The sequence below is a fragment of the Burkholderia sp. 567 genome (assembly GCF_040545115.1).
In the GTDB taxonomy this organism is placed as follows: domain Bacteria; phylum Pseudomonadota; class Gammaproteobacteria; order Burkholderiales; family Burkholderiaceae; genus Burkholderia; species Burkholderia ambifaria.
In genome coordinates, this window is the sequence record NZ_JBEPLG010000010.1 from 168,402 (window position 1) to 225,329 (window position 56,928).

Consider the following 56,928-nt stretch of genomic DNA (forward strand, 5'->3'; position numbering starts at 1 on the left):
ACTCAATCGCTCTTCTGCGCGCCTTCGCCCGAATCGTTCTTGTGGAAGATTCGCTTCGTCGTGCGCTTGGTGGCATCCCAGCCCTCGCGCGACACGTGCGCGATGCCGTGACCGACCGTCTTCGCGGCGCTCGCGGTCGCATGGCCGAAGCTGCGTGCAGCCTCGCCGGTCTTGTGCGCGGCTTCCTTCGAATCGCGCTTGATGTCCTGCTTCACTTCCGACATGTCCGCGTGCGCGATCGGGCTGATCAGGGCGAGGACGATTGCGCTGCAAATGAACTGACGTGCTTTCACGACCTGGTTTCCTTGGGCAAATTCATCGGGGGCTTGCATGGCCGGCCGGCGGCGGAACGAGTGCGCCGGCCGCCGATGCATCGAGCATCACTACCGCGCGGCCGCAGAGCAGCACGCGATCGTCGCAGCGCAGCACGAAGCCGTACAGCACGGAACGGTCGTCGCCGCCGATGCGTTCGGCGTCGACGATCAGCGTCAGCGCGAGCGTGTCGAGCCGATCGACGAACGCGTCGACGTTGCGCACGCTTGCGAGATAGCCGGCGCGCGGCCGCGTTTGTTCCGTCTGCTCCTGTTGCGCCCCGAGCAGCGCGCCGTGCACGGCCATCGCCTGCGCCGCGTATTCGATTCCGCAGACCGACGCGAGCCGGCCGCGCGAGCGCAGCGGGTTGTGCGGATCGCGATGGCTCGTCGCGCTGCAGCGGATGCGCGCGGCATCCCATGCTTCGACGCGATCGAGCACGCACATCGCGCCGTCGTGCGGAATGTGCGCGGCGATCCATGCGCGATCGAGCGTCGTCGGCGGCGGCGTCGGTGTCGAGACGGGCGCCGTCATCGCGCGTGCTCCGCGGCGGCATCGGGCAGCGCGATATCGACCTGCACGCGCGTGTCTTCCAGATAGTCGAGCACGACGCGCGTCGCACGCCGCGCGGCGAGCGCGTCGAGCAGCGGCAGCGCACGCGCGGCCGGATTGCCGGTGCGCAGCGCGTCGAGTTCGCGGTTCGCGAGTGTCGTCGCCGGCGCGTCGGTCAGCTGCACGTCGATGCGCGCGAGCGTGCGTTCGCTTGCGTCGGGCGCGAACACGAACGCGACGCCGAATGCGTCGACGATCGGCCGCACCGCGCGCAGCGGCTCCGGATAGTCGGTGTCGTAGGCGATCAGCAGGCTCGGCACGCGATCGACCGCGACCTGGCACAGGCTCTCGAGCAGGCCCGCGGCAAAGCTGCCGTCGTGCGCGCACAGCACGTTCGACGTCGCCATCGCCCGCGTGGCGATGCTCCAGTAGCCGGCCGGCGCGTTGTGCACGGAGTTGTGAAAGCGCGTGGGCGACAGGTGGCGGTCGTCGCCGGCGAGCGTCTCGCAGATCGCGTGGCAATTCTGGCCGTCGCCGCCGGACGCGCTGAACACGGTCGCGAGCGTGGCGGGATCGCGACCGCTCGCGGCTGCCGCTTCGAGGCCGACCGCGAGCGCGACGCGCACCACGGGGCCGGTGCGGCGGCGTTCCGCCGGCGGCAGGCCGGCCGGCGGCGGCAGCACGGTGCGCGCGCTCGCATAGGGCGTGCGCCCGGCGAGCACGTCGGCCGCGTGCGGCCAGTCGTTCAGTCCCGGCCCGATGAGGCCGACACTTTCGATGAAGGCGGTGAGTGTCATGTCGGCTCCCGGCGGCGGGCGTGCTCGGCGCGGCCGAGGATCAGGCTGCAATTCGTGCCGCCGAAGCCGAACGAATTGGACAGGACCGCACGCAGGTGCGCGTCGCGGCTCGCGAGCACGTAGTCGGCGGACAGCGCCGGGTCGGGTTGCGTCGTGTTGACGCCGGCCGGCACGAACTGCTCGCGCAGCGCGAGCGCGGCGACGACGGCTTCGAGCGCGCCGGCGGCGCCGAGCGTGTGACCGGTCGCCCCCTTCGTCGAGCTGCACGGCGTGCGCGCGAGCAGCGCGCCCACGGCGCGGCTTTCGGCGGCGTCGTTGCTGGGCGTCGCGGTGCCGTGCAGGTTCACGTAGTCGATGTCGCTCGCGTCGAGGCCGGCCGATGCGAGCGCCTGTTCGATCGCGACGCGCGCGCCGAGCCCGTCCGGATGCGGCGACGACATATGATGCGCATCGCTCGATTCGCCGACGCCGAGCAGCAGGATCGCGTCGTCGTCGAGCGCGGTGCGTGCGTCCGGCACGCGTTCGAGCAGCGCGAACGCGGCCGCCTCGCCGATCGAGATGCCGTCGCGTGCGACGTCGAACGGCCGGCACGGCTTGCGCGACAGCAGTTCGAGGGAATTGAAGCCGTACAGCGTCGTCAGGCACAGCGAATCGACGCCGCCGACGATAGCCGCATCGATCAGCCCCGCTTCGATCATCCGGCGCGCGGAGCCGAATACCTTCGCGCCGGACGAACACGCGGACGAGATCGCCATCGCCGGCCCGCGCAGCCCGAAATACGCGCGCACGAATGCGGCCGGCGAATACGGGTTGTGGGTATGCGCATAGCGGAATCCGGCGGGCAGTGCGCCGCTCGCCGGATCGCGTTGCTCGTACGCGCGTTCGGTCTCGAGGATGCCGGACGTGCTCGTGCCGATGAACACGCCGACGCGTGCGGCGCCATGGCGCGACACGGCCGCGGCGACGCGCGCGTCGAAGCCGTCCTGCACGAGGCCGAGCTGCGCGAGGCGGTTGTTGCGGCAGTCGAAGTCGGCGAGATCCGCGCGCACGGGCTGCGCATCGACGCCGTCCACCGAGCCGATCCACGTGTCGAGTTCGGCGCGTTCGAAGTCGCACGGCGTGAGAGCGCCGCGCGCGTGGCGCAGCGCGTCGAGGGTCGCGTCGAGGCCGCGTCCGATGCAGCTGGTGGCGGTGAAGTGCGAGAGCAGCAGAGGTTTCACGAGGGTCGCATCCGGTGGCCGGAACGGGCGCCGCAGCAGGGCTGGCGGGCGCGCCGGGCATGGTCAGATTTTATCAAACGGGGGGGCCGGCATCCCAGGCTGGCCGGGCGCTTCGGGCGCTTCGGGCGCTTCGGGCGATTCGGGCGGTTCGGGCGCAAGCGCGGCGCGCAGCGTGGTCCACTGCAACCGCGCATCGGCGGCCGCGCGCAGCAGTGCCGGCAGCACGTCGAGCACGACCGGTTCGCCGCGCGCATCGCGCGCCGCATGGCCGTCATGCACGAGCAGGATGTCCTGGGGCGCGAGGCCGTCCAGCAGGCGGCGCGTGACGGTGTCCGCATCGTGCTCGCGCGTGTCGAAGCCGCGGCGCGTCCAGCTGGCGAGCTGCAGGCCGAGCTCGCAGAGCACCGGCTCGAGAAACGGATTGCGCAGGCCGGCCGGCGCGCGGAAGAAGCGCGGTCGCGTGCCGGCGATCTCGGTCAGCGTCTGCTGCGCGGCGGCGATTTCGCGCCGCAGCGCGGCGGGCCCCGACAGCGAGAACGTATGCCGGTGCCGCTGGCTGTGGTTCTCGACCGCATGGCCGCGCGCGACGATCGCTTCGATCCATTGCGGATGGCGTCGCGCGAGATCGCCGATGCAGAAGAACGTCGCGCGTGCATCGTAACGATCGAGCAGGTCGAGCACGCGCGGCGTGACGTCGGGGTCCGGGCCGTCGTCGATCGTCAGCGCGATCCGGCGGCCGGCATCGGCCGGCAGCCGCGTCCAGTTCGGCCCGAGCAATGCGCTGCGCGGCCACAGGCCGGCGGCCGTCAGCGCGAGATGCGAGGCGACCACGCCGCCGGCGGCCCACGGCCATGCGGCCGGCTGCGCGACGACGGCCGCGAGCGCGCCCGCATGCAGCGCGGCCGTGCCCGCGATCAGCGGCGTCGGTTTCCAGCGGCGCGTATCGCCGGGCTGCCGCGGTGAAACGGATGACGGCGCGTTCATGCGCGAGCTCCTGTCGGATCATGGGGACGGCCGTTCGCGGCCGCGGCGCGCGGCGCGAGAATCGCCGCGAACGCCAGCGCGAGCATCGCGCCGGGGCCGACGGTCAGCCCGAAGGTTTCGAGCAGCGGCACGCGTGACAGCGCGAGCAGGCCGAAGCCGGCGACCGTCGCGAGGTTCGCGATCAGCAGCGATACGAGCGTGTACGGCGTGACCGGTTGTGCGTCGTCGCGCTTGCAGAAGAACAGCGCATAGTTCGAGCCGACCGCGACGATCAGCAGCATCCCGACGAGGTGCAGGATCGTCAACTGCACGCCGGTGAGCGCGAAGCCGGCAGTCACCACGACCACGGCCGCGACGAGCGGCGCGAGCGCGCGCACGACGCGGCGCGGCGAGCGCAGCGCGATCAGCAGCAGCACGGCGATCGCCGCGAAACCCGCGAGCGACAGCCGGATGTCCTCGTGCACGTAGTTCACGTACAGGCGGTCGGCCTCGGCCTTCATGTCGACGAACAGCGCGTCGGGTACGCCGGCGCGCGCGACGGCCGCGCGGATCGGCGCGGCATCGAGTGCCGGCGCGGCGGTTGACGCGGCGTGAGCGGCGTCCGGCGCGCGCAGCGGCAGCATCGCGCTCCAGCGGCCCGCGCGCTCGGTCAGCAGCGCGTCGACGGCGAGCGCCACCGACGTGCCGCGCAGGTCGGCGCGCGTGAGCAGCGGCGCGTGGCGCGCGGCTTCGACATCGGCGACGAACGGTGCGAACACCTCTGGTCTGACCGAGATCGGCTGGTTCGCGACAGCCGCGCGCATGCGCGCGGCGAGCGCGTCCGCGTCCGGCAGGCTCGCCTGGCGCGCGCGCTGCGCGGCGTCGCTCGGCAGGTAGCGCGCGGGACTTTCGAAACCCGCGAGCGCGCCGCGATCGACGAGCGGCTGCAATTGCGCGGCGACCCGTTCCGCGCGTTCGAGCGCGGCTTGTTCGGTCGGCGCGGAAATCACGACGAGGTAGCGCACGTCCGGTGCACCGACATCGGCGCGCAGGCGCGCGTCGAGTGCCTGCGCACGGGCGGGAACGGGACTGAGCGCCGCGAGCTCGCGGCTCCACAGAGATTCGCGATGCAGCACGAGCGTCGCGCACGCGGCAAGCACGAGCACGGCGAGCGGCCAGCGCAGCCGCGGTGCCGCGGCGGCCGCACGCGCGAGCACCGCGCCGATGCGCGACACGTCGCGAATCGCGACGTGCTCGCCGCGCAGGTGCGGCAGCACGTAGCGCGTGACGAGCGCGGCGGCCGTCAGCCCGACGATCGAATAGAGCCCGAGCTGCACGAGGCCCGGAAAGCCGGAGAACAGCATCGACGCGAAGCCGCACACGGACGTGAGCACGCCGAGCCGAATCGTCGGCCAGTATGCGGCGAGCCACGCGCGCATCGCGTCGGCGGGCCGCGCGGCGCCGCGCGAGCCCATCTGCGCCGATTGCACGAACAGGTAGATCGAATAGTCGACGGCTTCGCCGATCAGCGTCGTGCCGAAACCGAGCGTCAGCCCATGGACGGTGCCGAACGCGACGCTGACCGCCGCGATGCCGGCCGCGATGCCCGTCAGCACCGGCAGCAGCCCCAGCGCGAGTGTGCGCGGCGAGCGGTACAGCGTCAGCAGCAGCGCGACGATCAACACGAGGCTCGCGCTCGACAGCCGCTCGACGTCGTGCCGGATCGTGTCGCGCGTGTCGACCGAGAACACGCCGGGGCCGGTCATCGCGAGCGTGTACGCGGCCGGGTTCGGCAGCGTCTGCGTCGCGGCGGAGAACGCGCGGCGCACCGCGTCGATCGCGCGTGCCTGCGCGTCGGTGTCGGAGCCGGCGGCGGCCGTCTGCACGACGAGCACCGCGCGCGTGCCGTCGCGCGACGCCCACACGCCATCGCGCACGACGGGCTGCGCGCCGCTGTCGAGCTGGTCGACGAGCGCGGTCACTTCGCCGGTCGGGTCGCGCGGCAGCATCGCCTTCGCGACGAGGCCCGCCGACGAGCCCAGCAGGTCGAGGCTGTCGCCGAGCGCCTGGTGCAGGCCGTCCGCGCTGAAGCGTCGCGGCGTGACGGCCGGGCTCAGCAGGTAGCGATGATCGAACACGAACTGCTGGTCGCGCGCGTCGTTCACGGCCTCGCCGTTGTTGATCGCGGAGAATTGCCGGTCGGCGCGCAGCGTGCCGGCGACGCGCCGCGACAGCGCGGCGCGCGTGGCCGCATCGCCGCCGTCGATCGCGACGAGGATCAGCCGCGACACGATGCCGTCGCGCAGTTGCTCGACGAGCACGCGCTGCCCGGCGCTCGGCGCGCGCGGCAGGAACGCGGACAAATCGGCCGTGAAATTCGCGCGGGCGATCGCGATCGCGCATGCGACGAGCGCGAGCAGCCACACGAGCACCGCGCATTGCCGCCACGCGGGCAGGCGCCGGGTGACGGGAGCGGTCGGCCGGGTGCGTTCGTCCATCAGTTCGCCGGGACGGGTTGCAGGCGCATCGTCGAATAGTCGCCGTCGGCCTGCCGGATCGCGACGCTGCGCAACACGTCGCGCGTGCCGTCGAGCGTGATCGTGCTGACGACCTTCAGCATCCGCGAATCGAGCGGCGTGAGCGTGAGCGTCCAGTCGTCGCCACGGCCGGCGAGCGCGACCTTGTACACCTGCTCGAGCGCGTAGCGATTGCCGGCGAGCGTCGCGCGGATGCTGTCGATGAAGGCGCCGAGCTCGGGGTAGCGCGCGAGCGCGAGCGTGAATTTGCGGTTGTTGCGCTCGACGGTGAGCATGTCGCCGTCGACGACGAGATGTTCGGGCTTCGGGCTCAGCGTGTGCTTCTCGAGATGGTCGGGCGCGACGAACACGAGCTCGCCCGACGATTCGAGCGGCTGCGCGGCGATCGACAGCGTCTTCGTCTCGGTGAACGTCGCACGCCCGGACTTGTGCTGCGCGAGCGTCGACATCAGCCGGTCGAGGGTCCATGCCGAACCGGTGTCGGCCGCCTGCGCGGGCAGCGCGAGCGCGACGGCCGCCGCGACGGCGAACACGCGCGCGGCGTGGCGCGGCGCGAGCAGGAACGACAGCGGCAACAGTGACAGGAAGCGGCGAACGGCGGTCATGCGTCGGAATCCCTCGGGGTGGGCAGCCCGGTGCACGCGCGCGCATCGTCGCGGCGCGCGGCGGCGTCGCCGGTCTGCCAGAAATCGAAATAGTTGAACCAGTTGTACGGCGCCGCGCGGCAATACCGGTCGAGCAGCGCGACGTAGCGCGCGAGCGCCGCGTCGACGGCCGCCGCGCGGGTGTCGCGGCGCACGTCGGAGAAATCGGCGAGCGTCTCGAAGTGCACGTCGTAGCGATTGCCGTCGCGATAGAGGCCGGTCATGAACAGCACCGGGCGCCGCAGCATCGCGGCCATGTAGAGCGGCCCGAGCGGGAACGCGGCCGGCGCGCCGAGCAGCGGCAGCCGCCGCATCGACGCGGCCGCGTCGTCGAGCAGCGTGCGGTCGGCGAGCATCCCGACCATGCAGTTCGCGTCGAGGCGCTCGCGCACCTTCAGCATCGAGTCGACCTGCCCGAGCGGAATCACTTCCGGCTTCGCGGCCGGATTCACGGCGGCGAGCGTCGCGTTGATCTTGCGCGCGTTCTCTTCGAACATCGTGACGACGACGCGCAGGTCCGGACGCGTGCGGCCGATCGCCCGCACGACTTCGAAGCTGCCGAGGTGCGCGCCCATCAGCACTGCGCCGCGCCCGCCGGCGAGCGCGTCGTCCACCCGCGTTTCGCCGTGCAGCCGGATGTCGAACAGGTCGAAGCGGCCGTTCATCAGGTAGATGCGGTCGTGGATCGTCGCCGCGAACGTGAACACGTGCCGGTACACGTCGCGCCAGCGCGCCGGACGGCCGAGCACGCGGCGCAGGTAGTCGCGCGACGCCGCGCGCGCGACCGGAGAGAACAGCACGAAATAGGCCGCGATGGCGTGCAGCACGACGCGCGACGGCTGCCGGCCGAACCGCAGCGAGATCCAGGTCATCGCGCGCAGCAGCGCCGCGTTGCTGCGTTCCTGGCGCTCGGCCCATGCGGTGCGCTTCATGGCTGCGCGCCTTCCGGTGCGGCCGGCGGCGCGGACAGCACGCCGGTCGCGACGTCGCGCGCGCCGGCGCGCAGCGTGAAGCGGATCGCACCGCCTGCCGCCGCATCGAACGCGAGATCGAGCGGTTCGCCGGGCGCGACCGGGCTCAGGAATTTCGCGGAAGCCAGCCGCCACGTATCCAGCGGGCGGTTCAGCGAAGCGCCGAGCGCGGCGATCGCGTGATCGAGCAGCACGACGCCCGGCACGATCGGATGGCCGGGGAAATGGCCGGGCAGCGCAGGGTGATCGGCGGGAATCGTGAACGCGAGCGGCGCATCCGTCTCGCTGCGCTCGCCCCCGTCGGCCGCGCCGGCGCGCGCGTGCCGTGCGACGAGCGCGGCGAGCACGTCGCGCGGCAGCTTGCCCGTTTCGTTGCGCGGCAACGCATCGACGAACACGAGCGGACGCGGCATGAACGCGGGATCGATCCGTTCGCGCAGCGCGCGTTGCAGATCAGCCGCGGCGAGCGTCGGGGCGACCACGAGCGCGACGAGGCGCGTGACCGGTTCGCGGGTCGCATCGGCGTGGTCCGGCGCGGCTTCGTCCGGCATGAAGAACACGCCATCGACCACGCCGGCAATCGCATTCAATTGATGATTCAGATAGGCGAGCGACGTGCGCTTGCCGGCGATGTTGACGAGGTCCGCCTTGCGGCCATGCAGCAGGAACCGGCCGTCGCCGAGCAGCTCGAGCGCGTCGCCCATCGGCACGGGGGCCTCGACGTGTCCGCCCGATACCCACACGGTCGGGCCGCTGTCGTCGGCCGCGGCGTCGCCGTGCGGCGCATCACACGCATCACGCACATCGAGCCGGATGTCCGGGAACAGTTGCCAGGTCGCGCCCTGCGACGTGCGGCGCGTCGCGATCTGGCCGGTCTCGGTGCTGCCGTAGATCTCGACGAGCGGCGCATCGAGCGCGGCCTCGGCTTCGCACGCGAGTTTTTCCGACAGCGGCGCGGTGGCCGACAGCACGAGCGCGGCCGGCGGCAGCGCATGGCCGGCCGACAGCAGCGCGCGCAGGTGGATCGGCGACGTGACGAGCACGCGCGGCTGCGGGATCGCGTCGAGTTCGTCGCGAATGTCGCGCGGATAGAACGGCTGGCGATTGCTGAACGCGAGGCCGCCGATCAGCGCGAGCAACACCGTCGACTCGAAGCCGTACATGTGCTGCGCGGGCACGGTGCCGATCAGCGTGGCCGCGCGGCCGTCGAGCAGGCCGAGGCGGTCGGCCGCCGCGCGCACGCAGCCGACCAGGAAGCCCCAGGTCTTGCGGTGCGGCACCGGCGCGCCGGTCGAGCCGGAGGTGAACACGTACGCCATGATCCGCGCCGCGTCGATCCGCGGCACCACGCAGGGTGCGTCGTCGCGGAGGTCGCCGGCGGCGGCGTCCGGATACGCGAAGCGCGGCAGGTCGATCGTGCAGTCGGGCGCGTCGTGCAGGCAGAACGCGTCCGGTGCGAACGACGCGAGCTGGCGCACCATCTCCGGCGTATGCGTCGACGGCAGCAGGCTGATCCTGTCGGAGACGAGCGCCGCGCACAGGCTGACCGCGAAGCGGTAGCGGTCGCGGCACACGTTGAACACGTGGCCGCCGGCGGGCAGCGCGGCAGCCACGCGTGCGACGTCGGCGACGAACGCGCGCACGGTGACGGGCGTGCCGTCGCGCCAGGCGATCGTCTGGTCCGGCGACGAATGGAATACCAGCGGGTGAGTCGGCATAAATCGGCTAGAGCGGGAAGCGGTGACCGGCGCGGCCGCAATGCGGCGCCGCGCCGGCCATGAATTCATCGTGACGGTTGCGTCGACGCGCGGTACGCGCGCACCGCGTCGACCATCCGCGCCCGAGCATCGTGCGGCAACGCGAAGCGCCGGCACGCATGCTCGGCGGCGAACATCACGGCGACGAGCGGCAGCGACAGGTAGTTTGCGAACGTCGACCACGCGACGATCGGCGCGGTGGCGAACATCAGCGTCGACACGGCGGCGATCGCGACGAAGAACAGCGTCCACGCGAGCGTGATGCGCCGCGTGTAGCGCGCGACGGCCGGTGTGATCGTGCCGTGGATCATCGTCGCGAAATGCGTGCACAGCGGCACCTGGCCGGCCGCGAGCGTGCGGCCGAACAGCAGCGCCATCGCGACGTTGACGCTCGCGTGTTCCAGATACAGCCCCCATTCGAAATGGCGCGCGAGCGGGATGCGCGCAGCCCACAGCGCGACGGCGGCCAGTAGCCACGCCGGCACGAGCCACGCGCGCCGCGGCGAGCGCCATGCCGCGCCGAGCGCGAGCAGCAGCGGCGGCACGAGCGCCATCGCGAGGCCGACCCCGTGCGCGCCGGGCGTCGCGGCCGCGTAGTGCGCGCCGATCTGGTACGCAGCCACCGCGGCGAGCGCGCCGACGCCGCGCACGATCGCGAGCGGCGTGCTCATCGCGGCGCTCCCGGCGCGCGACGTGCGCACGCGTCGCCGCCGGCGGCCGCGGCACGGCGGCGCACGGGCGGGCAAACGGGGGCGAGGCAAATGGACGGGCGCGGCATGGCTGCTGGAAACATCGGGCGTATCGTGAGGCCGGACGCGTTCGTCGGGCCGTCAAACATCATATGAATGGCGGCCGGGACGCGTGTCCGGGCCGGCTGTCGTGCCCGCCATTTTAGGGCCGCTGCGTGGCGGTTCGAGACGGGCGCGGCCGGGTTTTGTAACCGAATGTATGGCAGCGCACCGACGCTTTCGCGGCGACGATCCATTTCCATCCGCAGCGGCTCAAGCGTCTGCTGCGATCGGGGCCCGAAACCGGCCGTGGCGCGGCCCTTCAGTCTGTAACCATTCACGGTATACGCACCGATACCCATCCACTAGAATCCGCGTAACTTTTACAAACGACCCCCAATAACGCAGGCGGGGAAGCCGGCAGACGCCGGAGGGACGGAGATTCGCGCGGGCTTCGCACGCGCCGGGCATGCATGACGGTTGCCGTTTCCGGGTGCCTCCCGCTGCCATGGGCCGCCTGCCCGCAAGCATGATGAACGCACTGGAACAAGAGCTCGCCACGCTGATCATCGGCGAACTGAATCTCGAAGACGTCCCGCTCGAAACGGTGACGGCCGGGACCCCGCTGTACGGCGAGGGCTTCGGGCTCGACTCCATCGACATCCTCGAAATCGCGCTGCTGATCTCGAAGAAATACGGCTTCGAGCTGCGCTCGGACAATCCGGACAACAAACAGATCTTCGCGACGCTCGGCGCGCTTGCCGCATACGTCGCCGCGCATCGCACGAAGTGACGGGCGCGCACGGCGCGGCACACGGATGATTACCGCACGCGGCGGCCGTCGCTGGACGACAGGCCGCCGCGTCGATCGAGGTGAAACGCGATGAACGGAGCAAGTCGATGCGGGCGCTCGTAACGGGCGGCAGCGGCGCACTCGGGCAGGCGATCTGCACGGCGCTCGCGCAGGCCGGTCACGAAGTCTGGGTGCACGCGAACCGGAATCTCGCGCAGGCGGAGGCCGTCGCGCAGCAGATCGTCGCGGCCGGCGGCTCCGCGCACGCGATCGCGTTCGACGTGACCGATGGCGACGCGACGCTCGCCGCGCTCGCGCCGTTCGTCGACGACGCGCCGGTGCAGATCCTCGTCAACAACGCCGGCATTCACGACGACGCGCCGATGGCCGGCATGTCGCGCCGGCAATGGCACAGCGTGATCGACGTGACGCTCAACGGTTTTTTCAACGTCACGCAGCCGCTGTTGCTGCCGATGATCCGCACGCGGCGCGGACGGATCGTCAACATCGCGTCGGTCGCGGGCGTGACCGGCAACCGCGGGCAGGTCAACTACGCGGCCGCGAAGGCGGGGCTGATCGGCGCGACGAAATCACTGTCGCTGGAGCTCGCGTCGCGCGGGATCACGGTGAACGCGGTCGCGCCCGGCATCATCGAATCGTCGATGGCCGACCATGCGTTTCCCGCCGAACGGATCAAGCAGCTCGTGCCGGCGCAACGCGCGGGCCGCCCCGACGAAGTCGCGGCGATGGTCGCGTATCTGGTATCCGATGCGGCCGCCTATGTGACGGGACAGGTGCTGTCCGTCAACGGCGGGCTCGCATGACGACGCGCGCTGCGTCGGCTTGACGCGAAGCAACGGCGCGCAACGCGGCGCGTGGCTCGGGTGTCGCGAGCCTGCGCCGCATAGTGAGGAAATCGAAGTGTCAGTGCATCCAGTCGACGCCGAACGGCAAGCATGTTCCCTGTCGTCCGCCCCGAACGCGGTGGCCCCCGAGCACACGGCAGCCGCGCCCGCCGCATCGCGAGCGGGCATCCCGTCCGCGACGAACGGCGGCAGCCGTGCGCTGCGGCTCGCCCGGATCGATCACGCACGGCTGGCCGCGCTGCTGCACGATGCGCACCAGCGCGGCGACGCATTCGAGCACCTGTTTCCCGGCGCGCTGGGCGCGGTGTGCATCGGCGCGGCCGGATCGCCGGCCGATGCGATGACACGCATGCTCGCCGTCGCCGCGCCCGAGCTGCCGCTCGCACCGGTGCCGATTACGCTGCTCGATGCCGGCGGCCACGCACACGGCGACGCGGTCTGCGAAATCTGGCAGTGCGACGCGCCCGACTTGCGCAGCGCGCGACGCGGCGCGCTGCAATATCGCTACAGCGAAACCGCGGGGCTCGTGTTCGGCAGCATCGTCGTGCAGGAAACGCAGGAAGCGACCGATATGGCGGATCACGACGGCGGCACGCCGCTCGAACGCGCGACCTACGATGCGTACCGCGCGCTGTTCGACGTGCTCGATACGCTCGATCTGCCGCATCCGCTGCGGATCTGGAACACGGTGCCGGCGATCAATGCGCATCAGTTCGGGATCGAACGCTATCGTCAGTTCAATATCGGCAGGCAACGCGCGTTCGACGCGTGCCGCCGCGCGCTGACGGGCAGCGTGCCGGCCGCCTGCGCGCTCGGTTCGGTCGTGCCGGTCACGGGCGACACGCCGCCGGCCGCGCCGCTCGCGATCCATTTCATCGCGAGCCGTACGCCGGCCGATCCGGTCGAGAACCCGCGCCAGGTTAGCGCGTATCACTACCCAGCCGAGTACGGCCCGCGTGCGCCGACGTTCGCGCGCGCGGCCGCATGGACCGACGGCGCCGCGGCACCGCTGCTGTTCGTATCGGGCACCGCGAGCATCGTCGGGCACCGCACCCTGCATCGTGGCGATGTCGTCGCGCAAACGCGCGAAACGATCGCGAACCTGGCGGCCGTGCTTGAGCAGGCGGCGCGGCAGGGGCACGGCCCGTTCGCGCTCGCCGATCTGAGCTATCGCGTCTACGTGCGCGACGCCGGCGACACCGCGGCGCTCGCCGCGATCGAACGCGCGCTGCGCGATGCGGCCGGCGCCGACGTGCGCGCGCTGTTCGTCCACGCGCACGTGTGCCGCGACGATCTGCTGGTCGAGATCGACGCGAGCGCCGGCCATCCGCTGGAGCCACTGTCGTGAAGCGCGCGGGCCTGTCGCTGCGCGAACCGTCGCCGCATGCGGGCGACGTCGAGGAAGCCTGTCGGCGCGCGCCGCCAGGTCATACACTTTTGTCAGGATCATCGTCTTCGCAATCGGCCGTTCCCATGTCCAAGCTGCACGCGTCGTCCACCCATCTCGTGTTGATTCCGAGCTACAACCCGGGCCTCAAGGTCGACACGACCGTACGCAACGCCCGCGCGCAGTGGAACCCGGTGTGGGTCGTCGTCGACGGCAGCACCGACGGCAGCGCCGAGCGGCTGCAGGCGATGGCCGAGCGCGATCCGGGGCTGCGCGTGATCGTGCTGCCGGAGAACCGCGGCAAGGGCGCGGCGGTGCTGGCCGGCCTCGACGCGGCGGCCGCGAGCGGCTTTACGCACGTGCTGACGATGGATTCCGACGGCCAGCATCCGGCCGGGCTGATTCCCGAATTCATGGCCGCCTCGCAGGCGAGCCCGGACGCGATGGTGCTCGGTCTGCCGAAGTTCGACGCGAGCGCGCCGCAGCTGCGCGTGCAGGGCCGGCGGCTGTCGAACGGCTGGGCCGACCTCGAGACGCTGTGGGCCGGGATCGGCGATTCGCTGTACGGCTTTCGCGTGTATCCGGTCGCGCCGCTCGCCGCGATCATGCATCGGCAGCCGTGGATGCGCGGCTTCGACTTCGATCCGGAAGCGGCCGTGCGGCTGTGCTGGGCCGGCGTGCGGCCGATCCGCATCGAGGCGCCGGTGCGCTACTTCGGCGCGCACGAGGGCGGCGTGTCGCATTTCCACTACGGTCGCGACAACGCGCTGCTCGCGTGGATGCACCTGCGGCTGTTCGCCGGTTTCGTGCTGCGGCTGCCGCTGCTGGCCGCGCGGCGGCTGATGCGGCGGCCGCGTTCGGCGTTCAGCCGGTCGCCCGGCCGCGGCGATTGACTGCGGTTGGTCATTAATCCGCCGAGAAAGCGCGCGGTTCATTCCGGATCGACCGGTCATCAATCTGTCATTCGATGTAAACATCTGGTAATTTTCTGCCGGATTATGCAAAATCGCCGCTCCCAACTACAACTACCGAGGGATCCGGGATGCATATCAAGAAAGCAGCGGCAGCGTGTGGCATGGCGTTCCTGTTGAGCGCATGCGGCGGCGTGCAGAATCTCGACGCGAACAGCCTCACGTCGGCGGGGACCAACCTGTACAAGGCGGCGACGCTGTCGGACAGCGACATCGCGGCACTGTCGAACGACTCGTGCAAGGCGAGCGACGCCGAATCGAAGATCGCCGCGCCGAACAGCGCGTACGCGAAGCGCCTGACGAAGGTGATGAAGGGCTTCGGCGACATGACGCTGAACGGCCAGAAGATCAACTACAAGGTCTACATGACCAAGGACGTCAACGCGTGGGCGATGGGCAACGGCTGCGTGCGCGTGTACAGCGGCCTGATGGACATGATGAACGACGACGAACTGCGCGGCGTGATCGGTCATGAAATGGGCCACGTCGCACTGGGTCACTCGAAGAAGGCGATGCAGACCGCCTATGCGGTCAGCGCGGCGCGCACCGCGGCCGGCGCGGCATCGCCGGGCGTCGCGACCCTGACGAGCTCGCAACTCGGCGACATCACCGAGAAGTTCATCAACGCGCAGTTCTCGCAGACGCAGGAAAGCGCGGCCGACGACTACTCGTTCGACCTGATGAAGCAAAAGAGCATGAACCAGAAGGGCCTCGTCACCGCGTTCCAGAAACTCGCGCAACTCGATGGCGGCAAGAGCTCGATGATGAGCTCGCACCCGTCGTCGTCGAGCCGTGCGCAGCACATCCAGGATCGCATCGCGAAGGGCAGCTGATCGCCGATCGCGGCGCCGGCTTCGTCCGGCGCCCGGGATGAACCAAACCCCACGCTCTTTCGGGCGTGGGGTTTTGTTTTTGCGGGCCCGGAAAGCGGCCGCGCCGTCTGCTTACGGCACCATTCCCGGCAGCAGGTAGGCCTGCACGAGCGTGATCAGGCCGACGATCACCGCGAACAGCAGGCTGTGGCGCACCGTGAAGCGGAACAGATCGGACTCCTTGCCGACCAGGCCGGTCGCCGCGCATGCCACCGCGATCGACTGCGGCGAGATCATCTTCGCGGTCACGCCGCCCGTCGTGTTCGCGGCGACCGCGAGCGTCTCGGGCACGCCGAGCTGGTGCGCGGTCGCCTGCTGCAGCGAGCAGAACAGCGCGTTGGACGACGTGTCCGAGCCGGTCAGGAACACGCCGAGCCAGCCGAGGAACGGCGAGAAGAACGGGAACGCGGCGCCGGTGCCGGCCAGCATCAGCGCGAGCGTCGACGACATCCCCGAGTAATTCGCGACGAACGCGAACGCGAGCACGAGGCCGATCGACAGGATCGGGCGCGTGAGTTCCTTCAGCGTCTCGCCGAACGTGACGAGCGCGTCGCGCGGCTTCATCCGCAGCAGCGCCATCGAGATCAGCGCGGTCACGAGGATCGCGCTGCCCACCGCCGACACGAGGTCGAGCTTCAGCACCGCGTCGAGTGCCTTCGGCGTCGCGGAGATCGGCGCGGTCTTCACGACGAGCTGGTCGAGCCCGGCCACATGGAACTTCAGGACGGTCGACGCGAGCGCGCCGTGCGCGGCGAACAGCGCCTTGAACGGCGCGATGCTCCATACGGTGACGACGGCCGTCAGGATCAGGAACGGCGACCACGCGCGCACGGTCTGCGCGAGCGTGTACGGCGACGCCTGGCGGCTTGCGCCCGAACCGTTGCCGCCCGCGCCGAACCCCGCGAGCGCCGCCCCGCCGCCGGACGCGACGACGCCGCCTGCCGTCTGCTTCGCGCTGCTCGGCTGCCAGACCTTCAGGAACACGGCCAGCGACACGAGGCTGACGAGCGACGACGTGATGTCCGGCAGCTCGGGCCCGATGTGGTTCGACGTGAAGTACTGCGTGACCGCGAAGCTGCCGCCCGCGACGAGCGCGGCCGGCCACGTCTGCCGCACGCCGCGCAGCCCGTCCATCATGAACACGAGCCAGAACGGCACCGCGAGCGACAGCAGCGGCAGCTGCCGGCCGGCCATCGCGCCGATGTGGAGCGGGTCGATGCCCGTCACCTGCCCGGCGACGATGATCGGAATGCCCATCGCGCCGAACGCGACCGGCGCGGTGTTCGCGATCAGGCACAGTCCGGCCGCGTGCAGCGGCTTGAAGCCGAGGCCGACGAGCAGCGCGGCCGTGATCGCGACGGGCGCGCCGAAGCCGGCGGCGCCTTCGAGGAACGCGCCGAACGAGAAGCCGATCAGCAGCATCTGCAGCCGCTGGTCGTCGGTGATCGACAGCACCGACGCGCGGATGATGTCGAACTGGCCGGTCTTCACGACGATCTTGTACAGGAACACGGCCGCGACGATGATCCACGCGATCGGCCACAGGCCGTACGCGAAGCCGAAGCCGGCCGCCGCGAGCGCCTGCGGCACGGGCATCCCGTACGCGACGATCGCGACGCCGAGCGACAGCAGCAGCGTGATCGCGGCGGCCACGTGCCCCTTCATCCGCAAGGCGGCTAGCGCGATGAAAAAGAAGATGATCGGAATTGCGGCGACGAACGCCGACAGCCCGAGGCTGCCGAGTGGCGTGTAGATCTGATGCCAAACCTGCATGGTTGTCTCCTCCATGGATTTATCGGGGTACGGGTTTGAAAGCGGGGTGTTCTATTCGGGCTGGCCGCGCGCGCGCAGCAGGTCGGACAGGCTGCGCGGCGCCGGCTCGAGCGGCGTGCGGTGCTGCGTCCAGCCCATCTGCTTCGCGGGCGTCAGCGCGCGCAGCCGCGTCGCGGTCCAGCGGAACGCGCGATATGCGCGCGGATGCGCGAACGCGCCCGACCAGAAGCGCCACACGAGGTCTTCCGCGCGGTTGTAGTTCGCGCCCTGGCCGCGCAGCGGATGCGCGACGGGCTCGTCGGGCTTGCGGTTCGCCTCGGTGCGCAGCCGCACCAGCAGCTGCGGGATCGGAATCCGGACCGGGCACACCTCGCCGCATGCGCCGCACAGCGTCGACGCGGTCGGCAGGTCGGCCGTCGCGTCGAGGCCGAGCAGGTGCGGCGAGATGATCTTGCCGATCGGGCCCGGATAGGTCGTGCCGTACGCGTGGCCGCCGATGCGCGTATAGACGGGGCAATGGTTCATGCACGCGCCGCAGCGGATGCACTGCAGCGTCGCGCGCAGCTGTTCGTCCGCGTACGCCTGCGTGCGGCCGTTGTCGAGCAGCACGAGATGCAGCTCGCGCGGGCCGTCGAGCTCGCCGTCGCGGCGCGGGCCCGAGATCAGGTTGAAGTAGGTCGTGATCGCCTGGCCGGTGGCCGAACGCGTCAGCAGGCTCGATAGCGGCACGATGTGCTCGAGCTTCTCGACGACCTTCTCGATCCCCATGATCGCGACGTGCGTATCGGGCACGGTGGTCGACAGCCGGCCGTTGCCCTCGTTCTCGACGAGCCACAGCGTGCCCGTGTCGGCCGCCGCGAAGTTCACGCCGGACAGGCCGATGTCGGCTTCCGCGAACGCGCGCCGCAGCGCGCGCCGGCCGGTCTGGATCAGCTCGTCGACGTCCTCCGTGTAGCGCGTGCCGGGGATGTGCCGCTCGAACAGCTCGGCGATGTCGCCGCGCGTCTTGTGGATCGCCGGCATCACGATGTGCGACGGCTTCTCGCCCGCGAGCTGCACGATGAACTCGCCCATGTCGGACTCGATGCAGTCGACGCCGTGATCCGCGAGGTAATGGTTCAGCTCGATTTCCTCGCTCGCCATCGACTTGCCCTTGATCACGCGGCGCGCGTGGTTCGCCTGCGCGATGCCGAGCACGATCGCGTTCGCGTCGGCGGCCGTTTCCGCCCAGTGCACCTGCACGCCGGCGGCGGTGAGCTTTGCCTCCAGCCGCTCGAGCAGCGCCGGCAGTTGCGCGAGCGCGTGCTGTCGCACGGCTTCGCCGAGATCGCGCAACTGCTGAAGCTCGACGTCGTCGGGGAACTGGGACGTACGCTTGCCCTGCAGGAAGTCCATCGCGCCGCGAAAGCTTTGGCGCAGCGCGGGATCGTCGAGCGCGGCGCGCGCACGGGCCTTGAAGTCGCCGGGGGTGACGAATTGCAGCGGTTGGTCGCTCATCGCGGCAGCTCCTGGCAGGCGGTTGCGGCCGGTTCGGCGGCCGGCCCGGTGACGATCACGACCCAGAGGTGGCGCGGGCCGTGGGCGCCGTACGCGAGGGTCTGCTGGATATCGGACGTCTTCGACGGGCCCGACACCAGTACGACGTTGGTCGGCATGCCGGCGTGCCAGCGCTCCGCGTGCACGGCCGCGTGAAGGTCGGCATGCAGCGTGTTCGCGTGGACGAGTGCGACGTGCAGCGGCGGCACCAGCGACACCGTGCGCGGCGTGCCGGCATCGGGCGCGAGCACCACGGTGCCGGTCGTCGCGATGCCCGAGCGCGCGACGGTGAAGCCCGCATCGATCGTGTCGAACAGCTCGGCTTTCCACGCGTCGATCGGCCGGTCGAACGGCACCGGCGCGACCGCGTCGGGCAGCGCCCTTGCGAGCGCCGCGGATTCGGCGCGGGCCGGGTCGAGCAGCAGGCGGCGCACGCCGGCGTCGGCCAGACGCGCGGCCAGCTGCGCGGGCCACGCGTCGGCGCTCGCGCACCAGACGTCGGCATGCGACGCGGCGAGCGCGGCCTGCATCGTCTGCGCGAGCGCAAGCGGGTCGGGTGCGGCGGGCGCGCGCCGCGCGGCGTAATGCGTGTCGATGCGCGCATCGAGCGCCGGTGCGGCATTCGCGGCGACGCCGGGCGCGGCGGCGCGCAGGCGCGCGAGGATCGCGTCGCGCGCGCTCATTGCGCATCCCCGCGCAGCGAGCCGGCACCTGCCGTGCGGCGCCACAGGAAGCTCGCGAGATGCTCGACGGGCAGGGGAGCGCCAGCCTTCTCGGCCGCGTGACCGATGTTCAGCAGGCAGCCGCAATCCGCCGACACGAGGCGCTCGCAACCGGTCGCGCAGGCCGATGCGACCTTGTCGGTCACCATCGCGCCGGAGATGTCGGGATGTTTCAGCGAAAACGTGCCGCCGAAGCCGCAGCATTCCGATTCGCGTTCGTGTTCGATGCGCGTGACGCCCGGCAGCGCGTCGACGAGCGCGACGCCGTGCACGCGGGTGCCCATCTCGCGGCGGGCCGCGCACGACGTGTGCAGCACCACGCGTTCGTCCGGGCCGGCATTCGCGGTGACGGCATCGAGCCGCACGTGGAGCACATGGACGAGGAATTCGGCGAGTTCGTAGGTGCGCTCCGCGATCGCGCGGGCCTTCGGGCCGTGCACGGGATCGTCGGCGAACAGCGCCGGCCAATGGTGCCGGATCATGCCCGCGCACGAGCCGGACGGCACGATCACCGGCCAGGGCTCGGCGAACACGTCGAGCTGCGCGGCCGCGACGCGGCGCGCCTCGTCGGGATTGCCGCTGCTGTACGCAGGCTGCCCGCAGCAGCTCTGGCCGCGCGGATAGTGGACGGTCAGACCTTCGCGTTCCAGCAGGCGCACCGTGTCGAGCCCGGCTTCGGGGACGAACAGGTCGACCAGGCAGGTCGCGAACAGGTAGACGTGCGCGGGGGCGGCGGTGGGGTAGTGCCTTTCGTTCATGTCTCGCTCCAGGTGCGGCGGCCCGGCATGCGCATGCGGGACGACGATTTCGCTTTCGCTGCATAATTCCCGCGACGGCGCCGAAGCTCAAATTGGTTGGGCCAATCGACGCGACGAGTATTTCGGAGGGGGAGACGGCGATGGCGGCGATGACGGCACGGGGCCGGACCGAAGTGGTGATGCGCAAGATCGAGACGGCGCTGCTCGACGGCACGTGGCAGGCCGGCGCGCGGCTGCCGGCCGAGCGCGTGCTCGCGCAGCAGTACGGCGTCGCGCGCAACACGGTGCGCGAGGCGACCCAGCGGCTCGTCGCGCGCGGGCTGCTGCAGAGCCGGCGCGGCGCGGGCGTGTATGTAACGGACCAGTTGCGCGCGGGCATCGCGTCGCCGTGGGGCCAACTGGTCGCCGACCACCCGGCGTTGCGCGACGATATTCTCGAATTCCGTCGCGTGCTCGAAGGCGCGACCGCGTATTTCGCCGCGCTGCGCGCCGACGCGAGCGATCGGCGCCGGATTCGCGCGCTGCTGCGCGAGCTCGAAACCGCGCACGCGAACGACGATGCGGCCGTCGAGGCGTCGGCCGATGCGAAGCTGCACGAGGCGATCGCGCTCGCGTCGCACAACACGATGTTCCTGCACCTGCATACGAGCGTGATCGGGATGCTGCGCGAGCACATCTCGATCAACGTTGCGGGGATGACGACGCACGAGCAGGCGTCCGAACTGTTGCTGCAGCAGCACCGGGTGGTGTGCGACGCGATCTGCGCGCAACGGCCCGAGGAGGCGCGCACCGCGATGCAGACGCATATCGACTACGTGCGCAGCCACTTCGAGCGAAGTGGCGACGCGCCGTGAGATTGGTTGGACCATGGCCGCCTCAGGCCCGCATGGCGGAGGGTCGCGAGTCGCCGGGGCGCGCGCCGCGGGCGACGCGCGTTTTGCTGCGGCGCGGCGCCACCCGCGCCGGCCGCGCGATTGACCGGTTCATCCGGCGCCCACTAGAATCGGCTGGAGCCGCCTGTCAGCCGCGCGCCGCGGCGATCGCGGACCCATTGATCCGCCTGTCGAGGAAGTTTCCGTGCTTACGTCTTTGATTCGGCGCGCGCCGGCCGCGCTGTCGTGGCGCGCCGTGTGCCGCCCGACCCGCGCGCTGATCGTCTGCGCGCTGCTGCCGCTCGTCGCCTGCGCGACGCACCCGCCCGCCACCTCGCTCGATCGCCCCGTGTCCCACGCGTTGTCTGCCGATACCGCGACCCCGCTGCGCGATGCGCTGGCCGCGCCGGGAGCCGCGCATCCGGGGCAATCGGGCTTCCGCTTGCTGGCCGACGGCGCCACCGCGTTGCAGATGCGCATCGCGCTCGCGCGCGCGGCGACGAAGACGCTCGACATGCAGTACTACATCGCGACCGAGGATACGACCGGCAAGCTGCTGCTCGGCGCGGCGCTGTACGCGGCCGATCGCGGCGTGCGCGTGCGGATGCTGGTGGACGACCTGAACTTCGACGACATCGACCGCGTGATGGCCGCGCTGAATACGCATCAGAACATCGAGATCCGCGTGTTCAACCCGTTCGGCGCGTCGCAGCGCGGCATGGTCGAGCGCACGGCCAACTTCTTCACGCGGATCGACAGCTTCACGCGCCGGATGCACAACAAGGCGATGATCGCGGATAACCAGCTCGCGATCGTCGGCGGCCGCAATCTCGGCGACGAATATTTCAGCGCGAGCCCGACGCTGCAGTTCCGCGATCTCGACGTGCTCGCGGCCGGCCCCGTGACGCACGACATCTCGAAGAGCTTCGACGACTACTGGGCGAGCGCGAGCAGCTATCCGCTGCGCGTGCTGAATCATCAGAAGTTCGATCCGAAGGATCTCGACGCGATGCGCGACGAGCTGCGCGAGCACTGGCGCAAGAACGCCGACCCATACAACGCGAAGCCGCTGAACGCGACACCGCTCACGCAGCAGATCGCGCGCGACCAGCTCGAGCTCGTGTGGGCGCCGGCCGAATTCAAGGTCGATGCGCCGGACAAGATCGCGCGGCCGACCGACGCGTACGTGAGCCCGCCGATGCAGCGCCTGGGCGAGCTCGCGCGCGGCGCGCGCAAGGAATTCCTCGCGTTCTCGCCGTACTTCGTGCCGCACGACGCCGGCGTGAAGATCCTCGGCGATACGACCGCGCGCGGCGTGCGCGTCGCGATCGTCACGAATTCGCTCGCGGCGACCGACGCGGTCGCGGTGCAGGCCGGCTATGCGCCTTATCGGATCCCGTTGCTGCAGCGCGGCGTCGAGCTGTACGAATTCAAGGCGCAGCCGGACCAGCCGCCGACCCGGCTGTTCGGCTCGCGCTCGCGGGCGAGCCTGCATGCGAAGGCGTACGTGATCGACCGGCAAATCCTCGTGATCGGATCGCTGAACCTCGACCCGCGCTCCGCGCACCTCAACACCGAGCTCGCGCTCGTGATCCACAGCCCGGTGCTCGCGCAGCAGGCCGCGGCGATCTTCGCGCGCGTGACGGCGCCCGACGAAAGCTATCGCGTCACGCTCGCGAAGCAGGCTGACGGCGGCCGGCCTTCGCTCGAATGGACCGGCATCGACGGCGGTCAGCCGAGCACGTATCACGTCGATCCGCATGCCGGGCTGAAGCGCAACGTGATGACCGGCATCTTCATGTTGCTGCCGGTCGACGATCAGCTGTAAGGGCCGGAACGACTCAGGCCAAACCCGCGATTCCGGTGCGCGGGGAAAGGTGATATGGTTGTGTGCGCAACGATATGCGCGTCGTGACGGCACCGGCGGACGGCTCGCGCAATGCGAGCCGGAGCGGCGCCGAACGACGCGCCCAACCACGCGCCTGACGAAGCCGAACCAGCCGCCGCGCCGCGTGCGACGCCAGCAGACGCCCGACAATGCACGCAGCCGCCCGCGCGGCCGCGTCCGTCCGCCACCGGAGTGCCCCATGCAACGTGTATCGAACCAGCCGTTCACGCGTCCCGCCCGTTTCTCCGAGGCCGAATGGCAGGCGCGCGTGCAGCTCGCGGCCGCCTACCGAATCTTCGACCATCTCGGCTGGACCGAGCTGATCTACAACCATATCTCGCTGCGCGTGCCGGGCGAGGACGGCCATTTCCTGATCAACCCGTTCGGGCTCCATTACCGCGAGGTATGCGCGTCGAACCTCGTGAAGATCGACATCGACGGCAACGTGATCGGCCATTCCGACTGGCCGATCAACCCGGCCGGCTTCACGTTCCACAGTGCGATCCATGCGGCGCTGCCCGACGCGCACTGCGTGATGCACGTGCATACGACACCGACGATGGCCGTGTGCTGCTCGCGCGACGGGCTGTCGTTCTCGAACTTCTATTCGGCGCAGCTGTACGGGAAGATCGCGTATCACGATTTCGAGGGCATCACCGTGCATCTCGAGGAAGGGCGGCGCATCGTCGAGAGCGCCGGCGGGCGGCCCGTGCTGCTGCTGCGCAACCATGGGCCCGTGACGATCGGCGCGACGCTCGCGCAGACCTTCTCGCTGATGTGGCTGCTCAATCGCGCGTGCGAGGTGCAGGTCGCGACCCACGCGATCGGCGACGCACTGCCGATCGCGCCGCCGGTGCTCGAGGGCTGCGTGCGCGATTCGCTGAATTTCGATCCGAAGCACGGCGCGGGGCAGGACGCGTTCGACGCCTTGCAGCGCATCGTCGATCGCATCGATCCGGGCTATCGCGCGTGAGGCAGGCGGCGGCGCGCGCCGGCTAGAACCGATAGCCGAGGCCGGCCTGGATCACGTCGGTGTCGCGATCGTAGCGCGTGACCACGCGGTTCCACGTGACGCGCGTGAGCCAGCGGTCCGAGATCCGATAGCTCGCCGAAATCGACACGATGCCGGAGAGCCGGCCGCCGGCCGCGTTCGGCTCGGCTGCGCGATTGTGCTGGTCGACCGTGACGTACGCGCCGGCGCCGGCCGACAGCGTGACCTTGTCGTTCAGGAATGCGCGCGTGAGCCACAGCTGGGATGCGATACCGTTGCGACGGACGCCCTGTTTCGCGCCTTCGTACAGCCACGTCGCGGTCCAGTCGATCGAGCGGGTGAGGCCGCGCCGGTATTCGAGACTGCCGCCGAGCGTCGACGGCGACGAGCGGCTGTTGAGGATCGTCTCGCCGAGCATCGCGGTGACTTCGTTGTTCGTGACCTTGCGCGTGCGCGGCAGCGCGGTGTCGCGCGGGCCCGGCGTGTCGGGCGCGTCGAGCTGGTAGCCGACGCCGAACATCACCGACGTCGTGGCCGGGCCGCTGAACACCTGCGCGCGATTGAGCTGCAGCTGCGCGATCCAGCGGTGCGACGTGTAATACGCGGCGCGCACGCTCATCAGCACGCCCCAGCCGTGCGTGTTCGAGTAGCCGCGGCCTTCGCCGGCCGGCACGGTATCGAAGTAGCGATACGGGCCGACGCCGGCCGACAGCACGAAGCGGCGATTCTCGAGCGGCACGCGGCCCCAGAACTGCACGGCCTGGCCATCGCGGTGATGATTCGGTATGTGGCCCTCGTTGTACCAGGTAAACCCGAGCGCGGTATGCGCGCTCAAGCCTTCCTGATAGTCGAACGCCCACGCATACGAGCGGTCGCCGCCGCCCCACAGCGAGCCGGCGAACAGCGAGAATTCCTGCGCGTCGGCAGGTGCGCCGTAAAACGCGGCGATCGAGCAGAGGCTCGCCAGCAGCGGGCGGACACGGACGGGGCGGGTCGGGCAGGGCATCGGGAGGTGGGCCGGCACGGTTCACTTTCCAGTCACGACAACACCCGGGCATTGTCCCGCGCGCGCAAGCCGGTGTCGACGCGGGTTTGCACAACAACCTGTTACGGAGCATGACCGTGCACGCGGTGCGTCGTCACGTCGTCGCGTCGGACGGTGGCCGTGCCGCGCGGGCAAAAAAAACGCGGCCGGATGGCCGCGTGAATACTCGCAGACTCCTTCGGACGAAGGAAACAAGCAACTGTGAAACGAAGTGTAGCGAAAGGCCGCGCACGGATTCAGCGCTCCCGCTGGAAAGGTCTGTTCCAGATTCCGGCAGGCGCCGACGCGGCATGGGGCTGCCGGATCGGCGGCGATCGACTACCATCATGTCACGCCCCCGTCCGGGCGGCGTACCACGTCGTTCAAGGAGGATTCATGCCGAAGCTGCGTTTGCTCCAGGTGGCGTTGCTCGCGGGCGTGCTGGCCGCCGGCGGTGCCGCTGCCGAAACGGTGCGCCTGTCCGCCAACCTGCAGCCGTCGAGCGAGGTGCCGCCCACCGCGACGAAGGGCTCCGGCGCCGTCGACGCCACCTACGACACGGCCACCCACATGCTGCATTGGACGGCGACGTACGAACACCTCACGGGGCCGGCGACCGCCGCGCACTTCCACGGGCCCGCGCCGGTCGGCCAGAACGCCGGCGTGCAGGTGCCGGTCCCGAAGGACGAGCTGGCGAGCCCGATGAAGGGGGCGAAGGAGCTCACCGACGCGCAGGTGACCGACCTGATGAGCGGCAAGTGGTACTTCAACGTGCACACGAAGGAGCATCCGTCCGGCGAGATCCGCGGCCAGATGATGCCGGCGAACTGAGCCGGCCGGGCGCGCGACGGCGTTTGATATAGAGGCTCCCGTCGAGCGGCGCGGCGGCGATCGCACGTACCATCGTCACACTGCGATGACGGAGTGTGTTCGATGAGTTGGCAAAGCAAGTTCGCGTGCTGGCTGCTGCGCTGGCAGTTTCGTCCCGAGACGACGCGCCCGGTGCTCGATCCCGCCCGCGCGCGGCGCTTCACCGACCTGAGAATGATCGTGCCGCGTCGCGCGCCGTCGGGCTACCGGCTGCGCGAGTGCTACGGCCACGGCGACGCGCCGCTGCGCGGCGAATGGCTCGAACGCACCGACGCGGTCGCTGCTCGCGGGCCCGGCCGCACGCTGCTGTATTTCCATGGCGGCGGCTACTACTTCTGTTCGACGAAAACCCATCGGCCGCTCGTGTTCGGCCTCACGAAGCGCGCGGGCGTGCGCGCGTTCTCGCTCGACTACCGGCTCGCACCCGAAAACCGCTTCCCGGCCGCGCTCGACGACGCGCTGGCCGCCTACCGGCAATTGCTCGCGCTCGGTACGCCGCCCGAATCGATCGTGTTCGGTGGCGATTCGGCGGGCGGCGGCCTCGCGCTCGCAACGCTCGTTGCGCTGCGCGACCGCGGCGAACCGTTGCCGGCCGGCGCGATCCTGTTCTCGCCGTGGACCGACCTGGCCGGCACGGGCGGCACGATGCGCAGCAACGACGGCCCCGATCCGATGTTCGCGGGCGCGGCGCTGCCGAAGGCGGCGAAGCTGTATCTGGGGGATGCATCGGCCACGCATCCGTACGCGTCGCCGTTCTATGCGGATTTCACCGGGCTGCCGCCGCTCTTTATCCAGGTCGGCAGCACCGAGGTGCTGCTCGACGATTCGCGCCGCGTCGCCGACAAGGCGAAGGCGGCCGGCGTGCCGGTGGAGCTCGAGGTGTGGCCCGACATGCCGCACGTGTGGCAGCTGTACGCGCCGATGGTGCCGGAGGCGCGCGACGCGCTCGACCGGGCGGCCGCGTTCGTGCGCCGCGTCGCGGTCGAGCGGGCGGTTCAGCGCGTGGGCGAGCCGTCGATCGCCTGATACGCGGCTTTCACGGCCACCGAGCCGTACTTGCGCTCGAGCCGGCGCACGGTGAAGTGGCCGTGCGCCATCTGCTGGAAGTGGTCGATGAACAGCGTGTTGACGGTCGCGCCGAGCACCGCGCCGATCGCCGGGATCGACTTCGCGGCCATCTGCTCGGTGACCTGCACCGAGAAGCGTGAAGCGACCGTCTGCACGAGCTTGAACACGGCCGCCGAGCTGTGCGCGGCGATCCCTTTCGTCGTGATGTCCGACGATGCCTTCGAAATCGCCTGCGCGAGCGCGCCGCGCAGCACGAAATAGCCGAGATCGGCGTCCTCTTCGTCCTTGTCCGGGTTGCCGCCCATGCCGAGCACGGCCAGGCACTGCAGCTGCGTATCCACCGAGCCCAGATCCTCGCCCTCGCTGCGCGCGATGTCGCACACCGAGCGGAAGATCAGCGTCGTCGTCACCGGCAGCTCGACCGGCAGCGCAAGGAAGCCGAAGGCGCCGCCGGCGGCGCCGGTCGTCGCGACCGCGAGCTTGTGCAGCAGGTTGCTCGGCTTGTCCGGCTCGGCATCGGGCGTCTGCGGCTTGCCGAGCGTGCGCAGCGCGATGTTCAGGCACTTGCGCAGCGCGAGCTGCGTCGCATCGTTGATCTTGCCGGTCGCGAAGTCCGGCAGCCGCGCGATCATCTTCTCGACCGGCGCGCCCAGCATGCCCGTCAGCTTCATCGTCAGCGACGGGCTTTCCAGCACCTGCTTCGCGCGTCGCAGCGCGTCCTGATCCTCCGGCGACAGCGTCGCGGCAGGCGTGATTGAAATCGGTTCCATCTTTCTCCTTGGCGGCCGGGGCGGGTTGAACCGTCGCCATCCTAGATTACTCCGGCGTGCTAGAATTTTGAGATTGTTTGACTCGTCAAAAGTTGCATCAACAAAAAATGGCCGTCCATACTGCCGCCCACCATTCGAGCGGGCAAGTCCTGCCGTTCCGCGAATCGCTGCTGGCGATGATCGGGATCTCGTTCGTCACCATGCTCGTCGCGCTCGACCAGACGGTCGTCGGCACCGCGTTGCCGACCATCGTCGCCGAACTCAGGGGCTTCGACCTGTACGCGTGGGTGGCGACCTCGTACCTGCTCAGTTCCGTGATCACCGTGCCGATCTTCGGCCGCCTCGGCGACTATTACGGCCGAAAGCCGTTCGTCATCGCGTCGATCGTCGTGTTCACCGGCGCGTCGGTGCTGTGCGGAATGGCGAACGACATGCTGTACCTGGTGCTCGCGCGCGGGCTGCAGGGGATCGGCGGCGGGATGCTGGTCGGCACCGCGTTCGCGTGCATTCCCGACCTGTTCCCCGATTCCATCGTGCGGCTGCGCTGGCAGGTGCTGATGAGTTCCGCGTTCGGCATCGCGAACGCGGTCGGGCCGTCGCTCGGCGGGATCCTGACCCAGTCGTTCGGCTGGCGCTCGGTGTTCTACGTGAATCTGCCGATTGGCCTGCTGTCGCTGTTCTTCGTGTGGCGCTACCTGCCGCACCTGCGGCACGTCGAGCACGACCGCAAGATGCGCCTCGACTGGCCCGGCGCGCTGCTGATCGCGCTGTCGCTCGGCGCGCTGCAGCTGTTCGTCGAATGGCTGCCGAAGTACGGTGTCATGAGCTGGGCGTCGCTGCTGCTGGTCGTCGCGGTCGGCGCCGGTATCGGGTTGTGGCAGTGGGAAAAGCGCTGCGCGCAGCCGATCCTGCCGTTCGACATGTTCGGCAACCGCGCGCTGTCCGCGCTGTTCGTGCTCGCGATCCTCGCCGGCTTCTCGATGTTCTCGCTGCTGTTCTACGCGCCGCTGCTGTTCCAGGGCGGCTTCGGGATGTCGCCGAAGGAGGCGGGGCTCGTGATCACGCCGCTCGTCGTGTTCATCACGATCGGCAGCATCATGAACGGCCGCGTCATCACGCGTATCCGTCATCCGAACGCGATGCTGCACGTCGGCTTCGTGCTGTTCGCGATCGCGTGCGCGGGTATCGTCGTGTCGACGCACGCGACGCCGACCTGGATGCTGATGGCGCTGATGGTGGCCGGCGGCATCGGCCTCGGTTTCGTGCTGCCCAACCTCACCGTGTTCGCGCAGCAGACGGCCGGCCGCGAGCACCTCGGCATCGCGACCGCGCTGCTGCAGTCGCTGCGGATGGTCGGCGGGATGCTCGGCACGGCGCTGACGGGCACGCTCGTCAACCAGATGTATTCGAGCGGCGTGCGCGATGCGTTGTCGGGCGACCACGCGCTGCAATGGCATGCGCGGCTCGCCGATCCGCAGATCCTCATTGATCGCGCCGCGCAAGGCGGTCTGGTCGCGGAGCTGACCCGCGCCGGGCATAATGGCGCGCTGCTGCTGGAAGCGGCCCGCGAATCGCTGGTCGGCGCGATTCACCTGGGTGTCGCGATGGCGGCCGTCGTCGCCGTGGTGTCGGTGTGGCAGTGCCGCCGCGTGCCGCCGATCGCGCTGCGGCGCAAGATCGAGCCGCATGTCGCGGCCGAATGACCATTTCAACGATTCAACGATTCACCGGACACGAATTCACCGCATGGAAGAACAGGACCGCGTCGCGATCTTGCAGCAATTCGGACGCACGTATCGCGCGTTCATGACAGCGTTCGAAACGAACGTCGGGCAGCCGATGCCGCGCTGGCGGATCATGGTCGCGCTGCACACGATGGACGGGCATGCGTCGCAGAAGAAGCTCGTCGAAGTGCTGCGCATCGATCCGGGCGCGCTCACGCGCCAGCTGAAATCGCTCGATGCGCTCGGCTGGATCGAGCGCGCGTCCGATGCCCGCGACAACCGCGTGACCAACGTCACGCTGACCGACGCCGGCCGCGCCGCGTTCGACGCGTGCCTGCCGCGCCGCAAGGCGTTCCTCGAACAGACGATGGCGCAATTGCCGGACGACGTGCTGAATGCGCTGTCGGGCGCGCTGGCGATGCTGGAGTCGCGGATCGCGGATGTCGGGTCGCCGCCGGCATCGCATTGACGAGCAGGGCCAAGCTGCGCGACGGCGCGCACGCGTTGGCCGATCGCGGCTTGCGCGGCACCTGAGGCTGGCGGGCCGCACCGGGCGCACGAACGCGCCGCCGCCCGGCGCTTCACCTCATTTCATTTCAACGTCATTTACAGCTCGATGCGCGTGCCGAGCAGCACGAGGAACTGCGCGAGCCACGCCGGATGTGCGGGCCACGCGGGTGCGGTGACGAACGGCGCGTCGGTCACGGCCGCATCGACCGGGATGTCCGCGTATTCGCCGCCCGCGAGCTTCACTTCGGGTGCGCAGGCCGGGTAGGCCGAGATGCGCTTGCCGCGGATCACGTCGGCGGCCGCGAGCAGCTGCGCCGCATGGCAGATCGCGGCGATCGGCTTGCCGGCTTCCGCGAACGCGCGCACCAGTGCGATCACCTTCGAATCCAGGCGCAGATACTCGGGCGCACGGCCGCCCGCGATCGCGAGCGCGTCGTAGCCCGACGCATCGACGTCGTCGAACGTCGCGTTCAGCGTGAACAGGTGGCCGGGTTTTTCGGTGTAGGTCTGGTCGCCTTCGAAATCGTGAATCGCGGTCTTGATCTTGTCGCCCGCGCGCTTGCCCGGGCAGACTGCATCGACGTGATGGCCGACGGCCTGCAGCGCCTGGAACGGCACCATCGTTTCGTAGTCTTCGGCGAAATCGCCGGTCAGGAACAGGATCTTCTTCGCGGCCATGGCTTTCTCCATTGAACAGCATTGAGGGCCGTTCGCGCCGCGCGCGGCAGACGGGCGCTACGGCGGCGAAGCGGGCCCGAGGACGAAAGCGCAGTGTACTCCGGCAGATTGAAGCGCGCGTGACGGCCGCCCCGCGCGGCGGCGGGGCGGCGTGGGCGGGGCGTCAGAAGAAGGTTTCGACGACTTCCGTCACGCGGAATTGCGGATCGAGGACGAGCAGCTGGCGCCACTTGTCGAACGTCAGGCACGGGTGCGAAATGTCGAACGCGACCATGTCGCCGACCTTCACGTCCGCGCCCGGCGGGATCTGCAGGTACGCGTGCTGGTCCATCATCCCGGTGACGGCCCAGCCTTCGCTCGCGGCGACGTCGCGCGGCGCGCTGTCGCGGCCCGGGCGGAAGTGGCGCGCCGGCTCGGGCAGGCCCGCATCGAACGCCGCGTCGCGCTTGCCGAGCGCGATGATCGCGCGATCCTGCTCCGGCACCGACTGCACGTACGCCCACAGCTGGAGTGCCGGCAGCAGCCCTTCACCCATCCTGCGGGCGATCGGGTTGCGCGCGAACACGTCGGTCTGCGCCTTCTTGTAGATGCCGACGTCGTGCGTCAGGTAGCAGCCCGGACGCAGCACGACTTCCGCGAAACCGGCGTCGGACGCCTTCGCGAATTCCTCCGCGACCACGTCGTACCACGCCGAGCCGGCGCCCGACAGGATCGCCGGCGTGCGCGCGAAACGGCCGGCCTCGGCCAGCTCGCGCGTGAGCGCGACCGCGTCCTGCAGGAACGCGCGGATCTCGCCTTCCTCCTTCAGCACGCCTTCGTAGAGTTCGATGCCGGCCAGCTTCAGCGTGTCCGGATAGCGCGCGATCGCGTCGAGCACGGCCTTGCGCTGCGCGGCATCGCGCACCCCCGCGCGGCCGCCCGGCACGCCGAGCTCGAGCAGCACGTTCAGCGTTTTCTTCGCGTCGCCGAAGAAGCGGCCGAGCTGGTCGACGCTGTCGGCCGAATCGACGAGGCAGAAGAATTCGAAGTCGGGGTCGGACAGCAGCTCCGCGATGATCGTCATGTTCTGCCGGCCGACCAGCTGGTTCGCGAGCAGCACGCGCCGCACGCCGCCGTGATACGCGGCCTGCGTCTGGTGCGCGGTCGCGAGCGTGATGCCCCATGCGCCGGCGGCGAGCTGGCGGCGGAACAGTTGCGGCGCCATCGTCGTCTTACCGTGCGGCGCGAACTGGGCGCCGTACTGCTGGACGAACGCCTGCATCCAGTTCAGATTGTGTTCGATGCGATCCGCGTACAGCACCGCGGCCGGCAGGCTGACGTCTTCCGCGAGCAGGTTCCACTCGAGGCGGGTTGCGTCGCCGAGCGGCACGCTCGCGCTCGGCAGGTTGCCGAGGCCCTTGCCCAACGGATTGATTGTCGGTTCCTGATAGTTTGTAACTTTCATGTCATCCCGCTCCATCATCACTATGCATTGCACTGAAGTTGACATGCCGATGGTACAGAAAGTAGCATCGGCGCGGTGATGTTATTTAGTAACATAAAGCGCCCACCCTTTCAGCAGATGAATTCGCCCGCCACCCCATCCGCGCCGTTCGCCGCCGACCCCACGGCTGCGGTCGCCCCGCCGCTCCTCGATATCGTCGCGCGCATCGCCGAATGCGCGCCCGAGCTGCGCGAAGCCGAACGCAAGGTCGCGGCATACATCCTCGCCGATCTCGCGCGCGCCGCGCATGCGAGCATCGGCGCGCTGGCGCGCGACGCGGGGGTCAGCGTCGCGACGGTCACGCGTTTCGCGAAGGCCGTCGGCTGCCGCGACGTGCGCGAACTGAAGGTGCTCGTCGCGCAGGCCGCGGCCGTCGGCCAGCGCTTCCTTGTGCCGTCCGACGCGCATCCCGCCGAAGACGCGAGCCCGGCATCGGTCGTCTACGACGAGATTCGCGTGGCGCTCGCGCACAACCACCAGCTGCTGCGCAACACGTCGTTCGACGCGGCGGCCGACCTGCTGGCCGGCGCGAAGATGGTCTACGTGTACGGGCAGGGCGGCGGTTCGACCGCGCTCGCCGACGAACTGCGCTTCAGGCTCGTGCGCTTCGGCCGGCCGGTCGCGAGCTACCAGGACAGCCTGCTGCAGCGCATGGTGGCCGCGACGCTGTCGCGCGACGCCGTGGTCGTCGCGCTGTCGGTGAGCGGGCGCGTGCCCGAGCTGCTCGAGAGCTGCCGCCTCGCGAAGCGCTACGGCGCGACGCTGATCGCGATCACCGCGCCGGCTTCGCCGCTCGCGAAGCTCGCCGACCACCTGATCCCGGTCGTCGCGTTCGAAACCGATTTCATTTACAAGCCTTCGACATCGCGCTACGCGATGATGATGGCGATCGACGTGCTCGTCACCGGAGTCGCGCTGCGGCTCGGCGATGCGGGCCGAGAATCGCTGCGCCGCATCAAGCATGCGCTCGATGCGCACCGCGGCGGCGGAGACCGTCAACCGGTAGGAGACTGACCATGCATTCGCATCCTGAAGCCGCCGATACGCTGATCGTCGGTGCGCAGCTGTACGACGGCACCGGCGCGCCGCCCGTCACGCGCGACGTCGCGATCCGCAACGGCGTGATCGCGGCCATCGGCAACCTGTCGAACTGGCTCGCCGAAACCGTCGTCGATGCGAACGGCCGCGCGCTCGCGCCGGGCTTCGTCGACGTGCACACGCACGACGACACGCACGTGATCCGCGCGCCGGAGATGCTGCCGAAGATCTCGCAGGGCGTGACGACCGTGATCGTCGGCAACTGCGGGATCAGCGCGTCGCCGGTGACGCTCGCGGGCGATCCGCCCGATCCGATGAACCTGCTCGGTGATCGCGACGCGTTCCGCTATCCGACCTTCGCCGCCTATGTCGCGGCCGTGAACGATGCGCGTCCGGCCGTCAACGTCGCGGCGCTCGTCGGGCACACCGCGCTGCGCAACAACCAGATGGACCGCCTCGACCGCGCGGCGACCGACGGCGAAATCGCCGGGATGCGCACGCAGCTCGAGGAGGCGCTCGCGAACGGGGCACTCGGGCTGTCGTCGGGCCTGGCCTACGGCTCCGCGTTCGCGGCGCCGGCAGAGGAAGTGATGGCGCTCGCCGAGCCGCTCGCGAATGCGGGCGCGCTGTACACGACGCACATGCGGACCGAGTTCGACGCGATCCTCGACGCGATGGACGAGGCCTACCGCGTCGGCCGTCATGCGCAGGTGCCGGTCGTGATCTCGCACCTGAAGTGCGCGGGCCCGTCGAACTGGGGGCGCAGCACCGAGGTGCTCGCGTCGCTCGAGGGCGCGCGCCGCTACCAGCCGGTCGGCTGCGACTGCTATCCGTACAGCCGCAGCTCGTCGACGCTCGACCTGAAGCAGGTGACGGGCGACATCGACATCACGATCACGTGGTCGGAGCCGCATCCGGAAGTTGCCGGCAAGCTGCTGAAGGCGATCGCGGCCGACTGGGGCGTGACCGAGCAGGAGGCCGCGCAGCGGATCCGCCCGGCCGGTGCCGTGTACCACAACATGTCCGAGGACGACGTGCGCCGGATCCTGTCGCACCCGGCGACGATGGTCGGCTCGGACGGCCTGCCGAACGATCCGCTGCCGCACCCGCGGCTGTGGGGCGCGTTCCCGCGCGTGCTCGGCCATTACGTGCGCGACACGAACCTGCTGCCGCTCGAGGAAGCGATCCGCAAGATGACGTCGCTGTCCGCGCGCCGCTACGGCATCGCGCGGCGCGGCGAAGTGCAGGTCGGCTACCACGCGGATCTCGTGCTGTTCGATCCGGCGCGCGTGATCGATGCCGCGACGTTCGACAAGCCGCAGCAACCCGCGCACGGGATCGACGCGGTGTGGGTGAACGGCGTGCTGACCTATGAGAACGGCCAGCCGACCGGCGAGCGCGCCGGCGGTTTCGTCGCACGCGGCGAGCGCGTGCCGGCGAGTGCCGACGCCGCGTTCTGAGCGCGGCCTCCAACCGATTTGCCGCGTGCGCCATGTCGGCGCGCGCATCCGCAACCGTGCGTTGCATGGGCTGGCGCGGGCGCTGACGTGCCGATGCCGGTCGACAAACCAGGAGTGAAACGATGAAGCGATATGGCGTGGGCGAAGCGAAGGGTACCGGCGGCCAGGTGATGCCGTTTGCACGCGCGGTCGAGGCCGACGGCTGGCTGTACGTGTCGGGCCAGACGCCGATGGTGAACGGCGAGGTCGTCGAAGGCGGGATCGTCACGCAGTCGAAGCAGACGATCGAGAACGTGATCGCGATCCTGAAGGAAGCCGGCTACGGCCTCGAGCACGTCGTGCGCTGCGGCGTGTGGCTCGACGACGCACGCGATTTCGCGTCGTTCAACAAGGTGTTCGTGTCGTACTTCGGCGAGCATCCGCCGGCGCGCGCGTGCGTGCAGTCGAGCATGGTCATCGACTGCAAGGTCGAGGTCGATTGCATTGCTTATAAGGCGCCGGCGAAGTAACGCGCGCGTTTCCGGCGCACACAGCAAAACAGCCCTGTCGGCGCGAGCCGGCGGGGCTGTTTCGTTGCGGGCTCATGGTTGCCGCTGGGGCTGCGGCTGGCGGCGATTGCCCGCCAATACCGCTTCATTTACTGCCGCGCGGTCCGCGCATTATCCGGCATCGGCTGGTTGTAGTTCGTGCGGAACGGGTTGATATCCAGCCCGCCGCGGCGCGTATAGCGCGCATACACCGCCAGCTTCAACGGTTTGCACGCGTGCAGGATGTCGAGGAAGATGCGCTCGACGCACTGCTCGTGAAAGCCCGTGTGATTGCGGAACGAAATGATGTAGCGCAGCAGCCCCGCATGGTCGATCTGCGGCCCCACGTAGTGGATCTGCACGCTGCCCCAATCGGGCTGGCCGGTGACCGGGCAGTTCGAGCGCAGCAGGTCCGACACGAGCGTCTCCTCGACCGGCGCTTCGTCCTGCGCGGCCGACAGCAGCGACGGATCCGGTTCGTACACGTCGGTGTCGAGGTCGAGCCGGTCGAGCGACAGCCCGTCGAGCTCTTCCATCTGAAGCTTGCCGAAATCGTGCGGCGACACGAGCTGCACCGACACGCTCGCGCCGCACGCGGCCGACACGTCGCGCTTCAACGTGTCGCGCACCGCGTCGAGCGAGTCGAACTTCGATTGGGCGAACGAGCCGAGATACAGCTTGAACGACTTCGATTCGACGATGTTCGGCGATTCGGCCGGCACGTAGAACGTCGCGACCGCGACTTGCGGCTTGCCGCGCGCGTTGAGCCACGACAGCTCGTACGCGTTCCAGATGTCGGTGCCGAAGAACGGCAGCGCCGACGTGATGCCAAGCTGCTCGCGCGCGCCGGCGCGCGGGATCGGGAACAGCAGCGACGCGTCGTACTGGGCGGCATAGACGGTGGCCTTGCCGAGCGGGGAGTGTTCGGGATTCATTGCACGAAGCCTTTACGACAGGAAGAGCCGGTACGCCGGATTGGCGCTCTCTTCGACATACGGATAGCCGAGCGCCGCGAGGAAGCGTTCGAACTCGGCGCGATCGGCCTGCGGCACCTGCAGCCCGACGAGGATCGAGCTGTAGTCCGCACCCTGGTTACGGTAATGGAACAGGCTGATGTTCCAGTCCGGCGCCATCGACGACAGGAACTTCATCAGCGCGCCCGGCCGTTCCGGAAATTCGAAGCGGAACAGGCGTTCGTCGAGCGCGAGCGGCGAGCGGCCGCCCACCATGTAGCGGATGTGCTCCTTCGACAACTCGTCGTGCGTCAGGTCGACGGTCTTGAAGCCGTGCGACTCGAAGTTCGCGGCGATCTCCGCCGATTCGCCGCGCCGCTTGATCTGCACGCCGACGAAGATATGCGCGGCCTGCGCATCGGCGATCCGGTAGTTGAACTCGGTGACGTTGCGTTCGCCGACGAGCGAGCAGAAGCGCTTGAAGCTGCCGCGCTCCTCGGGGATCGTGACCGCGAACACGGCTTCGCGTGCCTCGCCGACTTCCGCGCGTTCGGCAACGAAGCGCATCCGATCGAAGTTCATGTTCGCGCCGGACGTGACCGCGACGAGCGTCTGGTTCTCGATCCCTTCGCGTTCCGCGTAGCGTTTCGCGCCCGCGACCGCGAGCGCGCCGGACGGCTCGAGCACGCTACGCGTGTCCTGGAACACGTCCTTGATCGCCGCGCACAGCGCGTCGGTGTCCACTGTCACGACGCCGTCGAGGAGCTCGCTGCAGAGCCGGAAGGTTTCCTCGCCGACGAGCTTCACCGCGGTGCCGTCCGCGAACAGCCCGACTTCGCTCAGCTCGACGCGCTCGCCTTTCTGCAGCGACTGCGCCATCGCGCACGAATCCTCGGCCTGCACGCCGAACACCTTGATCTCCGGGCGCACCGCCTTCACGTACGCGGCCACGCCGGCCGCGAGGCCGCCGCCGCCGATCGGCACGAAGATCGCGTGAATCGGGCCCTGGTGCTGCCGCAGGATTTCCATCGCGATCGTGCCCTGGCCGGCGATCACGTACGGATCGTCGAATGGGTGCACGAACGTGAGGTCGCGTTCGGCCTGCACCTTCACGGCATGCGCATACGCATCGCTGTACGACTCGCCCGCCTGGATCACCTCGACGCTCGGGCCGCCGTGCGCGCGCACCGCGTCGACCTTCACCTGCGGCGTCGTGACGGGCACGACGATCACGGCCTTGATGCCCATCCGGGCCGCCGAGAACGCGACGCCCTGCGCGTGATTGCCGGCCGATGCCGTGATCACGCCGCGCGCGAGCGCGTCGGCCGGAATGTGCGCCATCTTGTTGTACGCGCCGCGCAGCTTGAACGAGAACACCGGCTGGTTGTCCTCGCGCTTCAGGTAAACGGGATTGCGCAGTCGGGCCGACAGGTTGCGGGCGGGTTCGAGTTCCGTCTCGAGCGCGACGTCGTAGACGCGCGCGGTGAGGATTTTCTTCAGGTAATCGTGGGATGCCATGGGCGCTCGCGTGCGGTGCGGAAGCAGACGGTAAAACGTCAATGATAGCGCCAAGGGTCCGCCCGCACGCAAGCGGCATGCCGGGCGCGCCGTCGCGAAACCGCACCGGCGGCCGTGTTTGCCGCGTGACGCGTCCCTGTTTACCGGCTTAACCGCATGGTTACCGACCGGACGGACGGCGAATGTCGCCGCGAAATGGTGCCGAACCAGGCCTGGTGCGGGTTGCGGCGAAAGCCCCACGACCTGTCCGGCCTGTCACGGACGGGCCGATCATGGGTTAGAATTCTGTTTTGAATCAAGGATCGGAAGATGCAGAGGCACCCTCGGATCGCCCCGTTGAAGCCGACGCCGCGCGCAGCCAGCCCTGCGGCGGAACGGCATGCGCGCCGCGCGCGATCGTGCTGATGGCTCCGAGTGCCGCCAGGCCCTGCCAACCCGGAACGGTGAGTCCAGACCCGCTCCGGCCCCATGCGAAATAATCGCGCGCCTGGCAACAGAACAGATTTCCCCAAGATTGCGCCTACGCGCTTGCCGACGCCCGTGCACGGTGTATCGGCCCTCCGAGTCGTCCGAACATGAACGCACCACAAGTTTTCGATCCGCATGGCGCGGCCGCCGCCGTCGCCGCCGACCCCGCGCCCCGACTGCGCGAGATTCCCTATAACTACACGTCCTTCTCCGACCGCGAGATCGTGATCCGCCTGCTCGGCGCGGACGCGTGGTCGGTGCTCGACGAGCTGCGCGCCGAACGCCGCACGGGCCGCTCGGCCCGGATGCTGTATGAAGTGCTCGGCGACATCTGGGTCGTGCGCCGCAACCCGTACCTGCAGGACGACCTGCTCGACAACCCGAAGCGCCGCGCGCTCCTGATCGAGGCGCTGAACCACCGTCTGACCGAGATCGGCAAGCGCCGCCGCGCCGACCTCACCGCGCACCACGACGACGCGGGCCGCGAACGCGCGGAACGTGTCGAAATGCTCGAGGCCGCCGCGCAGCGCGCGGTCGACGAATTCGCCGACGAATTCGACAAGATGGCCGACCTGCGCCGCCGCGCGACCAAGGCGCTCGGCCGCTGCACGCAGAAGGACAACATCCGCTTCGACGGGCTGTCGCGCGTGTCGCACGTGACCGATGCGACCGACTGGCGCGTCGAATACCCGTTCGTCGTGCTGACCCCCGATACCGAAGCCGAGATCGCGGCACTGATCAAGGCGTGCTTCGAACTCGGCCTGACCGTGATCCCGCGCGGCGGCGGCACCGGCTACACGGGCGGCGCGGTGCCGCTCACGCCGTTCTCCGCGGTGATCAACACCGAGAAGCTCGAACAGCTCGGCGCGGTCGAGCTCACCGAACTGCCGGGCGTCGCGCACAAGGTCCCGACGATCTTCTCCGGCGCGGGCGTCGTCACGCGCCGCGTGACGGAAGCGGCCGAAGCGGCCGGCTACGTGTTCGCGGTCGATCCGACCTCGCTCGACGCATCGTGCATCGGCGGCAACGTCGCGATGAACGCCGGCGGCAAGAAGGCCGTGCTGTGGGGCACCGCGCTCGACAACCTCGCCTGGTGGCGGATGGTCGACCCGGAGGGCAACTGGCTCGAAGTCACGCGCCACGAGCACAACCAGGGCAAGATCCACGACATCGCGGTCGCGCGCTTCGAGCTGAAGTGGTTCGACGGCGCATATGCGCCGGGCGAGAAGCTGCTGAAGACCGAGATGCTCGAGATCGAAGGCCGCCGGTTCCGCAAGGAAGGCCTCGGCAAGGACGTCACCGACAAATTCCTCGCCGGTCTGCCGGGCGTGCAGAAGGAAGGCTGCGACGGGCTGATCACGTCCGCGCGCTGGGTGCTGCACAAGATGCCCGCGCACACGCGCACCGTCTGTCTCGAATTCTTCGGCCAGGCGCGCGAGGCGATCCCGAGCATCGTCGAAATCAAGGACTACCTGTTCGAGACGTCGAAGCAGGGCGGCGCGATCCTCGCGGGCCTCGAGCACCTCGACGAGCGCTACCTGCGCGCGGTCGGCTACGCGACCAAGAGCAAGCGCAACGCCTTCCCGAAGATGGTGCTGATCGGCGACATCGTCGGCGACGACGCCGATGCGGTCGCGCAAGCGACGTCCGAAGTGATCCGGATGGCGAACGGCAAGAGCGGCGAAGGCTTCGTCGCGGTCAGCGCGGAGGCGCGCAAGCGCTTCTGGCTCGACCGCAGCCGCACGGCCGCGATCGCGAAGCACACGAACGCGTTCAAGATCAACGAGGACGTCGTCATCCCGCTGAACCGGATGGGCGAGTACACCGACGGCATCGAGCGGATCAACATCGAGCTGTCGCTGAAGAACAAGCTCCAATTGGTCGACGCGCTCGAGGCGTTCTTCCGCGGCGGCAACCTGCCGCTCGGCAAGACCGACGACGCGAACGAGATCCCGAGCGCCGAGTTGCTCGAGGATCGCGTGCAGCAGGCGCTGGAGTTGCTCAAGCGCGTGCGGGCCCGCTGGGAATTCGTGCGCGACCGGCTCGACCAGCCGCTGCGCGAGGCGCAGCACTACCTCGTGCAGCTCGGCTACGAGGCGCTCGCCGAGAAGTTCGCCGATCGGGCTGACGACCAGCCGGGCGCGACCGTGTTCCACATCACGCAGGACCGCACGGTCCGCATCTCGTGGAAGCAGGAGATCCGCGCGGAGCTGCGCGCGATCTTCAACGGCGGCGCGTTCAAGCAGATCCTCGACGAAGCGCAGGCGATCCACAAGCGCGTGCTGCGCGGCCGCGTGTTCGTCGCGCTGCACATGCACGCGGGCGACGGCAACGTCCACACCAACATCCCGGTCAACTCCGACAACTACGAGATGCTGCAGGACGCGCACGCGTCGGTCGCACGCATCATGAAGCTCGCTCGCTCGCTCGACGGCGTGATCTCCGGCGAGCACGGGATCGGCATCACGAAGCTCGAGTTCCTGACCGACGACGAGATCGCCGAATTCCGCGCGTACAAGCAGCGCGTCGACCCGCACGGCCGCTTCAACAAGGGCAAGCTGCTCGACGGCGCCGACCTGCGCAACGCGTACACGCCGAGCTTCGGGCTGATGGGCTACGAGTCGCTGATCATGCAGCAATCCGACATCGGCGCGATCGCCGATTCGGTGAAGGACTGCCTGCGCTGCGGCAAGTGCAAGCCGGTGTGCGCGACCCACGTGCCGCGCGCGAACCTGCTGTACAGCCCGCGCAACAAGATCCTCGCGACCTCGTTGCTGGTCGAGGCGTTCCTGTATGAGGAACAGACGCGCCGCGGCGTGTCGATCAAGCACTGGGACGAGTTCAACGACGTGGCCGACCACTGCACGGTGTGCCACAAGTGCGCGACGCCGTGCCCGGTGAAGATCGACTTCGGCGACGTCACGATGAACATGCGCAACCTGCTGCGCAAGATGGGCAAGAAGAAATTCAACGCCGGCAATGCGGCGGGCATGTTCTTCCTGAACGCGACCAACCCGCAGACGATCAACCTCGCGCGCGGCGCGATGATGGGCGTCGGCTACAAGGTGCAGCGCTTCGCGAACGACATGCTGAAGAAGGTCGTGACGAAGCAGACGCAGCATCCGCCGGCGACGGTCGGCAAGCCGCCCGTGGTCGAGCAGGTGATCCACTTCGTCAACAAGAAGATGCCGGGCAACCTGCCGAAGAAGACGGCGCGCGCGCTGCTCGACATCGAGGACAACAAGATCGTGCCGATCATCCGCAACCCGAAGTCGACCACCGTCGATTCGGAAGCGGTGTTCTACTTCCCGGGCTGCGGCTCCGAGCGCCTGTTCTCGCAGGTCGGCCTCGCGACGCAGGCGATGCTGTGGGAAGCGGGCGTGCAGACGGTGTTGCCGCCGGGCTACCTGTGCTGCGGCTATCCGCAGCGCGGCTCGGGCCAGTACGACAAGGCCGAGAAGATCGTCACCGACAACCGCGTGCTGTTCCACCGGGTCGCCAACACGCTGAACTACCTCGACATCAAGACGGTGGTCGTGTCGTGCGGCACCTGCTACGACCAGCTTGCAGGCTACGAATTCGACAAGATCTTCCCGGGCTGCCGGATCATCGACATCCACGAGTTCCTGCTCGAGAAGGGGATGAAGCTCGACGGCGTGACGGGCACGCGCTACATGTATCACGACCCGTGCCACACGCCGATCAAGACGATGGATCCGGTCAAGCTCGTCAACGAGCTGATGGGCACGGAGAAGGACGGCTACAAGATCGAGAAGAACGATCGCTGCTGCGGCGAATCGGGCACGCTCGCGGTCACGCGTCCGGACATCTCCACGCAGGTCCGCTTCCGCAAGGAAGAGGAAATCCGCAAGGGTGCGGCGAAGCTGCGCAGCATCCCGGTCGTGGCCGGCAACGCGCCGGCGCCGGCCGCCGCCGCGAACGGCCCGGACGTGAAGATCCTGACGAGCTGCCCGTCGTGCCTGCAGGGCCTGTCGCGCTACAACGAGGACGCGAACATCGAGGCCGACTACATCGTGGTCGAAATCGCGCGCCAGGTGCTCGGCGAGAACTGGATGGCCGACTATGTCGCACACGCGAACAATGGCGGGATCGAGCGCGTGCTGGTCTAATGCGGGCATGACGACCGCCCGGCCGGGCTTGGGATGAGCGGGCGCCGGCGCATGAGCGCCGGCGCCCGTCCACATGGGAGCGACGATGGAATGCGTGTTTTGCCGTGAAGACGGCGGCGAGGTGCTCTGGCAGGACGACATGCTGCGCGTCGTCCTCGCGGCGGGCGAGCACGACTACCCGGGCTTCTGCCGGGTGATCTGGGGCGCGCACGTGGCCGAGTTCTCCGATCTCGGCGAGCCCGAGCGGGCACATCTGATGCGCATCGTCTACGCGGTGGAGCGTGCGGTGCGCCGCGTGATGCAGCCGAACAAGGTGAATCTCGCGAGCCTCGGCAACATGGTGCCGCACGTGCACTGGCACGTGATCCCGCGCTTCTCGAACGACGCCCATTTCCCGCAGCCCGTCTGGGCGCCGCGCCAGCGCAGCGTGTCCGAGGCGCTGCTGCGCTCGCGCGCGGCGCAGGCCTCGCTGCTGCACAATGCGGTGCGCGAGGAAATTCAACGAACGACCGATTCGAGGCAGCCATGAGCGGTTTGACTTCCACGACGCCGATTCCGTCCGGCGTCGTCGTGCACGCGGTGTCGCGCGTGCTCGAATTGCAATACCCGAACGGAGAGAACTTCCGGATTCCGTTCGAGCTGATGCGCGTCTATTCGCCGTCGGCCGAGGTGCGCGGCCACGGGCCCGGCCAGGAGACGCTGCAGACCGGCAAGCGCGAGGTGACGATCACCGCGCTCGAGGGCGTGGGCAACTATGCGCTGCAGCCGACGTTCTCCGACGGCCATTCGACCGGCATCTACTCGTGGGATCTGCTGTACGAACTGGCGACGCAGCAGGACGCGCTGTGGCGCGACTATTTCGACAAACTGAAGGCGGCGGGCGTCGAGCGCGACGCGCCGATGCAGGCGGCACCCGCGCCGCACGGCCACTGCCACTGAAATCGACGGCGCCCGCTCGGCGCCGTCTTGCCATTTACTGAGGATCAACGCGATGAGTAAAACCCACTTCGGCTTCGAAAGCGTCGAGGAAACCGAAAAAGCGAAGAAAGTGGCAGGCGTGTTCCATTCGGTCGCGAGCAACTACGATCTGATGAACGACCTGATGTCGGCCGGCATGCACCGCGCGTGGAAGGCGTTCACGATCGCGCAGGCGAACGTGCGCCCCGGCTTCAAGGTGCTCGACATCGCGGCCGGCACGGGCGACCTGACGAAGTCGTTCGCGAAGGCGGCCGGCCCGACGGGCGAGGTCTGGCACACCGACATCAACGAATCGATGCTGCGCGTCGGCCGCGACCGGCTGCTCGACAAGGGCATCGTGACGCCGTCGCTGCTGTGCGACGCGGAGAAAACTCCGTTTCCGGACAACTACTTCGATGTGGTCACGGTCGCGTTCGGGCTGCGCAACATGACGCACAAGGACGCCGCGCTCGCCGAGATGCGCCGCGTGACGAAGCCCGGCGGCCGCGTGATGGTGCTGGAATTCTCGAAAGTCTGGGATCCGCTGAAAAAAGCGTACGATCTGTATTCTTTCAAAGTATTACCGTGGCTTGGCGACAAGTTCGCGAAAGATGCTGAAAGTTACCGGTATCTTGCTGAATCTATCCGGATGCACCCCGATCAGGACACGCTGAAGACGATGATGGAACAAGCGGGCCTCGATGCCGTCAAATATTACAATTTGTCAGGTGGCGTGGTAGCTTTACACCTAGGGACCAAGTACTAAGGGGTTCTTTCCATACATTCGCCTTACATCTGGAGAAACTGATGTCCGAATCGCGTTCGTTGTTCAACCGTAGCAAGCCGTCGAAGCCGTGGGCTCGACGGGCCGGCACGCTGCTGATGGTCGGCCTGCTCACGGCCGGCACGTTCGCATCGCTCGACGCCGAGGCCAAGCGCATGGGCGGCGGGCGCAGCATCGGCCGTCAGAATTCCACCGTCACGCAGCGCCAGGCCACGCCGCCCGCGCAGCAGCCGATGCAGCAGGCCGCGCCGAATCAGGCGCAGCGCGCGAACCCGGCCGCCCCGGCACCGGCCGCGCAGCCGAACCGCTCGCGCTGGCTCGGGCCGATCGCCGGTCTCGCGGCCGGCCTCGGCATCGCGGCGCTGCTGTCGCACTTCGGCCTGGGCGGCGCGTTCGCGAGCATGATGGCGAACGTCATCGTGATCGCACTGCTCGCGATGGTCGGCATCTGGCTGGTCCGCAAGTTCATGAACCGCCGCCGTTCGCAGGAGCCGGCGTATTCGGTCGGCGGCTCGGCATCGTCGTCGGGTGGCTACTCGCAAAGCCCGTCGTTCCAGCAGGGCAGCACCGGCAACAACTATGCAGGCAGCGGCAGCAGCTATGCGAACGAAGCGCAAGGCGTGTTCGGCGGCGGCGCGGCGGCTGCCGGTGCGGCGGGCGCGATGGCGGCCGCACCGCTGCAGGTGCCGGCCGGCTTCGACACCGAAGCGTTCCTGCGTAGCGCGAAGGTCTACTTCGTGCGCCTGCAGGCGGCATGGGACCAGGGCAACCTGGCCGACATCCGCGAGTTCACGACGCCGGAAATGTTCGCCGAGATCAAGATCGATCTCGATTCGCGCGGCAACGAAGCGAACCAGACCGATGTCGTGCAGCTCGACGCGGAGCTGGTCGCGATCGAGGATCGCGGCATCGAGCAGTCGGCGAGCGTGCGCTTCCACGGGCTGATCCGCGAGTCGGCGAATGCGCCGGCCGCGCCGCTCGACGAGGTGTGGAACCTGTCGAAGTCGGGCAGCCAGGGCTGGCTGCTCGCGGGTATCCAGCAGATCAACACGCACTGAGCGTGACCGGCGGCCGGCTTGCCGGCTGCCCGGGCGACGGTCGTCGCACTGCGACCGCTTGCCGCCCGGGTGTGCGGTTGGCCGCGGTCTGCCGACGATCCGACGTTACAATAGAAACCCGCGTAGGCGCCCGGCCTGCGCGGGTTTTTCTTTCCCAGCCCGATGACCTTTGCCGCCAAGCCTTTTGCTGCTGCTGTCAATCACCTGCTCGCGCGCGAATCGTGGGCGCGCGACCGCCTGATCCCCTACGCGGGCAAGACCGCCCGGCTCGACGTGCCGCCCGTCATGCTCACGCTGCTCGTGCAGCCCGACGGCTATCTGTCCGCGGTGGACGCGCACGATGCGCAACACGTCGACGTGTCGATCGCGCTCGCGGGCGACGCGGTCGCCGCGTTCCTGCAGGGCGGCCAGCCGGCCGTGATGAAGCACGTGAAGATCGAGGGCGACGCGGAGTTCGCGACGCAGATCGCGAAGCTGGCCGAGCACCTGCGCTGGGAACCTGAAGAAGATCTCGCGAAGCTGGTCGGCGACGCGGCGGCGCACCGGATCGCGACGGTCGTGCGCGACGCCGGCGCACGCGCGCGCCGCACCGGCCGCAACGTGCTCGATTCCGTCGCCGAGTACTGGCTCGACGAGAACCCGCAAGTCGTTCGGCGCACGGTGCTCGGCGGCTTCGACGCCGAACTGGCGCGTGCGCGCGATGCGCTCGCGCGGGTCGAAAAACGGATCGAGCGACTCGAACAAAAAATCGGCGCGCGCACGGGTTCCGGCCCGCGCGGCGCGCACTGAGGGCCGCAGGGCATGCGCATTTTCCGTTTCATCAAGATTGTCTACACCGTCATCCGCTTCGGCCTCGACGAGGTGATGCTGTCCCGGATCGACGACCGGCGCGTGAAGCTGCTGCTGCGGATCACGACGATCGGCCGCCGCTATTCCGATCCCCCCGCCGTGCGGCTGCGTCACGCGCTCGAAAGCCTCGGCCCGATCTTCGTGAAGTTCGGCCAAGTGCTGTCGACGCGCCGCGACCTGCTGTCGGTCGATTTCGCGAACGAGCTCGCGAAGCTGCAGGACCAGGTGCCGCCGTTCGATTCGGCTGTCGCGATAGCGATCATCGAGAAGTCGCTCGGCGCGCCGGTCGACGAGCTGTTCGACGAATTCGAGCGCGAGCCGATCGCGAGCGCGTCGATCGCGCAGGTGCATTTCGGGAAGTTGAAGCAGGGCGTGCACGCGGGCAAGGCCGTCGCGGTCAAGGTGCTGCGCCCGAACATGCTGCCGGTGATCGATTCCGACCTCGCGCTGATGCGCGACATCGCGACGTGGACCGAGCGCATGTGGGCCGACGGCCGGCGCCTGAAGCCGCGCGAAGTCGTCGCCGAATTCGACAAGTACCTGCACGACGAGCTCGACCTGATGCGCGAGGCCGCGAACGGCAGCCAGCTGCGCCGCAACTTCGCGGGCCTCGACCTGCTGCTCGTGCCCGAGATGTTCTGGGATTTCTCGACGTCGCAGGTGCTCGTGATGGAGCGCATGACCGGCGTGCCGATCAGCCAAGTGGAGACGCTGCGCACCGCGGGCGTCGACATCAAGAAGCTCGCGCGCGAAGGCGTCGAGATCTTCTTCACGCAGGTGTTCCGCGACGGGTTCTTCCATGCTGACATGCACCCCGGCAACATCCAGGTGAGTCTCGACCCGAAGACTTTCGGCCGCTATATCGCGCTCGATTTCGGGATCGTCGGCGCGTTGTCGGATTTCGACAAGAACTACCTCGCGCAGAACTTCCTCGCGTTCTTCAAGCGCGACTACCACCGCGTCGCGACGCTGCACCTCGAATCGGGCTGGGTGCCGCCCGAGACGCGCGTCGAGGAACTCGAAAGCGCGATCCGCGCGGTGTGCGAGCCGTATTTCGACCGCGCGCTGAAGGACATCTCGCTCGGCCAGGTGCTGATGCGCCTGTTCTCGACGTCGCGCCGCTTCAACGTCGAGATCCAGCCGCAGCTCGTGCTGTTGCAGAAGACGATGCTGAACGTCGAGGGGCTCGGCCGCTCGCTCGACCCCGAACTCGACCTGTGGAAGACCGCGAAGCCGTATCTCGAGCGCTGGATGACCGAGCAGATCGGCCTGCGCGGCTGGTACGAGCGCTTCAAGGTCGAGGCGCCGCAGTGGAGCAAGACGCTGCCGCAACTGCCGCGCCTGATCCACCACGCGATGGCGGCGCGCCACGATGCGCCGCGTGCGGCGAGTGAGGACCTGATGCGTCAGGTCCTCCTCGAGCAGAAACGGACCAACCGGCTGTTGCAGGCCTTGCTGATCTTCGGTCTTGCCGTCGGCGTCGGGGCGCTCGTCGCGCGCGTGCTGCTCGCGCTCGCGTACGGCGCGTGACCGACAGGAGCCGCGCGATGTCCGAACCGAAGCAACCGTCCACGCCGGGCCCCGCCGATTTCGCGACGCGCGACCCCGGCGACGCATCGTTCTGGGACGAGCGTTTCGCGCGCGGCGTGACACCGTGGGAATTCGGCGGCGTGCCGGAAGGGTTTCGTGCGTTTGCGCAGCGGCTCGGGCCGTGCGCGGTGCTGATTCCCGGCTGCGGCAGTGCGCGGGAGGCCGGCTGGCTCGCGCAGGCCGGCTGGCCCGTGCGCGCGATCGATTTCGCCGCGCAGGCGGTGGCGGCCGCGAAGGCGCAGCTCGGCGCGCATGCGGACGTCGTCGAGCAGGCCGATTTCTTCGTGTATCGGCCGCCGTTCGACGTGCAGTGGGTGTACGAGCGCGCGTTCCTGTGCGCGCTGCCGCCGAGCCTGCGCGCCGGCTATGCGGCGCGGATGGCCGAACTGCTGCCCGCCGGCGCGTTGCTGGCCGGTTATTTCTTCGTGACGAAGAAACCGAAGGGCCCGCCGTTCGGCATCGAGCGCGCCGAACTCGATGCGCTGCTCGCGCCGCACTTCGAGCTGATCGAGGATCTGCCCGTGACCGATTCGCTGGCCGTGTTCGAAGGACACGAGCGCTGGCTCACGTGGCGCCGTCGCTGAAGCCCGGCGCGTCGCGGCCGTTGCCGGAGCGCGCCGGGGTTTCGGATATAATTCAAGGTTTTGCAAGCCGTTTCCAGTTTCCGCGGGAAAAATATCATGCCGATCTACGCCTATCGATGCGAAGCGTGCGGTTTCGCGAAGGACATGCTCCAGAAGATGAGCGACGCGCCGCTGTCGCAGTGCCCCGAATGCGGGAAGGATGCTTTTCGCAAGCAGGTCACCGCCGCCGGCTTCCAGCTGAAGGGCTCCGGCTGGTATGTCACCGATTTCCGCGGTGGCTCGGGCGGCACCAGCGCGCCGGCGACGGCGACGGGCGAAGCGGGGGCTGCGGCACCCGCCGCCGCGGCGCCGGCGGCAGCCGCCACGAGTTCCGAAAGTACGACGACGAGCGCCGCGCCGGCCCCGGCCGCGGCGCCCGCCGCCGGCAGTTGACAGTCGCGGCCCGTCCGGGCCGCGTCCACACCGCGCTTCCGGCGCGGTTCATTGACGGCAGATGATGAAAAAGACGACCCTGAAATCGGTGTTTCTGACCGGCCTGCTGGTTCTCGTCCCGCTCGCGATCACGCTGTGGGTGCTCGGTCTCATCATCGGCACGATGGACCAGACGCTGCTGCTGCTGCCCGAATCGTGGCAGCCGGAGCGGGCGCTCGGCTTCCGCCTGCCGGGGCTTGGTGCGGTGCTGACGCTCGCGTTCATCTTCGTCGTCGGGCTGGCGACGCAGAACTTCATCGGCCAGAAGCTCGTCACGTGGTGGAACGCGGTCGTGCGTCACATCCCGGTCGTCGGGCCGATCTACACGAGCGTCAAGCAGGTGTCGGACACGCTGCTGTCGAGCAGCGGCAACGCGTTCCGCAAGGCGCTGCTGATCGAATACCCGCGTCGCGGCTCGTATACGATCGCGTTTCTGACCGGCGCGCCCGGCGGCGACGTGGTCAACCATCTGACGGAAGAGTACGTGAGCGTGTACGTGCCCACGACACCGAACCCGACGTCGGGCTTCTTCCTGATGCTCCCGAAGAGCGAAGTCATCGAACTCGACATGTCGGTCGATGCCGCGCTCAAGTACATCGTCTCGATGGGCGTCGTGGCGCCGTCGGCGCCGGCTCCGGTGCCCGCCCGCCGCCCCGTCGAGCCGCCGCTGTAAGTAAAGAATCATCGCCCGGGCCGCGCGTTGCGGCACCCGTTGATCAAACCGAACGAAAGCAAACATCATGTCGATGCGTACTGAATACTGCGGTCTCGTGACCGAACACCTGCTGGGCCAAACCGTGTCGCTGTGCGGCTGGGTGCAGCGCCGCCGCGATCACGGCGGTGTGATCTTCATCGACCTGCGCGATCGTGAAGGCCTCGTGCAGGTGGTGTGCGACCCGGATCGCGCGGAAATGTTCGCGACCGCCGAAGGCGTGCGCAACGAGTTCTGCGTGCAGATCAAGGGTCTCGTGCGCAACCGTCCGGAAGGCACGGTCAACGCCGGCCTGAAGAGCGGCAAGATCGAAGTGCTGTGTCACGAACTGAACGTGCTGAATGCGTCGGTCACGCCGCCGTTCCAGCTCGACGACGACAACCTGTCGGAAACGACGCGCCTCACGCACCGCGTGCTCGACCTGCGCCGTCCGCAGATGCAGCACAACCTGCGCCTGCGCTACCGCGTCGCGATCGAAGCGCGCAAGTACCTCGACGAGCAGGGCTTCATCGACATCGAAACGCCGATGCTGACGAAGAGCACGCCGGAAGGCGCGCGCGACTACCTGGTGCCGTCGCGTGTGAACGCGGGCCAGTTCTTCGCGCTGCCGCAGTCGCCGCAGCTGTTCAAGCAGCTGCTGATGGTCGCGAACTTCGACCGTTACTACCAGATCACCAAGTGCTTCCGCGACGAAGACCTGCGCGCCGACCGCCAGCCGGAATTCACGCAGATCGACTGCGAGACGTCGTTCCTCGGCGAGCAGGAAATCCGTGATCTCTTCGAAGACATGATCCGTCACATCTTCAAGACGACGATCGACGTCGAACTCGACGCGAAATTCCCGGTGATGCCGTACTCGGAAGCGATGGCGCGTTTCGGTTCGGACAAGCCGGACCTGCGCGTGCAGCTCGAATTCACCGAGCTGACCGACGCGATGAAGGACGTCGACTTCAAGGTGTTCAGCACGCCGGCCAACGCGAAGGACGGCCGTGTCGCGGCGCTGCGCGTGCCGAAGGGTGGCGAGCTGTCGCGCGGCGACATCGACGGCTACACGGAATTCGTGCGCATCTACGGCGCGAAGGGCCTCGCATGGATCAAGGTCAACGAGAAGGCGAAGGGCCGCGACGGCCTGCAGAGCCCGATCGTCAAGAACCTGCACGACGCATCGATCGCGGCGATCCTCGAGCGCACCGGTGCTGAAGACGGCGACATCATCTTCTTCGCGGCCGACCGCGCGAAGGTCGTCAACGACAGCCTCGGCGCGCTGCGCCTGAAGATCGGTCATTCGGAATTCGGCAAGGCGAACGGCCTCGTCCAGGCCGGCTGGAAGCCGCTGTGGGTCGTCGATTTCCCGATGTTCGAATACGACGACGAAGATGCGCGCTACGTCGCGGCGCACCACCCGTTCACGAGCCCGAAGGACGAGCACCTCGAATACCTCGAGACCGATCCGGGCCGCTGCCTCGCGAAGGCGTACGACATGGTGCTGAACGGCTGGGAAATCGGTGGCGGCTCGGTGCGTATCCACCGCGAGGAAGTGCAGAGCAAGGTGTTCCGCGCGCTGAAGATCGGCGCGGAAGAAGCGCAGCTGAAGTTCGGCTTCCTGCTGGACGCGCTGCAGTACGGCGCGCCGCCGCACGGCGGTATCGCGTTCGGTCTCGACCGCATCGTCACGATGATGGCCGGTGCCGACTCGATCCGCGACGTGATCGCGTTCCCGAAGACGCAGCGTGCGCAGGATCTGCTCACGCAGGCGCCGAGCCCGGTCGACGAGCGTCAGCTGCGCGAACTGCACATCCGTCTGCGTCAGCCGGAACAGCCGAAGGCGTAACGCCTGTCGCAGGTCGTGCGCACGGCGACGCGCGCACGACACCCCAACGAAACAGGCGCCCCGATGCGCCTGTTTCGTTTTTTGCGGTACAGTCGCAGCACTTGCCGCACGTTCGGGCACAGGCCCGGCGCACGGCCCTGTGTCGCATGAAACAAAGATGACGAAGCCGCCGAAAATTCCCGAATCCGTTCTCGTCGTGATCTACACGCCCGAACTCGACGTGCTGGTGATCAAGCGTGCCGACCAGCCCGATTTCTGGCAATCGGTGACCGGATCGAAGGACGCGCTCGACGAGCCGCTCGCGCTCACGGCCGCGCGCGAAGTCGCCGAGGAAACCGGCATCCTGGTCGGTACGCACGACGTGCCGGCCACCGCGCTGATCGACTGGCACCACCAGATCGAATACACGATCTATCCGCAATACCTGCATCGCTATGGGCCGGGCGTCACGCGCAACGTCGAGCACTGGTTCGGCCTGTGCGTGCCGCGCCGCGTCGACGTGACGCTGTCGCCGCGCGAGCATGTCGACCATGCATGGCTGCCGTACCGCGAAGCGGCCGCGCGCTGCTATTCGCCGTCGAACGCCGAGGCGATCCTGCAACTGCCCGTGCGCGTGTCGCTCGCGCGGGCGCCGCACGGCTCGTCCGCATGAATTCGGAAACCCGCAAGCGCTTCGCGCAATTGCGGCAGATGTTCCTGCAGGAACGCGGCTCCGCGTCGCGGCTCGCGTTCACCGCCGGCAACACGGTGCGGCTGTGCACGACCGGCGGCGAATTCTTCCAGGCGCTGATCGAGCGGATCGAGGCGGCGCGCGAGCAGGTGATGCTCGAAACCTACATCTTCTGCGACGATGCGGCCGGCCGCCCGGTGTCGGATGCGCTGATCCGCGCGGCGCAGCGCGGCGTGCGCGTGCGCGTGATCACCGACGGCGTCGGCACCGCGCGCCTGCCGCTGTTCGACACGTGGGCCGACGCCGGCGTCGAGCACTGCATCTACAACCGCTACCTGTTCGGCCGCTTCGGCTTTTCGCGCACGCACCGCAAGCTCGCGGTGATCGATCATGCGGTCGCGTACTGCGGCGGCATCAACATCGTCGACGACTACACGCAGGGCACCGCGACGCTGCCATTTCCGCGCTGGGATTTCGCGGTCGAGATGGCCGGGCCGGCGGTGTCGGACGTGCGCGCCGCGTTCGAGCTGCAGTGGCACCGGATCCAGTTCGGCCACAAGCCGTATGCGCAGTACGCGGCCGGCCTGCACGGCGGCGAGGCGTTCCCGGACATGTTCCGGCGCTGGATGCGCAGCCACCGATGGATCAAGGCCGGTGCGCTGCGGGTCGTCACCGAGCCGAGCGTCGCGTTCGTCGCGCGCGACAACGTCGTGAACCGCCGCGCGATCGAGAAGGCGTATCTCGCCGCGATCGGGCGGGCGCGACAGCGGATCCTGCTCGCGAACCCGTATTTCATGCCGGGCCGCAAGCTGCGCCGTGCGCTGACGGGCGCGGCGCGGCGCGGCGTCGACGTGCGGATCCTGATCGGCCGCAACGAGTTCACCGCGCTCGATACGGCCGTGCCGTTCCTGTATCACGCGCTGCTGCGCGCGGGCGTGCGCGTGGCGGAATATGACAAGACGATCCTGCACGGCAAGGTCGCGGTGATCGACGACAACTGGGCGACGGTCGGCTCGTCGAATCTGGACGCGCTGAGCCTGATGCTCAACAATGAGGCCAATGTCGTGCTGGTGCGCTACGATGCGCTCACCAACGAGCTGCGCGACGCGATCACGAGCGCGTTCGCCGAAGGCCGCGAAATCGACGCCGCCCGCTACGCCGCGCGGCCACGCATCGAGCGTATGCTGAGCTGGCTCGCGTACAACACGTACCGGGTCGTGATGAAGGCGTTGACAGTCGGCGGTTACGACTAAGCATCCGCTTCAAAAAATCTGTCCGCACGTTCGTGCGGAAAAGCCGCTCCGGCCCCGCCGGAATCGCGCAAAATAGCGGCTCGGTTAGACACCGGTTTCTAATAATTTCCTTGTTTCGCGAGCGGCCGCACTCAATAATAGTACGGCCGTTCGATTTTATTCGAACCCCCGAACGGTTAAGAAAAAGCTATGCGAAAAGGCGAACAGACGCGTGCCGCGATACTCGAAGCTGCTTTGGACCTCGCCAGCCGTGACGGGCTGGAGGGGCTGACGATCGGCCTGCTGGCCGAGCGCATGCAGATGAGCAAGAGCGGTGTGTTCGCGCACTTCGGATCGCGCGAAGACCTCCAAGTCGAGGTCGTCCGCGAATATCACCATCGTTTCGAAAACGAGGTGTTCTTTCCGAGCCTGCGCGAGCCGCGAGGCTTGCCGCGCCTGCGGGCGATGCTGGCGCGCTGGACGGAGAAGCGCATCCAGGAGGTGACGACCGGATGCATCTACATCAGCGGAGCCGTCGAGTACGACGACCGGCCTGACAGCCCCGTGCGCGAGCAGTTGATCGCGAGCGTGACGGCCTGGCGTGCCGCGATGCTGCGTGCCATTTCGCAGGCGAAGGAAGAAGGCCATTTGCGTGCGGATACCGATCCGGACCTGATGCTCTTCGAGTTGTACAGCTTCACGCTCGGCCTGCATCACGACGCACGCTTCCTGCATTCGCCGGATGCCGTGCGCCTCACGTGGGCCGCGCTGGAAAAGACGATCGTTTCGTATCAGAGCGAGAGCCGTTAGCGGCGCGTGACCCGCCCGCCAGGAGCTCGAGCCGTTTGCCCACTTTGGAGAGAGTCATGGGACAGTACGCCGCGCCGCTGCGCGACATGCAATTCGTGTTGCACGAGCTTCTGAACGTCGAAGCCGAGGTCAAGCAAATGCCGCGGCATGCGGACCTCGACGCCGACACGATCAACCAGGTTCTCGAGGAGGCGGGCAAGTTCTGCTCCGAGGTGCTGTTCCCGCTGAACCAGGTCGGCGACCGCGAAGGCTGTACGTATGAAGGCGACGGCGTCGTGAAGACCCCGACCGGCTTCAAGGAAGCGTATCGGCAGTACGTCGAGGCCGGCTGGCCGGCGCTCGGCTGCGATCCGGACTACGGCGGCCAGGGCCTGCCCGCGTTCGTGAACAACGCGCTCTACGAAATGCTGAACTCGGCGAACCAGGCATGGACGATGTATCCGGGCCTGTCGCACGGCGCCTATGAATGCCTGCACGCGCACGGCGCGCCGGAACTGCAGCAGCAATATCTGCCGAAGCTCGTGTCGGGCGAATGGACGGGCACGATGTGCCTGACCGAGCCGCACTGCGGCACCGACCTCGGCATCCTGCGCACCAAGGCCGAGCCGAACGGCGACGGCTCGTACTCGATCAGCGGCACGAAGATCTTCATCTCGAGCGGCGAGCACGACATGTCGAAGAACATCGTCCACCTCGTGCTCGCGCGCCTGCCGGACGCGCCGCAAGGCACGAAGGGGATCTCGCTGTTCATCGTGCCGAAGTTCGTGCCGGACGCCGCGGGCGAGCCGGGCGAGCGCAACGGCATCAAGTGCGGCTCGATCGAGCACAAGATGGGCATCCACGGCAACTCGACGTGCGTGATGAACCTCGACAACGCGAAGGGCTGGATGGTCGGCGAGCCGAACAAGGGCCTCAACGCGATGTTCGTGATGATGAACGCCGCGCGTCTCGGCGTCGGCATGCAGGGCCTGGGCCTGACGGAAGTCGCGTACCAGAACTCGCTGGCGTACGCGAAGGAACGCCTGCAGATGCGCTCGCTGACGGGCCCGAAGGCACCGGACAAGCCGGCCGACCCGATCATCGTGCACCCGGACGTGCGCCGCATGCTGCTCACGCAGAAGGCCTACGCGGAAGGCGCGCGTGCGTTCACGTACTGGTCCGCGCTGCAGATCGACAAGGAGCTGTCGCACGGTGACGAAGCGGTGCGCCAGGAAGCGGCCGACCTCGTCGCGCTGCTCACGCCGATCATCAAGGCGTTCCTGACCGACAACGCGTTCGAGTCGACCAACCACGCGATGCAGATTTACGGCGGCCACGGCTTCATCTCCGAGTGGGGCATGGAGCAGTACGTGCGCGATGCGCGGATCAACATGATCTACGAAGGCACGAACTCGATCCAGTCGCTCGACCTGCTGGGCCGCAAGGTGCTCGGCGACATGGGCGCGAAGCTGAAGAAGTTCGGCAAGCTCGTGACCGAATTCGCGGAAGCTGAAGGCGTGAAGCCGGAGATGGCCGAGTTCATCAACCCGCTCGCCGACATCGGCGACAAGGTGCAGAAGCTGACGATGGAAATCGGCATGAAGGCGATGCAGAACCCGGACGAAGTCGGCGCCGCCGCCGTGCCGTACCTGCGCACCGTCGGCCATCTGGTGTTCGCGTACTTCTGGGCGCGCATGGCGCGCATCGCTCTCGACAACGAAGCGTCGGGAGATCCGTTCTACAAATCGAAGCTCGCGACGGCCCGCTTCTACTTCGCGCGCCTGCTGCCCGAGACCGCAGCGACGATCCGCGCCGCGCGCGCCGGCTCGAAGACGCTGATGGAAGTCGACGAATCGCTGTTCTGACGCGAGTCGGGGCGGTGCGCGCCGCGCGCCGCCCCGACGCAACGGTTCCTGGTACTCACTTCGCCGTGCAGCCCTCACAACCCGCGCTGCACGACACTATCCGGAGACATCCCGTGAGCAATTTCCTGATTCGCAAGGTCGCCGTGCTGGGCGCCGGCGTGATGGGCGCGCAGATCGCCGCGCATCTCGTCAACGCGCGCGTGCCGGTGCTGCTGTTCGACCTGCCGGCCAAGGAAGGCCCGAAGAACGCGATCGCGCTGAAGGCGATCGAGAACCTGAAGAAGCTGTCGCCCGCGCCGTTCGGCGTGAAGGACGACGCGAAATACCTCGAAGCCGCGAACTACGAGGACGACATCGCGAAGCTCGCCGAGTGCGACGTCGTGATCGAGGCGATCGCCGAGCGGATGGACTGGAAGCACGACCTGTACAAGAAGGTCGCGCCGCACATCGCGCCGAACGCGATCTTCGCGACCAACACGTCGGGCCTGTCGATCACGAAGCTGTCCGAAGGTTTCTCGGACGAACTGAAGTCGCGCTTCTGCGGCGTGCACTTCTTCAACCCGCCGCGCTACATGCACCTGGTCGAGCTGATCCCGACCGCGCATACGCGTGCCGACATCCTCGACCAGCTCGAAACGTTCCTGACGAGCATCGTCGGCAAGGGCGTCGTGCGCGCGAAGGACACGCCGAACTTCATCGCGAACCGCGTCGGCATCTTCTCGATCCTCGCGGTGATCACCGAAGCAGCCAAGTTCGGCCTGCGCTTCGACGAAGTCGACGATCTGACGGGCAGCCGCCTCGGCCGCGCGAAGTCGGCGACGTTCCGCACCGCGGACGTGGTCGGCCTCGACACGATGGCGCACGTGATCAAGACGATGCAGGACAACCTCGCCGACGATCCGTTCTTCCCGGTCTACCAGACGCCTGCCGTGCTCGCCGAGCTGGTGAAGCAGGGCGCGCTCGGCCAGAAGACGGGCGGCGGTTTCTACAAGAAGGAAGGCAAGGCGATCAAGGTGCTCGACGCGAAGACGGGCACCTATGTGGATGCGGGCGCGAAGGCGGACGAAACCGTCGGCCGCATCCTGAAGCGCCCGCCGGCGGAGCGCCTGAAGCTGCTGCGCGAGACGGATCATCCGCACGCGCAGTTCCTGTGGTCGATCTTCCGCGACGTGTTCCACTACATCGGCGTGCATCTCGAGTCGATCGCCGACAACGCGCGCGACGTCGACCTCGCGATCCGCTGGGGCTTCGGCTGGAACGAAGGCCCGTTCGAAGGCTGGCAGGCCGCCGGCTGGAAGCAGGTCGCCGAGTGGGTGCAGGAAGACATCGCGGCCGGCAAGGCGCTCGCGAACGTGCCGCTGCCGTCGTGGGTGCTCGAAGGCCCGGTCGCCGAGCAAGGCGGCGT

General features: G+C 68.6%; 51 protein-coding genes (1 of these 51 cut by a window edge). 31 read left to right on the forward strand and 20 right to left on the reverse strand.

Annotated features, from left to right (window positions below):
* Positions 1–2: 2 nt before the first annotated feature.
* The 10 genes from ABIC50_RS26725 to ABIC50_RS26770 all read right to left on the reverse strand — a co-directional run bounded on the left by ABIC50_RS26725 (position 3) and on the right by ABIC50_RS26770 (position 10,424).
* Positions 3–332, reverse strand: a complete 330-nt coding sequence (locus tag ABIC50_RS26725) for a hypothetical protein (protein ID WP_175656282.1) — start codon at positions 330–332, stop codon at positions 3–5.
* Positions 316–846, reverse strand: a complete 531-nt coding sequence (locus ABIC50_RS26730) for a hotdog family protein (protein ID WP_354167973.1) — start codon at positions 844–846, stop codon at positions 316–318. The genes ABIC50_RS26725 and ABIC50_RS26730 overlap by 17 nt, the downstream gene beginning before the upstream one ends.
* Positions 843–1,661: a beta-ketoacyl synthase chain length factor gene (locus tag ABIC50_RS26735; protein ID WP_354167975.1), complete on the reverse strand. Its 819-nt coding sequence runs from the start codon at positions 1,659–1,661 to the stop codon at positions 843–845. Before ABIC50_RS26735 ends, ABIC50_RS26730 begins: the two co-directional genes overlap by 4 nt.
* Positions 1,658–2,881: a beta-ketoacyl-[acyl-carrier-protein] synthase family protein gene (locus ABIC50_RS26740; protein ID WP_354167977.1), complete on the reverse strand. Its 1,224-nt coding sequence runs from the start codon at positions 2,879–2,881 to the stop codon at positions 1,658–1,660. The genes ABIC50_RS26735 and ABIC50_RS26740 overlap by 4 nt, the downstream gene beginning before the upstream one ends.
* A gap of 63 nt (positions 2,882–2,944) precedes the next feature.
* The gene (locus ABIC50_RS26745; RefSeq protein WP_354167978.1) at positions 2,945–3,865 is read right to left on the reverse strand and encodes a polysaccharide deacetylase family protein; all 921 of its coding nucleotides are present in this window, start codon (positions 3,863–3,865) and stop codon (positions 2,945–2,947) included.
* Positions 3,862–6,342, reverse strand: a complete 2,481-nt coding sequence (locus ABIC50_RS26750) for an MMPL family transporter (protein WP_354167979.1) — start codon at positions 6,340–6,342, stop codon at positions 3,862–3,864. Before ABIC50_RS26750 ends, ABIC50_RS26745 begins: the two co-directional genes overlap by 4 nt.
* Entirely contained in the window at positions 6,342–6,986 is a 645-nt protein-coding gene (locus tag ABIC50_RS26755) for an outer membrane lipoprotein carrier protein LolA (RefSeq protein ID WP_354167981.1), read from the reverse strand. The genes ABIC50_RS26750 and ABIC50_RS26755 overlap by 1 nt, the downstream gene beginning before the upstream one ends.
* Positions 6,983–7,957, reverse strand: a complete 975-nt coding sequence (locus tag ABIC50_RS26760) for a lysophospholipid acyltransferase family protein (protein WP_175728191.1) — start codon at positions 7,955–7,957, stop codon at positions 6,983–6,985. Before ABIC50_RS26760 ends, ABIC50_RS26755 begins: the two co-directional genes overlap by 4 nt.
* Complete coding sequence (locus tag ABIC50_RS26765; protein WP_354167982.1) at positions 7,954–9,714, reverse strand: AMP-binding protein; 1,761 nt, start codon at positions 9,712–9,714, stop codon at positions 7,954–7,956. The genes ABIC50_RS26760 and ABIC50_RS26765 overlap by 4 nt, the downstream gene beginning before the upstream one ends.
* 65 nt (positions 9,715–9,779) lie before the next feature.
* Positions 9,780–10,424, reverse strand: coding sequence for a COG4648 family protein (locus ABIC50_RS26770; protein ID WP_354167984.1), 645 nt, complete (start codon positions 10,422–10,424; stop codon positions 9,780–9,782).
* A 565-nt stretch (positions 10,425–10,989) separates the two neighbouring features.
* Here ABIC50_RS26770 and ABIC50_RS26775 point away from each other — a divergent pair.
* From ABIC50_RS26775 to loiP, 5 genes are all read left to right on the forward strand, one after another.
* Positions 10,990–11,274: a phosphopantetheine-binding protein gene (locus tag ABIC50_RS26775; RefSeq protein WP_006755109.1), complete on the forward strand. Its 285-nt coding sequence runs from the start codon at positions 10,990–10,992 to the stop codon at positions 11,272–11,274.
* Positions 11,275–11,381: 107 nt separating this feature from the next.
* Positions 11,382–12,098 carry a 3-oxoacyl-ACP reductase FabG gene (gene fabG / locus ABIC50_RS26780; protein ID WP_354167986.1) on the forward strand — a complete coding sequence of 239 codons (717 nt, stop codon included), beginning with the start codon at positions 11,382–11,384 and terminating at the stop codon, positions 12,096–12,098.
* A 97-nt stretch (positions 12,099–12,195) separates the two neighbouring features.
* Positions 12,196–13,488, forward strand: a complete 1,293-nt coding sequence (locus ABIC50_RS26785; RefSeq protein WP_354167988.1) for a chorismate transformation FkbO/Hyg5 family protein — start codon at positions 12,196–12,198, stop codon at positions 13,486–13,488.
* Positions 13,489–13,613: 125 nt separating this feature from the next.
* Positions 13,614–14,420: a glycosyltransferase family 2 protein gene (locus ABIC50_RS26790; RefSeq protein WP_105832891.1), complete on the forward strand. Its 807-nt coding sequence runs from the start codon at positions 13,614–13,616 to the stop codon at positions 14,418–14,420.
* A gap of 149 nt (positions 14,421–14,569) precedes the next feature.
* Positions 14,570–15,331, forward strand: a complete 762-nt coding sequence (gene loiP / locus ABIC50_RS26795) for a metalloprotease LoiP (protein ID WP_166726298.1) — start codon at positions 14,570–14,572, stop codon at positions 15,329–15,331.
* 111 nt (positions 15,332–15,442) lie between these two features.
* Here the strand turns inward: loiP and ABIC50_RS26800 are convergent, their stop codons facing one another.
* The 4 genes from ABIC50_RS26800 to ABIC50_RS26815 are packed head-to-tail and all read right to left on the reverse strand — an operon-like array spanning position 15,443 to position 20,159.
* Positions 15,443–17,143 carry a lactate permease LctP family transporter gene (locus tag ABIC50_RS26800; RefSeq protein WP_354167990.1) on the reverse strand — a complete coding sequence of 567 codons (1,701 nt, stop codon included), beginning with the start codon at positions 17,141–17,143 and terminating at the stop codon, positions 15,443–15,445.
* A 51-nt stretch (positions 17,144–17,194) separates the two neighbouring features.
* Positions 17,195–18,640: a LutB/LldF family L-lactate oxidation iron-sulfur protein gene (locus ABIC50_RS26805; RefSeq protein ID WP_354167992.1), complete on the reverse strand. Its 1,446-nt coding sequence runs from the start codon at positions 18,638–18,640 to the stop codon at positions 17,195–17,197.
* The gene (locus ABIC50_RS26810) at positions 18,637–19,362 is read right to left on the reverse strand and encodes a LutC/YkgG family protein (protein WP_354167994.1); all 726 of its coding nucleotides are present in this window, start codon (positions 19,360–19,362) and stop codon (positions 18,637–18,639) included. The genes ABIC50_RS26805 and ABIC50_RS26810 overlap by 4 nt, the downstream gene beginning before the upstream one ends.
* Positions 19,359–20,159: a (Fe-S)-binding protein gene (locus ABIC50_RS26815; protein WP_354167996.1), complete on the reverse strand. Its 801-nt coding sequence runs from the start codon at positions 20,157–20,159 to the stop codon at positions 19,359–19,361. Before ABIC50_RS26815 ends, ABIC50_RS26810 begins: the two co-directional genes overlap by 4 nt.
* A gap of 140 nt (positions 20,160–20,299) precedes the next feature.
* On the opposite strand from ABIC50_RS26815, the gene ABIC50_RS26820 reads away from it, so the two are divergent.
* The 3 genes from ABIC50_RS26820 (at position 20,300) to ABIC50_RS26830 (ending at position 23,892) form a co-directional block, all read left to right on the forward strand.
* A complete protein-coding gene (locus ABIC50_RS26820) occupies positions 20,300–21,013 on the forward strand; it encodes a FadR/GntR family transcriptional regulator (protein WP_011657917.1) in 714 nt (237 codons plus the stop codon).
* 223 nt (positions 21,014–21,236) lie between these two features.
* Complete coding sequence (locus ABIC50_RS26825; RefSeq protein WP_175736485.1) at positions 21,237–22,859, forward strand: phospholipase D family protein; 1,623 nt, start codon at positions 21,237–21,239, stop codon at positions 22,857–22,859.
* A 259-nt stretch (positions 22,860–23,118) separates the two neighbouring features.
* Complete coding sequence (locus ABIC50_RS26830) at positions 23,119–23,892, forward strand: class II aldolase/adducin family protein (protein WP_354167998.1); 774 nt, start codon at positions 23,119–23,121, stop codon at positions 23,890–23,892.
* 22 nt (positions 23,893–23,914) lie between these two features.
* Here the strand turns inward: ABIC50_RS26830 and ABIC50_RS26835 are convergent, their stop codons facing one another.
* Positions 23,915–24,916: a hypothetical protein gene (locus tag ABIC50_RS26835; RefSeq protein WP_175660439.1), complete on the reverse strand. Its 1,002-nt coding sequence runs from the start codon at positions 24,914–24,916 to the stop codon at positions 23,915–23,917.
* 414 nt (positions 24,917–25,330) lie between these two features.
* Between ABIC50_RS26835 and ABIC50_RS26840 the strand changes: the two genes are divergently transcribed.
* Positions 25,331–25,765, forward strand: coding sequence for a CHRD domain-containing protein (locus tag ABIC50_RS26840; protein ID WP_011657914.1), 435 nt, complete (start codon positions 25,331–25,333; stop codon positions 25,763–25,765).
* Between the two features lie 102 nt (positions 25,766–25,867).
* Entirely contained in the window at positions 25,868–26,830 is a 963-nt protein-coding gene (locus ABIC50_RS26845) for an alpha/beta hydrolase (protein ID WP_354168000.1), read from the forward strand.
* On the opposite strand, the gene ABIC50_RS26850 is transcribed toward ABIC50_RS26845, so the two are convergent.
* Positions 26,800–27,642, reverse strand: coding sequence for an EcsC family protein (locus tag ABIC50_RS26850; RefSeq protein WP_011657912.1), 843 nt, complete (start codon positions 27,640–27,642; stop codon positions 26,800–26,802). The two genes, ABIC50_RS26845 and ABIC50_RS26850, sit on opposite strands and share 31 nt — an antisense overlap.
* Before the next feature lie 107 nt (positions 27,643–27,749).
* On the opposite strand from ABIC50_RS26850, the gene ABIC50_RS26855 reads away from it, so the two are divergent.
* Positions 27,750–29,345 carry an MDR family MFS transporter gene (locus ABIC50_RS26855; RefSeq protein WP_212120677.1) on the forward strand — a complete coding sequence of 532 codons (1,596 nt, stop codon included), beginning with the start codon at positions 27,750–27,752 and terminating at the stop codon, positions 29,343–29,345.
* Positions 29,346–29,388: 43 nt separating this feature from the next.
* Complete coding sequence (locus ABIC50_RS26860; protein WP_041491273.1) at positions 29,389–29,835, forward strand: MarR family winged helix-turn-helix transcriptional regulator; 447 nt, start codon at positions 29,389–29,391, stop codon at positions 29,833–29,835.
* A 137-nt stretch (positions 29,836–29,972) separates the two neighbouring features.
* Here the strand turns inward: ABIC50_RS26860 and ABIC50_RS26865 are convergent, their stop codons facing one another.
* A complete protein-coding gene (locus ABIC50_RS26865; protein ID WP_006759688.1) occupies positions 29,973–30,554 on the reverse strand; it encodes a DJ-1/PfpI family protein in 582 nt (193 codons plus the stop codon).
* Between the two features lie 163 nt (positions 30,555–30,717).
* Complete coding sequence (locus tag ABIC50_RS26870) at positions 30,718–31,998, reverse strand: amino acid deaminase (RefSeq protein ID WP_105832917.1); 1,281 nt, start codon at positions 31,996–31,998, stop codon at positions 30,718–30,720.
* A 117-nt stretch (positions 31,999–32,115) separates the two neighbouring features.
* Here ABIC50_RS26870 and ABIC50_RS26875 point away from each other — a divergent pair, with 117 nt between their 5' ends.
* The 3 genes from ABIC50_RS26875 to ABIC50_RS26885 all read left to right on the forward strand — a co-directional run bounded on the left by ABIC50_RS26875 (position 32,116) and on the right by ABIC50_RS26885 (position 35,044).
* Positions 32,116–33,051: a MurR/RpiR family transcriptional regulator gene (locus tag ABIC50_RS26875; protein ID WP_354168001.1), complete on the forward strand. Its 936-nt coding sequence runs from the start codon at positions 32,116–32,118 to the stop codon at positions 33,049–33,051.
* A 2-nt stretch (positions 33,052–33,053) separates the two neighbouring features.
* On the forward strand, positions 33,054–34,535 hold the full coding sequence (locus ABIC50_RS26880) for an N-acyl-D-amino-acid deacylase family protein (protein WP_006759685.1): 1,482 nt from the start codon (positions 33,054–33,056) through the stop codon (positions 34,533–34,535).
* Between the two features lie 122 nt (positions 34,536–34,657).
* Positions 34,658–35,044 (forward strand): RidA family protein, encoded by a 387-nt coding sequence (locus tag ABIC50_RS26885; RefSeq protein WP_006751946.1) that lies wholly within the window; start codon positions 34,658–34,660, stop codon positions 35,042–35,044.
* A gap of 128 nt (positions 35,045–35,172) precedes the next feature.
* Here ABIC50_RS26885 and queF read toward each other — a convergent pair whose 3' ends face one another.
* Both queF and ilvA read right to left on the reverse strand, forming a co-directional pair.
* Positions 35,173–35,997 carry an NADPH-dependent 7-cyano-7-deazaguanine reductase QueF gene (gene queF / locus ABIC50_RS26890; protein ID WP_011657907.1) on the reverse strand — a complete coding sequence of 275 codons (825 nt, stop codon included), beginning with the start codon at positions 35,995–35,997 and terminating at the stop codon, positions 35,173–35,175.
* A gap of 12 nt (positions 35,998–36,009) precedes the next feature.
* Positions 36,010–37,533 (reverse strand): threonine ammonia-lyase, biosynthetic, encoded by a 1,524-nt coding sequence (ilvA, locus tag ABIC50_RS26895; protein WP_354168003.1) that lies wholly within the window; start codon positions 37,531–37,533, stop codon positions 36,010–36,012.
* A 575-nt stretch (positions 37,534–38,108) separates the two neighbouring features.
* On the opposite strand from ilvA, the gene ABIC50_RS26900 reads away from it, so the two are divergent.
* From ABIC50_RS26900 to ABIC50_RS26975, 16 genes are all read left to right on the forward strand, one after another.
* Entirely contained in the window at positions 38,109–42,131 is a 4,023-nt protein-coding gene (locus ABIC50_RS26900) for a DUF3683 domain-containing protein (RefSeq protein ID WP_165752020.1), read from the forward strand.
* Between the two features lie 85 nt (positions 42,132–42,216).
* Positions 42,217–42,660, forward strand: coding sequence for an HIT family protein (locus ABIC50_RS26905; RefSeq protein ID WP_011657904.1), 444 nt, complete (start codon positions 42,217–42,219; stop codon positions 42,658–42,660).
* Entirely contained in the window at positions 42,657–43,070 is a 414-nt protein-coding gene (locus ABIC50_RS26910; protein WP_011657903.1) for a gamma-butyrobetaine hydroxylase family protein, read from the forward strand. Before ABIC50_RS26905 ends, ABIC50_RS26910 begins: the two co-directional genes overlap by 4 nt.
* A gap of 52 nt (positions 43,071–43,122) precedes the next feature.
* Positions 43,123–43,854, forward strand: a complete 732-nt coding sequence (ubiE, locus tag ABIC50_RS26915) for a bifunctional demethylmenaquinone methyltransferase/2-methoxy-6-polyprenyl-1,4-benzoquinol methylase UbiE (RefSeq protein ID WP_006751940.1) — start codon at positions 43,123–43,125, stop codon at positions 43,852–43,854.
* Positions 43,855–43,895: 41 nt separating this feature from the next.
* Complete coding sequence (locus ABIC50_RS26920; RefSeq protein ID WP_354168005.1) at positions 43,896–44,930, forward strand: Tim44 domain-containing protein; 1,035 nt, start codon at positions 43,896–43,898, stop codon at positions 44,928–44,930.
* Between the two features lie 162 nt (positions 44,931–45,092).
* A complete protein-coding gene (locus ABIC50_RS26925; RefSeq protein WP_354168007.1) occupies positions 45,093–45,719 on the forward strand; it encodes a ubiquinone biosynthesis accessory factor UbiJ in 627 nt (208 codons plus the stop codon).
* Positions 45,720–45,731: 12 nt separating this feature from the next.
* Positions 45,732–47,309, forward strand: coding sequence for a ubiquinone biosynthesis regulatory protein kinase UbiB (gene ubiB / locus ABIC50_RS26930; protein ID WP_105832910.1), 1,578 nt, complete (start codon positions 45,732–45,734; stop codon positions 47,307–47,309).
* 17 nt (positions 47,310–47,326) lie between these two features.
* On the forward strand, positions 47,327–47,953 hold the full coding sequence (locus ABIC50_RS26935; RefSeq protein WP_354168009.1) for a class I SAM-dependent methyltransferase: 627 nt from the start codon (positions 47,327–47,329) through the stop codon (positions 47,951–47,953).
* A gap of 96 nt (positions 47,954–48,049) precedes the next feature.
* Entirely contained in the window at positions 48,050–48,385 is a 336-nt protein-coding gene (locus ABIC50_RS26940; RefSeq protein WP_105832911.1) for an FmdB family zinc ribbon protein, read from the forward strand.
* A gap of 61 nt (positions 48,386–48,446) precedes the next feature.
* On the forward strand, positions 48,447–49,097 hold the full coding sequence (locus ABIC50_RS26945; RefSeq protein ID WP_006751501.1) for a DUF502 domain-containing protein: 651 nt from the start codon (positions 48,447–48,449) through the stop codon (positions 49,095–49,097).
* A 67-nt stretch (positions 49,098–49,164) separates the two neighbouring features.
* A complete protein-coding gene (gene aspS, locus ABIC50_RS26950) occupies positions 49,165–50,967 on the forward strand; it encodes an aspartate--tRNA ligase (protein WP_006477843.1) in 1,803 nt (600 codons plus the stop codon).
* 157 nt (positions 50,968–51,124) lie between these two features.
* A complete protein-coding gene (gene nudB / locus ABIC50_RS26955) occupies positions 51,125–51,619 on the forward strand; it encodes a dihydroneopterin triphosphate diphosphatase (RefSeq protein WP_041491271.1) in 495 nt (164 codons plus the stop codon).
* On the forward strand, positions 51,616–52,890 hold the full coding sequence (gene clsB, locus ABIC50_RS26960; RefSeq protein ID WP_011657894.1) for a cardiolipin synthase ClsB: 1,275 nt from the start codon (positions 51,616–51,618) through the stop codon (positions 52,888–52,890). Before nudB ends, clsB begins: the two co-directional genes overlap by 4 nt.
* 189 nt (positions 52,891–53,079) lie before the next feature.
* Entirely contained in the window at positions 53,080–53,679 is a 600-nt protein-coding gene (locus ABIC50_RS26965) for a TetR/AcrR family transcriptional regulator (protein ID WP_006751498.1), read from the forward strand.
* A gap of 56 nt (positions 53,680–53,735) precedes the next feature.
* Positions 53,736–55,523, forward strand: a complete 1,788-nt coding sequence (locus ABIC50_RS26970) for an acyl-CoA dehydrogenase C-terminal domain-containing protein (RefSeq protein ID WP_354168011.1) — start codon at positions 53,736–53,738, stop codon at positions 55,521–55,523.
* A 113-nt stretch (positions 55,524–55,636) separates the two neighbouring features.
* Positions 55,637–56,928, forward strand: partial view of a 3-hydroxyacyl-CoA dehydrogenase/enoyl-CoA hydratase family protein gene (locus ABIC50_RS26975; protein ID WP_354168013.1) — the 5' portion only. The gene runs 1,144 nt beyond the window's last position; 1,292 of the gene's 2,436 nt are visible here — the first part of the coding sequence; it begins with the start codon at positions 55,637–55,639; its stop codon lies beyond the right edge, outside the window.

Coding starts and splice junctions, on each gene's coding strand:
- ABIC50_RS26860 (WP_041491273.1), top strand. CDS start 29,389: ATGGAAGAACAGGACCGCGTCGCGATCTTGCAGCAATTCGGACGCACG.
- ABIC50_RS26775 (WP_006755109.1), top strand. CDS start 10,990: ATGGGCCGCCTGCCCGCAAGCATGATGAACGCACTGGAACAAGAGCTC.
- ABIC50_RS26790 (WP_105832891.1), top strand. CDS start 13,614: ATGTCCAAGCTGCACGCGTCGTCCACCCATCTCGTGTTGATTCCGAGC.
- ABIC50_RS26760 (WP_175728191.1), bottom strand. CDS start 7,957: ATGAAGCGCACCGCATGGGCCGAGCGCCAGGAACGCAGCAACGCGGCG.
- ABIC50_RS26810 (WP_354167994.1), bottom strand. CDS start 19,362: ATGAGCGCGCGCGACGCGATCCTCGCGCGCCTGCGCGCCGCCGCGCCC.
- ABIC50_RS26870 (WP_105832917.1), bottom strand. CDS start 31,998: ATGAAAGTTACAAACTATCAGGAACCGACAATCAATCCGTTGGGCAAG.
- ABIC50_RS26970 (WP_354168011.1), top strand. CDS start 53,736: ATGGGACAGTACGCCGCGCCGCTGCGCGACATGCAATTCGTGTTGCAC.
- ABIC50_RS26840 (WP_011657914.1), top strand. CDS start 25,331: ATGCCGAAGCTGCGTTTGCTCCAGGTGGCGTTGCTCGCGGGCGTGCTG.
- ubiE (WP_006751940.1), top strand. CDS start 43,123: ATGAGTAAAACCCACTTCGGCTTCGAAAGCGTCGAGGAAACCGAAAAA.
- ABIC50_RS26730 (WP_354167973.1), bottom strand. CDS start 846: ATGACGGCGCCCGTCTCGACACCGACGCCGCCGCCGACGACGCTCGAT.
- ABIC50_RS26855 (WP_212120677.1), top strand. CDS start 27,750: ATGGCCGTCCATACTGCCGCCCACCATTCGAGCGGGCAAGTCCTGCCG.
- aspS (WP_006477843.1), top strand. CDS start 49,165: ATGTCGATGCGTACTGAATACTGCGGTCTCGTGACCGAACACCTGCTG.
- queF (WP_011657907.1), bottom strand. CDS start 35,997: ATGAATCCCGAACACTCCCCGCTCGGCAAGGCCACCGTCTATGCCGCC.
- ABIC50_RS26800 (WP_354167990.1), bottom strand. CDS start 17,143: ATGCAGGTTTGGCATCAGATCTACACGCCACTCGGCAGCCTCGGGCTG.
- ABIC50_RS26850 (WP_011657912.1), bottom strand. CDS start 27,642: ATGGAACCGATTTCAATCACGCCTGCCGCGACGCTGTCGCCGGAGGAT.
- ABIC50_RS26925 (WP_354168007.1), top strand. CDS start 45,093: ATGACCTTTGCCGCCAAGCCTTTTGCTGCTGCTGTCAATCACCTGCTC.
- ABIC50_RS26885 (WP_006751946.1), top strand. CDS start 34,658: ATGAAGCGATATGGCGTGGGCGAAGCGAAGGGTACCGGCGGCCAGGTG.
- clsB (WP_011657894.1), top strand. CDS start 51,616: ATGAATTCGGAAACCCGCAAGCGCTTCGCGCAATTGCGGCAGATGTTC.
- ABIC50_RS26910 (WP_011657903.1), top strand. CDS start 42,657: ATGAGCGGTTTGACTTCCACGACGCCGATTCCGTCCGGCGTCGTCGTG.
- ABIC50_RS26735 (WP_354167975.1), bottom strand. CDS start 1,661: ATGACACTCACCGCCTTCATCGAAAGTGTCGGCCTCATCGGGCCGGGA.
- ABIC50_RS26945 (WP_006751501.1), top strand. CDS start 48,447: ATGATGAAAAAGACGACCCTGAAATCGGTGTTTCTGACCGGCCTGCTG.
- loiP (WP_166726298.1), top strand. CDS start 14,570: ATGCATATCAAGAAAGCAGCGGCAGCGTGTGGCATGGCGTTCCTGTTG.
- ABIC50_RS26935 (WP_354168009.1), top strand. CDS start 47,327: ATGTCCGAACCGAAGCAACCGTCCACGCCGGGCCCCGCCGATTTCGCG.
- ABIC50_RS26815 (WP_354167996.1), bottom strand. CDS start 20,159: ATGAACGAAAGGCACTACCCCACCGCCGCCCCCGCGCACGTCTACCTG.
- ABIC50_RS26875 (WP_354168001.1), top strand. CDS start 32,116: ATGAATTCGCCCGCCACCCCATCCGCGCCGTTCGCCGCCGACCCCACG.
- ABIC50_RS26750 (WP_354167979.1), bottom strand. CDS start 6,342: ATGGACGAACGCACCCGGCCGACCGCTCCCGTCACCCGGCGCCTGCCC.
- ABIC50_RS26805 (WP_354167992.1), bottom strand. CDS start 18,640: ATGAGCGACCAACCGCTGCAATTCGTCACCCCCGGCGACTTCAAGGCC.
- ABIC50_RS26865 (WP_006759688.1), bottom strand. CDS start 30,554: ATGGCCGCGAAGAAGATCCTGTTCCTGACCGGCGATTTCGCCGAAGAC.
- ilvA (WP_354168003.1), bottom strand. CDS start 37,533: ATGGCATCCCACGATTACCTGAAGAAAATCCTCACCGCGCGCGTCTAC.
- ABIC50_RS26880 (WP_006759685.1), top strand. CDS start 33,054: ATGCATTCGCATCCTGAAGCCGCCGATACGCTGATCGTCGGTGCGCAG.
- ABIC50_RS26745 (WP_354167978.1), bottom strand. CDS start 3,865: ATGAACGCGCCGTCATCCGTTTCACCGCGGCAGCCCGGCGATACGCGC.
- fabG (WP_354167986.1), top strand. CDS start 11,382: ATGCGGGCGCTCGTAACGGGCGGCAGCGGCGCACTCGGGCAGGCGATC.
- ABIC50_RS26725 (WP_175656282.1), bottom strand. CDS start 332: ATGCAAGCCCCCGATGAATTTGCCCAAGGAAACCAGGTCGTGAAAGCA.
- ABIC50_RS26770 (WP_354167984.1), bottom strand. CDS start 10,424: ATGAGCACGCCGCTCGCGATCGTGCGCGGCGTCGGCGCGCTCGCCGCG.
- ABIC50_RS26755 (WP_354167981.1), bottom strand. CDS start 6,986: ATGACCGCCGTTCGCCGCTTCCTGTCACTGTTGCCGCTGTCGTTCCTG.
- ABIC50_RS26845 (WP_354168000.1), top strand. CDS start 25,868: ATGAGTTGGCAAAGCAAGTTCGCGTGCTGGCTGCTGCGCTGGCAGTTT.
- ABIC50_RS26920 (WP_354168005.1), top strand. CDS start 43,896: ATGTCCGAATCGCGTTCGTTGTTCAACCGTAGCAAGCCGTCGAAGCCG.
- ABIC50_RS26900 (WP_165752020.1), top strand. CDS start 38,109: ATGAACGCACCACAAGTTTTCGATCCGCATGGCGCGGCCGCCGCCGTC.
- ABIC50_RS26835 (WP_175660439.1), bottom strand. CDS start 24,916: ATGCCCTGCCCGACCCGCCCCGTCCGTGTCCGCCCGCTGCTGGCGAGC.
- ABIC50_RS26830 (WP_354167998.1), top strand. CDS start 23,119: ATGCAACGTGTATCGAACCAGCCGTTCACGCGTCCCGCCCGTTTCTCC.
- ABIC50_RS26965 (WP_006751498.1), top strand. CDS start 53,080: ATGCGAAAAGGCGAACAGACGCGTGCCGCGATACTCGAAGCTGCTTTG.
- ubiB (WP_105832910.1), top strand. CDS start 45,732: ATGCGCATTTTCCGTTTCATCAAGATTGTCTACACCGTCATCCGCTTC.
- ABIC50_RS26905 (WP_011657904.1), top strand. CDS start 42,217: ATGGAATGCGTGTTTTGCCGTGAAGACGGCGGCGAGGTGCTCTGGCAG.
- ABIC50_RS26820 (WP_011657917.1), top strand. CDS start 20,300: ATGGCGGCGATGACGGCACGGGGCCGGACCGAAGTGGTGATGCGCAAG.
- ABIC50_RS26940 (WP_105832911.1), top strand. CDS start 48,050: ATGCCGATCTACGCCTATCGATGCGAAGCGTGCGGTTTCGCGAAGGAC.
- nudB (WP_041491271.1), top strand. CDS start 51,125: ATGACGAAGCCGCCGAAAATTCCCGAATCCGTTCTCGTCGTGATCTAC.
- ABIC50_RS26765 (WP_354167982.1), bottom strand. CDS start 9,714: ATGCCGACTCACCCGCTGGTATTCCATTCGTCGCCGGACCAGACGATC.